Below are 56660 nucleotides of genomic sequence, written 5' to 3' on the forward strand. Positions count from 1 at the left end.
GCCCTCCCGTGGGGGGGTTTTCGACCAGTCCGGGCAGGAAGGGGGGGGGGGGGGAGGGGGGGGAGGGGGGGGGGGGGGTGGGGACCGCGACCCCCCCCCCCCCCCCCCCCCCTCCGAGCCCCCTGCCCGGGCCCGCGCGCTGTCGGTCCCCTGCCCTACGCTGCGGGCATGGTGACGTTCGAGGAGTTCCGCGCGATGGCGCTCGCCCTGCCGGAGGCCGCACAGGAGCCGACCTGGGACATCGAGACCCTGCGGATCCGCGGCCGGATCTTCGCGATGGGCGCGCCCGGGGGCCGGTCCGTCACCGTCAAGGCCTCCCCCGAGGACCAGTCCGAACTGCTCGCCGCCGAGCCCGAGGTGTTCTCCAGCGCGCCGTACGTCGGGCGGCACGGCTGGGTGAGCGTCCAGCTGGACCTGGTCGATCCGGAGGAGCTGCGCGACCTCGTCGTCGAGGCCTGGCGGCGCACGGCGCCCAAGCGGATGGTGCGCGAATTCGACGTGCGGGCCGCTCTGTGACGCTGAAACGACACCGCCGGTTCATGTGAGCCATCCCACAGTTTGGGCGGGCGCGTCGCCTCTCCGGGCGCCCTACGCTTGCGCAGGGAAGCAGGCAGTCTTGTCGCACCCTCCGGGCACCGCCCGAGAAACGGTGACGGGCCCTAAGGGAGTTGGTGCGGTGCGCAACCGTCGGCGCTGGAAGCGGGTACTGATCGGGGCGTTCGCGGGCTGTGCCGTGCTCGCCGACGCCGGCGCCGCGGCGGCCCAGGCGGCCGCCTCCACCGAGCAGCTGGCGATCTCCACACCCCCGGCCGGCAGCGCCGCCTGGGTCCAGGACCACAGCTTCGACCGCACCCTGCCCGACCCGGCCACCACCACCCCGGCCGCCGCCGCCGCGTTCTTCGCCTCGCTCGCCCCCACCGAGCTGGACCGGCTGATCCGGGACTACCCGCTGGTCGTCGGCAACTTCGACGGCGCCCCGCTGGACCTGCGCTACCGCGCCAACAAGATCGCGCTGGCCGCCGAACGCGACAGCGCCCGGGCCCGCGGCGCCGACCACAAGCTCGACGCCGACACCCGCGAGCTGGCCGTCTCCCGCGCCAACGACGTCGAGCACCTGCTCGGCCCCGACCGGCAGATCCTCGCCTTCGACCCGCGCGGCCGCGGCCTGATCACCGAGGTGTGGGGCGACCTCGCCGACGCCGAGCGGATCTCCGTCGTCGTCCCCGGCTCGGACGCCGACCTCGGCCACTTCGACCAGGCCGCCGAACCGCTGCGCTCCCCGGCCGGCATGGCCCGCGCCCTGTACACCGAGGAGCAGCGGCAGGCGCCGAACACCCGCACCGCGGTGATCGCCTGGACCGGCTACGTCACCCCGTCCGGCCTCGGCCCGGACGCCGTCACCTCCCGGCTCGCCGACGTCGGCGCGCCCCGGCTGCAGCGGCTGCTCGCCGGGCTCAAGGAGACCACCCGGCCGGACGCACCCCCGGCCCTGCTCTGCCACTCGTACGGCTCCGTGGTCTGCGGCAACGCCGCCCCCGAGATCCCGCGCGCGGCCGCCTCCCCCTCCGACACCTCCGGGATCACCGACCTGATGGTGTTCGGCAGCCCCGGCATGGGCGTGCAGAGCACCAGCGAGCTGGGCGCCGGCGTGCACGTCTGGGCCACCCGCAACCCCACCGACTGGATCGGCAACGTCCCGTACCTGGAGGTCGGCGGCCTCGGCCACGGCGCCGACCCGACCGCCGGCGGCTTCGGCGCCGAGCAGATCTCCTCGGCCCGCGCGGCCGGCCACAACGGCTACTTCACCGAGGGCACCGACAGCCTGCACAACTTCGCGGCGATCTCGCTCGGCCACTACCAGGACGTCGTCCGGCCCGCCCCGAACTCCTAGAGCCCGACCTACTCCTAGTCCTGGTAGAGGCGCAGCGCGTCCGCCGCCGCCCGGGCCAGCTCGCGGCGGGCGGCGGGCGGGGCCAGCACCTCGGCGTCCGCGCCGAAGGCGAGCAGCGCGCGGACGGCCGCCGGCGCCGGGAAGACCATCGCCACCTCGACCCACTCCTCGGCCGGCCCGGCGCCCGCCTCCGGCGGCGGCGCGGTGACCCGGCCGCCGTGGATGCGGACGAACATGTCCAGCCGCCCGCGCCGCACCCGCACCCGGACCGGCAGTTCCTTCGGCAGCCGCTCCACCTGCTCGCGCAGCACCGCCCAGGCATCCCCGAGCCCCACTCCGGGGCGGCGGCGCACCGCCTCCTCGGTGGTCTCGGCGGCCAGCACCCGGTCGGCCCGGAACAGCCGGGGCTCGCCGTGCAGATCGGCCACCAGGTACCAGACCGCGGCCTTGCTCACCAGCCCGTACGGGTCCACGGTGTACTCCACCGGCGCGGGCGTGCCGCTGTGCCGGTAGCGCAGCCGCAGCCGCCGGTCGGCGAACACCGCGTACTGCAGCTCGCCCAGTTCGGGGCCGGTCGCGGCGCCGGCCGCCGGGCCGCTCTGCAGCCAGCGGGCCGGGTCGACCAGGATCCGCTCGGTGATGCGCTCGGCGGCCGGGCGGTGCGGGGCCGGCAGCGCGGCCATCACCTTGCGCAGCGCCGAGCCGAGCGCGCCGTCCAGCCCGAGGTCACTGTGCGCGCCCTGGGCGGAGAGCACGAACAGCGCCCGGGCCTCGTCCGCGGTCAGTCCGGTGACGTCGGTGCGGTAGCCGGGCAGCAGGCTGATGCCCCCGTGCCGGCCGCGTTCGGTGAACACCGGCACGCCGGCGACGGAGAGCGACTCCACGTCGCGGTAGATGGTGCGGACGGACACCTCCAGGCGCCCGGCCAGTTCGGTGGCGGGCACCCTGCCGCGGGTCTGGAGCAGGAGCAGGATGGAGAGCAGGCGGTCGGCCTTCATGGCAGCAGAATCCCAGCAATCCTGACGGCGGTTGTCAGGTTTTACTGGGAGATTGCCGTTCGAGCCCGAAAGCCCGCACCACCCCAGGGAGCTGATTCCACGTGAACTCCGTCCAGGACGCCCGCCCGCAGTACCTGCTCGCCCTCGGCCAGTTGGAGAAGCTGTTCGCCGAGATCACCCCGGGCGCCCTCGACCGGCCCACCCCGTGCAGCGCGTTCACCCTGCGGGAGCTGCTGAGCCACGTGGTCGGCGGCATCCACCGGTTCGCCTACCTGGGCGAGGGCGGCCGGGCCGAGGACGTCGTCGCCGCCACCGGGGACCTGGCGGACGACGCCTGGCCGGGCGCGCTGGACCGGGCCCGCGCCCGGGCCGTCGCGGCCTGGTCGGACGACGCCGCGCTGGACCGCCCGACCCACGCACCCTGGGGCGTGGTGCCCGGCCGGGTCGCGGTCGGCGGCTACCTGATGGAGACGGTCGCGCACACCTGGGACATCGCCCGGGCGCTCGGCTCCCGGCAGCCGCTGGACGACGCCCTGGCGCACGCCGCGTTGGCCGTCGCCCAGGCCGTCCTGTCGGCCGAGCACCGCGGCGGACCGGTCCCGTTCGGCGAGGTGCGGCCGGTCGCCCCGGACGCCGACGTGCACACCCGGCTGGCCGCCTGGCTCGGCCGGGAGGTCTGAGAAGGCACCCGGGACGGGAGGGGGAGCGGCCCGGGCGGCCGCTCCCCGGCCGCCGCTACTCCCGGCCGACCTGGGTGAGGCGCATGTCCGGGTAGCGGTCCCCGGCGACCTCGCCCGCCACCGGCTCCAGCCGGGCCAGTTCCTCGGCGGTGAGCCGCAGCGTGGCGGCCGCGGTGTTCTCGGCGAGCCGGCTGCGCTTGCGGGTGCCGGGGATCGGCACGACCGTGAGCCCGTGCACCTCGGCCCGCTGGTGCACCCAGGCCAGCGCGACCTGCGCGAGGGTCACCCCGCGGGCCGTCGCGATCTCCCGCAGCGGCGCCAGGAGTTCGGCGTTGGCCGCCGCGTTGGCGCCGGTGAAGCGCGGCTGGGTGCGCCGGACGTCGTCCGCCGCGAGCTGCTCGGCGGCCTGGAACGCCCCGGTCAGGAAGCCCCGGCCGAGCGGCGAGTACGGCACGAAGGCGACGCCCAGTTCGGCCGCGGCCGGCACCGCCGTACGCTCGACGTCCCGGGCGAACACCGACCACTCGGACTGCAGTGCGGCGATCGGGTGGATCGCGTACGCCTCCCGCAGTTCGGCGCCCGTCACCTCGGACAGTCCCAGCCGGCGCACCTTGCCGGCCCGGACCAGCTCGGCCATGGTGCCGACCGAGTCGGCCAGCGGCACGGCCGGGTCGCGGCGGTGCATGTAGTAGAGGTCGATCTCGTCCACGCCGAGGCGGCGCAGCGAGGCGTCCACGGCGGCCCGGATGTACGCCGGGTCGTTGCGGATGCTGCGGCGGCCCGGGTCGTCCTCCGTGCGCTCGAGGGCGAACTTGGTGGCGAGCACCACCCGGTCGCGGTTGGCGCGGACGAAGGGGCCGATCAGCTCCTCGTTGCGGCCGAAGCCGTAGGCGTCGGCGGTGTCGAACAGGGTGACGCCGGCTTCCAGGGCGGCGTCCAGGGTGGCGAGCGCCTCGGGCCGGTCGGTCGGGCCGTAGAAGTCGCTCATGCCCATGCAGCCGAGGCCCTGGACGCCCACGAACGGGCCGTCGGTGCCGAGCTGGACGGTGGGGAGGACGGAGACGGTCATCGCTCTGCTTCTTCCTCTGCGTGCGGTGCACTCCGCTGCGGTGTACTCCGCGTGCGGCGTGCTGATGGTGGCTACTCGTGGCGGCAGACGGCCGGTTCGTCGGACGCGGCGATCCGGCCGGAGTACAGGTCGATCTTGTAGTCGAGGACGGCGAGGGTGGCCTGGAGGTCGGCGACCCGCTGGCGGACCTCCTCGCGCTGGTCGACCAGCAGTTGGCGCCGCGCCTCGTAGGTCCGCTCACCCTCGCGGGCCAGCTCCACGTAGCGGAGCATGTCGGCGATCGGCATGCCGGTCAGCCGCAGCCGGCCCAGGAAGGCCAGCCGGTGCAGGTCGGCGTCGCAGTAGCGGCGCTGGCCGCTGGTGGAGCGGTCGACCGGGTCGAGCAGGCCGATCCGCTCGTACCAGCGCAGGGTGTGGGCGGTGAGCCCGCTGGCCACGGCGACCTCGCTGATGGTGTGCCGCGGGGTCCGGTCCGGATCGCCGACCGGGCGCTGGTACACGTCGGCGCAGGTCCGCAGGTCGAGCTGGACGGGTGCGAGCGTGGCCATGAGCGGTTACCCCCTGTGGTGAGCGGTGACGACGACGCTATCGAGTTGGAGTGCACTCCAAGCAAGCCTCGCACCCGGGTGCTCCCGCCACCCGTTTTCGGGCCTTCGTTAGAGTCGGGCGCATGGAGAGCTTGCGGATGATCGAGAACTGGCCGGTGCCCCATGCCGCGGCGGCGGTGGTCCGGGGGGCGGACGGCGCGGTGCTGGGCACGTACGGGCCGCAGCAGCACCTGTTCCCGCTGGCGTCGGTGACCAAGCTGCTCACCTCGTACGCGGTGCTGGTCGCGGTCGAGGAGGGCGTCTTCGAGCTGGACGACCCGGCCGGGCCGGCCGGCTCGACCGTACGCCACCTGCTCGCGCACACCTCCGGCCTGGGCTTCGACGAGGACCGGGTGTTCGCCGAGCCCGGCAACCGCCGGCTGTACTCCAACGCGGGCTTCGACGCGCTGGCGCGGGCGCTGTCCGACGCCGCCGGGATCGAGTTCTCCCGGTACGCCGCCGAGGCGGTGTTCGAGCCGCTGGGCATGCACGACACCCTGCTGAACACCGCGCACAGGTCCCCGGCCGGCGCCGGCGGCCTGTCCACCGTCGCGGACCTGGTCCGGTTCGCCGCCGAGCTCCAGTCCCCGAAGCTGCTGGACCCGTCCACCGTCCGGCAGGCCACCCGCGAGGTCGCCTTCCCCGGCACCAGCGGCGTGCTGCCCGGCTACGGCCACCGCCGGCCGAACGACTGGGGTCTCGGCTTCGAGATCCGCGACGGCAAGGCCCCGCACTGGACGGGCACCGCCAACTCGCCCGCCACCTTCGGCCACTTCGGCCAGTCCGGCACCTTCCTGTGGGTCGACCCGGAGGCCGGCGTGGCCTGCGTCGCGCTCACCGACCGGGACTTCGGCCCGTGGGCCGCCGAGGCCTGGCCGGCCTGCTCGGACGCGGTCCTGGCCGAACTGAACAGCTGAACGACTCGAAGGCTGAAAGGACAGCCCCTAGCCGTACGAGACCGGCGAGTGCATCTCCCAGAGCAGGAGTTCGGCGCCGGTCTCGCCGGCCGTCGGGTCGGCGAAGGCGTCGCCGGTGATCCGCACGCTGTCGCCCGGGGCCATCGAGCGGCCGCCGCCCTTGGGCCCCGGGATCGTCCGGTAGCCCAGCGAGCCGGCGGTCAGGTGCGCGTACCGCCAGGCGGCCTCGGGCAGTGCGGGCAGCGGCTGCCACGGCCCCGCCGTCGCCAGCCAGAGCGCGGCGTCGCCGCGGCGCAGCCGCAGGGCGTCCGTCCCGGCGTCGCGCTCCAGCCCGGAGGCGAGCAGCGTCAACCCGCCGTCGACCGGTTCCACCTTGCGCAGCCCGTACGCCGGGGGCGCGTCGAACACGTCCGGCTGGAGCCACATCTGGACGAAGCGGACCGGGCCGGCGGCCCCGCCGACGTTGCGCTCGGTGTGGGTGACGCCGGAGCCCGCGCCGAGGTGCTGGACCATCCCCGGGCGGACCACCCCGCCGTGCCCCCGGGAGTCCCGGTGCGCCAGCGCGCCCTCCAGCACCCAGGTGACGATCTCGGTGTCCCGGTGCTTGTGCTCCTCGTACCCGGCGCCGGGGGCGAGGAGTTCCTCGTTGCACGCGAGCAGCGCGCCGAAGTGCGTGTTCTTCGGGTCGTAGTGGCCGGAGAAGGAGAACGCGTGTCGGGTCTCGACGCCCTCGGCCGGGGTGGAGAGGTAGCGCTCGGCGGTGCGGCGCAGGTCGGCGCGGGGGCGGGCGGCGTCGTCTGTCACGGGCCCCACGGTAGTGGGTGTGACCGGCACCACCGTGCCGCTGCACCGGGGGGTGTGCACGAGCAGTCACTCACGTGAGGCAGTCTTGTCCTTGTGCCAGCCGCTTCCGCGAACTCCAAGAGCGAACCCAGTCCCACGGCCGAGCCGACCGGGAAGAGCCCGGCCCCCAGGGCCGGCCGCGACCGCCCCGGCCGGGCGGCGCCCCGCCTCACCGCGCAGGAGCGCAGAATCGCCGCCGAGCGGGCCGAGCGCCGGGCCGCGACGCTCAAGCGGCTGGAGAAGTCCTCGGGCAAGCTGGCCACCGCCGCGATCTCCCGGATGGACGACCAGCTCGGCTGGTACCGGCGGATGCCGCCGGAGCACCGCTCCTGGATCGGCCTGGTCGCCCAGGCCGGCATCGCCGCCTTCACCGAGTGGTACCGCCACCCGGACGCCGCCCAGGCGATCTCCACGGACGTCTTCGGCACCGCCCCGCGCGAGCTGACCAGGGCGATCACCCTGCGCCAGACCGTCGAGCTGATCCGCACCACGATCGAGGTGATGGAGGAGGCCATCGAGGAGGTGGCCGCCCCCGGCGACGAGGCGGACATGCGCGAGTCGGTGCTGGTCTACGCCCGGGAGATCGCCTTCGCGACGGCCCAGGTGTACGCCCAGGCGGCCGAGGCGCGCGGCGCCTGGGACGCCCGGCTGGAGGCGCTGGTGGTCAACTCGCTGCTGTCCGGCGACGCGGACGAGGGCGTGCTGTCGCGGGCCGCGGCGCTCGGCTGGGGCCAGCCCAGCCAGGTCCGGGTGGTGATGGGCAGCGCGCCGGACGGCGACAGCGAGCTGGTGGTCGAGGCGATCCGCCGGGCCGCCCGGTACGCCAAGCTGCACGTGCTGACCGGGGTGCTGGGCAAGCGCCTGGTGGTCGTGGTCGGCGGCGACAAGGAGCCGGTGCACGCGGCCCGGGCGCTGATCGGCCAGTTCGCGCCGGGCCCGGTGGTGGTCGGCCCGACCGTGCCGGACCTGCTCTCGGCGACCCGCTCGGCGCACGCCGCCGCGGCCGGCCTGCGTGCCTGCGCCGCCTGGCCGGACGCGCCCCGCCCGGTGCTGGCCGACGACCTGCTGCCCGAGCGCGCGCTGGCCGGCGACCAGGCCGCCCGCCGCCAGCTGGTGGAGGAGATCTACACACCGCTGGACGAAGCCGGCTCGGCGCTGCTGGAGACGCTGAGCGTCTACCTGGAGCAGGCCTCCTCGCTGGAGGGCGCCGCCCGGATGCTCTTCGTCCACCCCAACACGGTGCGCTACCGGCTACGACGTGTGACCGACGTCACGGGGTACGCCCCGTCCGACGTGCGTTCGGCGTTCACGCTGCGGATCGCACTCGCCCTCGGCCGACTCACCGCGGCCGGGGAGCCGAGCTGAACCGCCTGTAGGGACCTTACAATCCCGGATGGTTTTCTTCGTTACCGTCGCCTACCCGCCCCTGGGCGCCTGGCGAGAGAGGGTTGAACCGTGCTCGTAATCGTCGCCCCTGGACAGGGTGCCCAGTCCCCCGGTTTCCTCAGCCCCTGGCTGGAGCTGGACGGTGTCGCCGACCGCCTCCGCGGCTGGTCGGAGGTCGCCGGGCTCGACCTGGTGCACGCCGGGACCGAGGCCTCCGCAGAGGAGATCAAGGACACCGCCGTCGCCCAGCCGCTGCTGGTCGCGGCCGGTCTGATGACCGCCCGTGAGCTGTTCCCGGACGAGGACGTCGCCCGCAAGCTGGTCGGCGCCGTGGCCGGCCACAGCGTCGGCGAGATCACCGCCGCCGCCGGCGCCGGAGTGCTGAGCGCGCACGACGCGCTGACCTTCGTCCGCGAGCGCGGCCGGGCGATGGCCGCGGCCGCCGCCGTCACCGAGACCGGCATGATCGCCGTGCTCGGCGGCGACCCGGAGGTCGTCGCGGCGAAGCTGGCCGAGCACGGCCTGACCGCGGCCAACAACAACGGCGGCGGCCAGATCGTCGCCGCCGGCACGCTGGCCCAGCTGGAGACGCTGAAGGCGGACCCGCCGGCCGGTGCCAAGCTGGTCGCCCTGAAGGTGGCCGGCGCCTTCCACACCGAGCACATGGCCCCGGGTGTCGAGCGGCTGGCCGCGCTGGCCCCGACGCTGACCGTGGCCGACCCGCAGGTCCGCTACGTCTCCAACAAGGACGGCGAGGTCGTGGCCTCCGGCGCCGAGGTGCTCACCCGCCTGGTGTCGCAGGTCTCCAACCCGGTCCGCTGGGACCTCTGCATGGAGACCCTCGGGCAGCTGGGCGCGACCGCCGTCATCGAGCTGTCCCCCGCGGGCACCCTCACCGGACTGGTCAAGCGCAACCTCAAGGGTGTGGCGACGCTTGCCCTCAAGACCCCCGCCGACCTGGACAAGGCCCGCGCGCTCGTCGCGGAGCACGGCGGTCAGGATCAGGAGACCCAGGCATGACGAACCCGCAGATCCGCCCGTCCGAGGGCGCGCAGTACGCGCGCATCCTCGGCGTGGGCGGCTACCGCCCGGTCCGGGTGATCCCCAACGCCGAGGTGCTGGAGTGGATCGACTCCTCGGACGAGTGGATCCGCACCCGCAGCGGGATCGCCGAGCGCCGCTGGGCCGGCCCGGAGGAGAGCGTCGCCGAGATGTCGGTGCAGGCCTCCGGCAAGGCCATCGCCCAGGCCGGGATCACCCCGGACCAGATCGGCGGCGTGATCGTCGCGACCGTCTCGCACCTCAAGCAGACCCCGGCGATCGCCACCGAGATCGCCGAGCGGCTCGGCTGCGGCACCGCCCCGGCCTTCGACATCTCGGCCGCCTGCGCGGGCTTCGGCTACGGCCTGGGCCTGGCCGACGGCATGATCCGCGGCGGCAACGCCGAGTACGTGCTGGTGATCGGCGTCGAGCGGCTGAGCGACCTGACCGACCAGTCGGACCGCTCGACCGCGTTCATCTTCGGCGACGGCGCCGGCGCCGCGGTCGTCGGCCCGTCCGACACGCCCGGTATCGGCAAGCTGATCTGGGGCTCGGACGGCTCGCAGTCCGACGTCATCTCGCAGACCCAGGCCTGGGACACCGCCTTCGCCAAGCCCGACGCCGTCAACGGCGTGGGCGAGGAGGCCAAGTGGCCGGCCCTGCGGATGGACGGCCAGCCGGTCTTCCGCTGGGCGGTGTGGGAGATGGCCAAGGTGGCCCAGCAGGCGCTGGACGCCGCCGGGGTCACCGCCGACCAGCTCGGCGCGTTCATCCCGCACCAGGCCAACATGCGCATCACCGACGCCATGATCAAGGCACTCAAGCTGCCCGACTCGGTGCCGGTCGCCCGCGACATCGCCGAGACCGGCAACACCTCCGCGGCCTCCATCCCGCTGGCGATGGAGCGCATGCTGGAGAGCGGCGAGGCCCGCAGCGGCGACCTCGCGCTGATCATCGGCTTCGGGGCGGGTCTCGTGTACGCCGCGGCAGTCGTTACGCTCCCCTAGGCGCGTTTCGCCCCACTCATTCCGCAAAGCCTGCGTCCGGCCGCCGGTCGGACGCGTTCAACACCGAAGAGGAGCAGCCAGTATGGCTAAGGACAAGGCCGAGGTCCTGGAAGGTCTCGCCGAGATCGTCAACGAGATCGCCGGTATCCCGACCGAGGACGTCCAGGAGGACAAGTCCTTCACGGACGACCTGGACGTCGACTCGCTGTCCATGGTCGAGGTCGTCGTGGCCGCCGAGGAGCGCTTCGACGTCAAGATCCCGGACGACGAGGTCAAGAACCTGAAGACCGTCGGCGACGCGGTGAACTACATCCTCACCAACGCCGCCGCCTGACCGATCGACCCGTTCGATCCGTCCAGCACGTCCGGCGTTCTCGACGCCTCGGACGGCTGACTCGTCGGCCCGGCTCCCCCGAGCCCGGCCGACCCGCCGGCCGGGACGCCCCACCGGGCGCCCGGCCGGGCCCTTCCTCGGCTCGCCGCCGACCCCACGATCGTGAGAGAAGAAGAACCAGTGACCGCTGAAAACCGTACCGTGGTCGTCACGGGTATCGGCGCCTTCACGCCGCTGGGCGGCGACGCCGCCACCACCTGGGAGAACCTGGTCGCAGGGCGCTCCGGAGTGGCGGCCCTGACCGAGGAGTGGGCCGCCGAGCTGCCCGTCAAGATCGCCGCCCGCACGGCCGTCGAGCCGGGCGAGATCCTCCCCCGGCCGCTGGCCCGCAAGCTGGACCGCTCGGCGCAGTTCGCGCTGATCGCCGCCCGTGAGGCCTGGGCCGACGCCGGCTACGAGACGCCGGCCACCGACGACTCCTCCAAGCTCGCCCCCGAGCGCCTCGGCACCGTCATCGCCTCCGGCATCGGCGGCGTGACCACCCTGCTCGACCAGTACGACGTGCTGAAGGAGAAGGGCGCCCGCAAGGTCTCCCCGCACACCGTCCCGATGCTGATGCCCAACTCCCCGGCGGCCAACGTCGGTCTGGAGGTCGGCGCCCGCGCGGGTGTGCACACCCCCGTCTCCGCCTGCGCCTCCGGCGCCGAGGCGATCGGCTACGCGATCGAGATGATCCGCACCGGCCGCGCCGACGTCGTGGTGGCCGGCGGCACCGAGGCGGCGATCCACCCGCTGCCGATCGCCGCGTTCGCCAACATGATGGCGATGTCCAAGAACAACGACGACCCCGAGCGCGCCTCCCGCCCGTACGACAAGGGCCGGGACGGCTTCGTGCTGGGCGAGGGCGCCGGCGTGGTCGTGCTGGAGTCGGTCGAGCACGCCGAGGCGCGCGGCGCCCGGATCTACTGCGAGGCCGTGGGCCAGGGCCTGTCCTCGGACGCCCACCACATCGCCCAGCCCGAGCCGACCGGCGCCGGCGTGGCCCGCGCACTGGCCGACCTGTTCGAGCGCAACACCCTGGACAAGGCCGAGATCGTGCACGTCAACGCGCACGCCACCTCGACCCCGCAGGGTGACACCGCCGAGCTGAAGGCGCTGCGCAAGGAGCTCGGCGACGACCTCGACCACATCGCCATCTCGGCCACCAAGTCGATGACCGGCCACCTGCTGGGCGGCGCCGGCGGCATCGAGACCGTCGCCACCGTGCTGGCCCTGTACCACCGGATCGCCCCGCCGACCATCAACGTCGACGAGCTGGACGACGACGTGGACGCGGACATCGTGCGCGGCGAGGCCCGCCCGCTGCCCGAGGGCCGGATCGCGGCGCTGAACAACTCGTTCGGCTTCGGCGGCCACAACGTGGTGCTGGCCTTCCGCTCCCGGTAGTCCGCACTCCCACCCGGTACGCACCGGGTCCGAACGCACCGAGAGGGGCCGGCGCTCGCCGGCCCCTCTTCATGCGCCGCGTCGTGGGCCCGCCGGCTCAGACCACCTGGTGCAGCCAGCGCACCGGTGCGCCCTCGCCCGCGTAGCGGAACGGCTCCAACTCGTCGTCCCAGGGCTTGCCCAGCAGCCGGGAGATCTCGGCCTCCAGGTCGGCCCCCTCGCTGCGGGCCCGCAGCAGGACGGCGCGCAGCCGGTCCTCGGGGATCAGGATGTCGCCGTGGATGCCCGTGACGGCGTGGAAGATGCCGAGCGAGGGCGTGCTGCTGTACCGCTCCCCCTCCGCCGTGGCGCAGGGCTCACTGGTGACCTCGTACCGCATCAGCTGCCAGCCGCGCAGCGCGGAGGCGACCTTCGAGGCCGTACCGGGCTCCCCTTGCCAGGAAAGCTCGGCACGCCAGTGTCCGGGCGAGGCCGGCTGGCGGATCCAGTCCAGGCTCACCCGCACACCCAGCACCCCCGCGACGGCCCACTCGACGTGCGGGCACAGCGCGCGGGGCGCGGAGTGGATGTAGAGAACTCCACGTGTCGTCACCGGGACCTCCAGGCTGTGGACGAGGGTCGCCTTCCCCAGCTGCCTCGTGCCTGCAGTTGATCCACAGTTACCCACGTTAGCCGACATTAAGCTACTAAATTGAGCAAAACGGACAGGCTTTCGCTCAATGCTAGTCGAATCCTCAACGAGGTCTACCCCTCGGCCGGATCTCTCCCCCGAACGGCCCCATCGCCAGGCGGGACCCACCGTACCGCGCCGCCCCGCACCGTGGATGACGCACTTTCGGATCCGGCCGGAATGCGGTAGTGCGACCGATTCCCCCGCGCCCGTACGCAAACCGCCCCGCACGCCCGATGGGGGGCGGCGGGGCGGTCGGCGAGCTGACGAAGGGTCAGCCGTCCAGGCGGACCACCATCTTGCCGGTGTTGACGCCGCGCAGCAGGTCGAGGAAGGCGTCCGCGGTGCGCTCGAAACCGTCCACCACGGTCTCCTCGTGGCGCAGTTCGCCGGACGTCAGCCAGCCGGCCACGTCGGCGACGAACTGCGACTGCAGCGCCGCGTGGTCGCTGACCAGCATGCCCTCCAGGCGCAGCCGCTTGCCGATCGCGAGCGCCAGGTTGCGCGGGGCGGCGGGGGCGGTGGTGTCGTTGTACTGGGCGATCGCGCCACAGAGCACGGCGCGGCCGTGCACGGTGAGCGCGCCGATCGCGGCCTCCAGGTGGTCCCCGCCGACGTTGTCGAAGTAGAGGTCGATGCCGTCGGGGGCAGCCTGCGCCAGCTGCTCGTGGACCGGGGCGTCCTTGTAGTTGAAGGCGGCGTCGTAGCCGTAGACGTCCACCAGCTTGGCGACCTTCTCCGCCGAGCCGGCCGAACCGACCACCAGCGAGGCGCCCTTGAGCTTGGCGATCTGGCCGACCATGCTGCCGACCGCGCCGGCCGCGCCGGAGACGAAGACCTTGTCGCCCTTCTTGAGGCCGCCGACGGCGAGCAGCCCGGCGTAGGCGGTCAGGCCGGGCATGCCGAGCACGCCGAGGTAGGCGGAGAGCGGGGCGGCGGCCGGGTCGACCTTGACCGCGTGGCGGGCGTCCAGGGTGGCGTACTCGCGCCAGCCGAGGCCGTGCAGGACGGCGTCGCCCGGGGCGAAGCCCTCGGCCCCGGAGGCGACCACGTGGCCGACCGCGCCGCCCTCCATGGCCTCGCCGAGCCGGAACGGCGGGGCGTAGGACTTCACGTCGTTCATCCGGCCCCGCATGTACGGGTCCACCGAGAGGAAGGCGTTGCGGACCAGGATCTCGCCCGGGCCCGGGGTCCGGACCGGGGCCTCGACCAGGGCGAAGTCGGTCGGCACCGGCCAGCCCTGGGGGCGGGCGGCGAGGTGCCATTCACGGGCGGTCGCGGGTGCGGCCTGCTCTGCCATGGGAGGAGCTCCTTAGGTGGTTCCGATGCATGAAAGGTTGAGCTACTGAAGTAACGATGGGCATGAAAGGTTCATGTTGTCAACTTTTCAGGTAGACTCTCGGACATGGACACCCAGTCGACCCAGGCCGCCACGCCGCAGTCCGACGAGATCACCCGCGAGGTCGTCGACCTGATGGCCAACCTGGTCGCGCTGTTCCATCGCGAGTACGAGGAGGCGGCCGCCGCCCGCTCGCTCACCGGCGCCCAGGCCAAGGTGCTCGCCCTGCTGCGCCGCGGCCCCATGCCGATGCGCCAGATCGCCCAGACGCTCAGCTGCGAGCCGTCCAACATCACCGGCATCGTCGACCGGCTCGAAGCCCGCGGCTTCGTCACCCGGGAGGCCGACCGGCAGGACCGCCGGGTCAAGCTGGTCGCCGCCACCGGCACCGGCGCCACCGCCTCCGAGGAACTGCGCGAATCGCTGAACTTCGCCCGCGAGCCGCTGGCCGCCCTCGGCCAGGACGAGCGGGCCGTCCTGCGCGACCTGCTCCGCCGGATGGTCACCGGCGCCGCCGGCCCCGGGGCGTGATCAGCATCACAGCCCCGGAGCCAAATCCGGGCCACCGCCGGAGGTAACCGAACCGCCCGTCGAAACGTCTAATGTTCGAACATCGAACACGAGAGACGGAAAGACGGGGGGACACGGAGGATGGGCAGCAGCACGCGCAGGCGCCGCTACCTGCGGACAGCCATCGGCCTGGCCGCCGTGCTGGTGCTGTCCGTCGTGGGCGCCGGGGCCTGGTTCTACCACCGGCTGGACAACAACATCACCACCTTCGACCCGGGCGGCGTCGCCACCGAGCGCCCGCCCGCGCCCGCCCCGGTCACCCCCGGCGCCCAACTGCCGGTGAACATCCTGGTGCTCGGCTCGGACACCCGCGACGACGGCAACAGCGCGATCGGCGGCGGCGACGAGGGCGTCGGCCACTCCGACACCGCGATGCTGGTGCACGTCTACGCCGACCACAAGCACGCCGTCGGCGTCTCCATACCCCGGGACACCCTGGTCACCATCCCGTCCTGCAAGCTGCCGAGCGGCACCTGGACCACGCCCCGGAACAACCAGATGTTCAACTCGGCCTTCACCATAGGCGAGTTCCCCAAGGGCAACCCCGCCTGCACGCAGAACACCGTCGAGACGCTCACCGGGCTGCGGATCGACCACACCATCGTGGTCGACTTCAAGGGCGCCGCCGCGATGGCCGACGCCATCAACGGCGTGGACGTCTGCGTCCCCAACAACGTCGACTCGCACGGCATACACCTCCGGAAGGGCATGCAGAAGCTCTCCGGCCAGCCCGCCGTGGACTACCTGCGGGCCCGCTACGGCTTCGGCGACAACTCCGACATCGGGCGGATGAAGCGTCAGCAGGCCTTCGTCTCCTCGATGATCAAGAAGGTGCAGGGCCAGGGCTTCTCCCTGCCCACGCTGCTCCCGCTCGCCGACGCGGCCACCCGCTCGCTCACCGTGGACGAGGGGCTGGGCACCGCGATGAAGCTGGTGGACTTCGCCCGCTCGCTCCAGGACATCAAGCTGTCCGACATCACCTTCGTGACCGCGCCCTGGCGCTTCGCCGGCGAGCGCGTCCAGCTCGTCCAGCCGGACGCCAACACGCTGTGGCGGCTGCTGCGCGAGGACCGCACCCTGGACGGCCAGAGCACCTCCGGCACCGACACCCCGGCGCCCTCCCCCACCGCCCCCGGCCCCGACGGCGCGACCCCGGGAGCCGCCCCCGGCCCGTCCGCGCCGCTCACGCCCGAGCAGGCCGCGGCTCCCGTGCTGGTGGTCAACGGCGTCGGCACCCCCGGCCTGTCCACCTCCGGCGGGGAGGCGCTGCGGGCCCGGGGCTTCCAGAACGTCACGCTCGGCAAGCCCGCCGGCGGACGGCTGCAGACCGAGATCAGCTACGACCCGGCCCTGAAGGCCGCCGCCGACCAGGTGTCCGCGCTCTTCCCGGGGTCGCGCGCGGTCGAGGAGCCGGGCTCCGAGGGCATCACCGTCACCCTGGGCCGCGACTACCGCCCAAGCCCCGCCACCAAGCTGGACGCGGTCGGCAGCGGCCCCGGCGCGAAGCCCTCCGCCCCCGCCACCACCGACCCGAGCGGCGTGCCCAGCGGGGTGCCCACCGGCATAGCGGAGAACACCCGCGGCGCCGACACCGACCCGTGCGCCGACCTGACCTTCGGATGAGCCCGTCCGGGGCCTGCCCGCTCCGGCTCCGGGCCCACTCGGGCGCCGGGTCTACTCCGGGTCGGGCAGGCCGGTGACGACGGCGGTGAGCCGGGTGCCGCGGGGGAAGGCTCCGGCGGCGGCCAGGCCGGTCAGCGCAGCCAGCAGTTTGGCCACGTAGCGGCGTTCCAGCGGGATGCCGTGGCGGGCTTCGAACCGCTCGGCGAAGGCGGCCAGTTCGGCCGGGACCTTGCCGTAGCCGCCGCCGTGGTGCGCGTGGTCGATCCGCCAGTTGTCGAACTCCCGGCCGAGGGCGGCCCGGTGGAGCCGGGTGACCTCGCCCTCCAGGTAGCCCTCGCCGCCGCGCAGCACGGCCACGCCGAGCGCCCGCGCGCCCGGCGGCAGGCCGGCCGCGATGCCCGCCAGGGTGCCGCCGGTGCCGACCGGGCAGCAGACCACGTCGTGCCCGCCCAGGTCGGGCAGTTCGGCCGGGATCGCCGCCGCGCCGGTCACCGCCAGCGCGTTGGAACCGCCCTCCGGGAGCACCAGGCAGGGGCCCCAGCGCCCCTGCGGACCGGCCGTGGGACCGGCGTCGGCGCGGCCGGTGGCCTCCCGGTACTCGGCGCGGGTCAGGAACTCCAGCCGCATCCCGGCCCGTTCGGCCGCCCGCAGCGACCAGTTGCGCGGCCGGTCGGCCAGTTCCTCGCCGCGGACCAGCCCGACGCTCTCCAGGCCGAGCGCCCCGGCGGCGGCCGCGACCGCCCGCAGGTGGGTGGAGTACGCCCCGCCGAAGGTCAGCAGCCGGGTGTGGCCCTGGGCGACGGCGGCCGCCAGGTTGGGCGCGAGCTTGCGCCACTTGTTGCCCGGGACGCTCGGGTGCAGCAGGTCGTCCCGTTTGAGCCTCAGCTCAACCCCGGCCCGCGCGAACACCTCGTCGGTGCAGTCCACCAGCGGGGTCGGCAACAGGGCGGGTTCGAGCATCCGGCCAGCTTACGACCGGCCGGTCGGGGTGAGCAGCCCCAGGTTGTAGGCGGCGGCGACGGCGGAGGCGCGGTCCTTGACGTCGAGCTTGGCGTAGACGTGGATCAGGTGGGTCTTCACGGTGGCCTCGCTGATGAACAGCCGGGCCGCGGCCTCCCGGTTGGTGGCCCCGGAGGCGACCAGTTCCAGCACCTCCAGCTCGCGCGGGCTGAGCGGCTCCCGCACGGGCGCGCGGACCTGGCCGAGCAGCTTGGCGGCGACGGTCGGCGCGATCACCGAGGCGCCGCGGGCGGCCTCCCGGACGGCGTGGAACAGTTCCTCCCGGGCCGCGTCCTTGAGCAGGTAGCCGGTGGCGCCGGCCCGGACGGCGGGCAGCACGTCGGCGTCGGTGTCGTAGGTGGTGAGCACCAGGACCCGCCCTGGCAGGCCGCGTTCGGCCATCTCGCGGATCGCGGTGACGCCGTCCATCCGCGGCATCCGCAGGTCCATCAGCACCACGTCCGGGCGCAGTGCGGCGACCAGGACCAGTGCCTCGGCGCCGTCCCCGGCCTCGCCGACCACCTCGAAGCCGGGGGCGGCGGTGAACATCCCGCGCAGCCCGTCCCGGACCACCGGGTGGTCGTCCACCAACAGCAGTCTGATCGTCGTCGCGTCGCTCACGGTTCTACTCCTCCATGCTGATCGCCGGCAGGGTCGCGGACACGGTCGTGCCGGCGCCCGGTTCGGTCTCCAGGTCGAGCCGCCCGGCCAGGCGCTGCACGCGGCGGCGCATCACGTCCAGGCCGTAGCCGCCGCCGGTGGCCCGGGAGGCGGGCTCGGCGGCCGGGTCGAAGCCGACGCCGTCGTCCCGGACGTCCAGGGTGACCAGGTCGGGCATGTACGAGAGGGTGACGCCGACCCGGGAGGCCCGCGCGTACTTGGCGGCGTTGGCCAGCGACTCCTGGGCGATCCGCAGCAGGGTCACCTCGACCTCGGGGTGCAGCGGGCGGGCCTCGCCGGTGACGGTCAGCCCGGCGGCGGCGCCGTTGCGCTCCCGCCACTGCTCGACCAGCTCCGCCAGCGCCTCCGGCAGCGCGGCCCGCTCCAGCTCGATCGGGCGCAGCGCGTGGACGGCCCGGCGGGCCTGGGTCAGGCTCTCCCGGGCGAGGGCCGCCGCGTTCGCCTGGTGCCGCTCGGCGGCCGCGGCGTCCTGGGCACGGGTCTGGTCGGCGGCCTGGAGCTGGGTGACGATCCCGGCCAGGCCCTGGGCGACGGTGTCGTGGATCTCCCGGGCGAGCCGGCGGCGCTCGTCCGCGGCCCCGGCCTCCCGGGCCTGGACGAGGAGTTGGGCATGCAGTCCGGCGTTCTCGGCGAGGGTCTCGGTGAGCAGCCGGTTGGCCTCGGCGAGTTCGGCGTTGGCGGCCTTGCGGCGGGCGCTCAGCCGGTCGGCGACCTCGCGGAGCGCGAACAGCAACCCGACCACCATCAGGTTGAAGGCGACGACGGTCAGCAGTCCGCCGAACTCCGCCGGGCTGTCGGGCAGGGCCCCGCCGACCTGGGAGAGCGAGGTGGGAACGGTGGCCGCGGCCGCGCCCGCCATCCGGACCCGGCCCCACAGGTACTGGGCGGCGTGCAGGTAGCCGGTGAAGGCGAAGAAGCCGAAGATCGGGTTGTCCAGCACCAGCACGGTGGTCAGCGCCAGCAGGACGGCGAAGTGGGCGCCGGCGTACCGGGCGCGGCCGTCCGGCCCCGGCATGCGGTCGAGCACCGAGCGCAGGACCAGCCACAGGAACGCGGCGGCCGCCACCGGGAGGGTGGCGGCCGCGGAGCGCGCGGTCGGGACGGGGACCAGCAGGGCCAGAGCGGTGGCGAGCAGCAGGGCGACGAAGCAGAACGGGCCGATCAGCCGGTCCAACCGGTCCAACCAGTCGCCGAGCGCGCTCTCGTCGGCCGGTGGCCGCATGATCATTCCCACCGGAACAGCCTGGCAGCCGCGGCCCCCGCGAGCACCGCGTACGCCGCGAGTGTGAGCAGGCCCACGGCGTGCGGGAAGCGCCCGGACCAGGCGTCCTGCAGGGTCTGGACGGCGGCGCCGCTGGGGGTGAAGTCGCCGATCCGGTTGAGCAGGGCCGGCGAGAACTCGCGCGGCAGCCAGATCCCGGAGAAGAACATCATCGGGAAGAAGGCCAGCGCGCCGACCGCGTTGCCGGCCTTGGCGGACGGGACGACCGCGGCGAGCAGCAGGCCGACCGACAGCAGCGCGGCGGCGGCCAGCAGGAAGGCCAGCAGGAACCCCAGCGGCCGGCGCGGCAGCGACACCCCGAGCAGCGGTCCGGCCGCCACCACCAGCAGCACCGAGACGACGGCGACGCCCAGGTACAGCGGCAGCAGCGCGCCGAACAGCAGCGACGGGCGGACGGGGCTGGCGGACATCCGGCGCAGCACGCCGCGTTCGCGGTAGGTGGCGAGCAGCGAGGGCAGGCCGTTGAGGCCGAGCAGCAGCAGGGTGAAGACGGCCAGGATCGGCGCGTACAGCTGGATGGTGCTCATGCCGTGCATGTCGGGCGAGGTCTTGCGCAGGGCCGGGACGGAGCCGAGGACGAGGAACAGCACGACGGGGAAGGCGAGGCTGAACAAGGCGGTCAGCGGGTCGCGGAGGAACAGGCGGGCCTCGGCGACGGCCAGGCGGCGGACGGCGTGGGCGGTGTGGTGGGCGGTGTGGTTCACGGTGGTGGTCCCCTCGGGCGTGGTGATGGCGGCTCAGGAGTCGTGGCGGGTCAGGGGGCGTGACGGCTCAGAGGGCGTGACGGCTCAGGTGTCGTGGCGGGTCAGGGCGAGGTAGGCGTCGTCCAGGCTGTGCTCGCGGATCCGCAGCCCGGTGACGACGATCCCCTCGCGGGCGAGCAGGCCGGTGACCTCGTCGGCGAAGTCCCCGACGCCGGAGACCTCGACCCGGCCGTCCCGCTCCTCGACCCCGGTGACCCCCGGCAGGGCCGCCAGCCGGGCGGTGTCCAGCGGCCCACTGGGGCGGAAGCCGAGCGTGCCGCCGGTGCCGGAGCGGGCGATCAGCTCCGCGGGGGTGCCGGTGGCGACGATCCGTCCGCCGTCGAGGACGGCGGCCCGGTCGCAGAGCGCCTCGACCTCGTCCATGAAGTGCGAGACCAGGACCACCGTCACGCCCTCGTCGCGGATCCGCCGGACCAGCTCCCAGGTGTCCCGGCGGCCCTGCGGGTCGAGCGCGGTGGTCAGCTCGTCCAGGAAGGCCACCTCGGGGTTGCCGATCAGCGCGAGGGCGATGAGCAGCCGCTGGCGCTGGCCGCCGGAGAGCTTGTCGAAGGGGGTCCGGCGCTGGTCGGCGAGCCCCCACTCGTCGAGCAGCTCGCGCCAGTCCCGGGGGTTCGGGTAGAGCGCGGCGTACAGTTCCAGCGCCTCGCCGACCCGCAGCGCGCCCTGCAGCTGGGCCTGCTGGAGCTGGATGCCGATCCTCGGCCGCAGCCGGTGGGCGTCCTTCACCGGGTCCAGGCCGAGGACGCGGACCGTCCCCGCGTCGGCCCGGCGCAGGCCCTCGCAGCACTCCACGGCGGTCGTCTTGCCCGCGCCGTTCGGCCCCAGCAGGCCGAACACCTCGCCGCGCTCCACGCCGAAGGAGACCCCCTCCAGCACCTGGCGCCGCCCGTAGGCCTTGCGCAGCCCCGCCACCTCGATCACGGCCATCGCGCCGCTCCCTCCCGCTCGTCCCCGCTGGTCCGGCCGGTTCTTCCGGCCTGCGACGAGCTTCCCGCGCGGGGCCCCGGCCGCGGATCGACCGGACGGTCAGAGCTGCGGGCGGGCGCGGTGGACGGCGGATCAACCGATCGGTGGATGGGGCACGGGCACGGGCGCGGGCGCGGGCCCGGAACGCGGGCGCGGGCCCGGAACGCGGGAAGCCCGGCCGCCGTGTCGGCGACCGGGCCTCTCGTTCGGATCACACCGGCTGGGTCAGACCACCGCGGCGTCGGCGTTGCGGGTGCTGATGGCCCGGCGCAGGGCGCGCGGGACGGGGCCCGCGGCGGGGGCCAGCTTGTCGATCCGGGTGCGGAACTCGCGGCTCTGGCGCCACGTCAGGACGGCTCCGAGCCGGGCGGCGTCGACCAGCGCAACCAGCGCGGCGTCCGCCGGGTCGACCCGGCTGAGCGGCGCCTTCAGCGCCGAACTCACCGACGCGACAAGGGACTTGCGCAGCCGCTGCTCCGGCAGGACGACCCGGGTGCACGGGAACAGTCCGAGCGCGCGGCGCTGTTCGAGCCGGATCCGCCCGGACGCCGCCAGCCCGTCCCGGACCACCCGCGCGGCGCGGGCCGCCGGGCCCTGGCGGCGGCCGACCCAGCTCTGCCAGGTGCGCCGCCGGCCCTGCCGGATCTGCTCCAGCATCGCGGCGGAGAGCGGGTCGAGGCCGTCGGCCGACGCTCCGTCGACGGCGGCCGGGTGCCGGCCGTCGTCGCGGATCAGCGCGCGCCGCAGGAGTTCGGCGAGCGCGGCGGCCCGCAGCACCAGGTCGAGCCTGGCGGTGGCGGTGAGCCGCTCGCGCTCGGGGTTGTAGGCGAGCAGGTAGAGCTTCTCCGGCAGGGTGATGGGCAGGTCCACGATGGACTCCAAGCAGATGGACGGTGGATGGGCCCGTTCATCCGGCGTCGGAACCGCCGGCCTCCGGGTTCTCCTTGGGCGGTCGGCCGCGCCGGGGAAGACGGGCCGCGTCGCCGGGCATCCGGCCCGCGTCGCTGAGGGCACGGCGAAGGAGGAACTCGATCTGCGCGTTGGCACTGCGCAGCTCGTCCGCGGCCCACCGGGCCAGTGCGTCGTGGACCGCCGGGTCCAGTCGCAGCAGGATCTTCTTCCGCTCCGTCGCCAACGCCGCGCCTTACTGGTAGAGGGAGCCCGTGTTCACGACGGGCTGGGTGCCCCGGTCGCCGCAGAGCACCACCAGGAGGTTGCTCACCATGGCGGCCTTGCGCTCCTCGTCCAGTTCGACGACGTCGCGCTCGGCGAGCCGGTCCAGCGCCTCCTCGACCATACCGACGGCGCCCTCGACGATCAGCCGCCGTGCCGCGACCACGGCCCCGGCCTGCTGGCGCTGGAGCATCACCTGGGCGACCTCGGGCGCGTAGGCGAGCCGGGTGATCCGGGACTCGACGACCCGCACCCCGGCCGAGACGACCCGGGCCGCGATCTCGGCGGAGAGCATCCGGCTGATCTCCTCCGCGCCGTCGCGCAGCGACAACTGGCCCTCGCGGTGGGCGTCGTACGGGTAGCTGCTGGCGATGTGCCGGACGGCGGTCTCGGTCTGGATGGCGACGAAGTCGCTGTAGTCGTCCACCTCGAACACGGCCTTGGCGGTGTCCTCGACCTGCCAGACCACCACGGCGGCCATCTCGATCGGGTTGCCGTCCGCGTCGTTGACCTTGTTGGTCTCGGTCTCGTGGTTGCGGATCCGGGTGGAGATCCGGCGGCGGCTGGTGAACGGGTTCAGCCAGGTCAGGCCCTCGGCGCGGATGGTGCCGCGGTAGCGGCCGAGCAGCTGGACCACCCGCGCCTGGCCGGGCGAGACCACGGTCAGCCCGCACAGCAGCAGCAGCGCGCCCAGGACGGCCAGCGGCCCGACGGTCAGCAGGGTGATCCCCAGCGCCTTGGACCCGCCGGCCACTTGGAGACCGCCGGCGATGGTCGCCCCGACCCCCGCGAGCAGACCGAGCAGCGTCCCTCCGAGCACCGGCAGCCCCGCGGCACCGGTGATGACCCGCTCGGTGATCTTGGGGGCCGGAAGGTCGAGGACGGGGCCGCCTTCGACGTCGACGGCAGAACGCGGTGTGGCCATGAGACCAGCTCCTCCAGCGAGTGTTTCCGATCCAGCTGTCAAAGTGATATCACTTTTTCTGCGCACCGCGCCAGGGGTTTGGCCGCATCCGCCGGGGTGGCGACCCCGCCGCCAACTCCGGTCGGCGATACGGCAGTTTGATACGCAGCGTATTAAATACATGATGTATCGTTCCCGCGTGGCTCCATCGAAGACTGCTTCCACCGATTCCGGCCGGCCGCCCCGCCGGCGTGCTCACACCCGCGCCCGGCTGCTCGACGCCGCCGGGCAGGTGCTGGTCGCGCGGGGGTACGCGAAGACCACCATCGAGGACGTGTGCGCGGCGGCCGGGTACACCCGGGGGGCCTTCTACTCCAGTTTCGAGAGCAAGCAGGACCTCGTCCTCGCACTGTTCGACCACCACTCCGCGCACCGGCTCGACCAGTTGGAGGGCCTGCTGCACCATCCGGCTCCGGGGGCGGCCCGACGGATCGGGGAACTGCTCCTGGCGGTCGACCCCGACGAACGGGGATGGATCCTGCTCTTCCTGGAGTTCCGGCTCGATGCGGCCCGCAGCCCGGAGCTCAGCGCACGACTCCACGAACACGACAAGGCCGTCACCGGGGCCCTCGCCCGCCTGCTGGAGCGCAACGGCACGAGCGTCGACGCGCAGAGCCTCGCCATGTTCCTGCTCGCCTCCCGCGAGGGCATCCTCGCCCGGACCGCCACGGGCGGACCCGGCAGCGATGAAGCGTGGCGCGCTGCAGTCGACGTAGTCGCCGAACTGCTGCCCACCCTGCTGCCCTCGCTGGAACAGGCACCCTGAGCAGCTCCGCCCACCCCTGCCGCCCGGTCAACTGAGAGGCGTCATGCCCGCAACCGCCCCGTCGGACCCACAGCGCTGGAAAGCGCTGTTATTCATCGGCATCGCCCAGTTGATGGTCGTGCTCGACACGACCATCGTGAACATCGCCCTGCCCTCGGCCCAGCACGACCTCGGCATCTCCGACAGCAACCGGCAATGGGTGATCACCGCCTACTCGCTGGCGTTCGGCAGCCTACTGCTCTTCGGTGGCCGCATCGCCGACCTCACCGGCCGCAGACGCGCGTTCATCGTCGGCCTGCTCGGCTTCGCGGGCGCATCCGCGCTGGGCGGCCTCGCGGTCAGCCCCGGGATGCTGCTCGCCGCCCGCGCCCTGCAGGGCGTGTTCGGCGCACTGCTCGCCCCGGCCGCGCTCTCGCTGCTCGCGGTCACCTTCACCGAACCCAAGGAGCGGGCAAAGGCATTCGGGATCTACGGCGCGATCTCCGGTGCCGGCGGGGCCGTCGGCCTGATCATGGGCGGTGCGCTGACCGAGTACCTGAACTGGCGCTGGGCGCTGTTCGTCAACATCCCGTTCGCCATCGCGGCCGTGTTCGGCGCCGTCACCGTCGTGCGCGAGCCGGCGGGCGCCCGCAACAGCGCCCGGCTGGACCTCCCCGGTGTCATTCTCGCCACCACCGGCCTGCTGTCGCTGGTGTACGGGTTCACCCGTGCCGAGTCCGACGGCTGGACCGCCCCCGTCACCGTCGCGCTCTTCATCACCTCGGTGGTCCTGCTCGGCGTGTTCGTCCTGGTCGAGAGCAAGGCCCCGGCCCCCCTGCTGCCGCTGCGGGTGGTGACCGAACGCAACCGGGGCGGCATCTACCTCTCCCTGGGGCTGGCCGTCATCGGCATGTTCGGGCTCTTCCTGTTCCTGACCTACTACCTGCAGGTCGTGAAGGGCTACACGCCGGTCCGCACCGGATTCGCCTTCCTGCCCATGATCGTCGGCATGGTGACCGGGTCGACGCAGATCGGCACCCGGCTGATGACCCGCCTGCCGCCCCGGCTCCTGATGGGTCCGGGCTTCCTGACCTCGGCCCTCGGCATCGCGCTGCTCACCCAGATCAAGGTCGACAGTTCGTACGTCGGCCTGATTCTGCCCGCACAGGTGCTCCTCGGCCTCGGCATGGGCACGGCGTTCATGCCCGCCATGAGCCTGGCCACCCGCAGCGTGCAGCCGCAGGACGCCGGCGTGGCCTCCGCCATGGTCAGCACCTCCCAGCAGGTCGGCGGCTCCATCGGCACCGCTCTGCTGAACACCATCGCGGCCGGTGCCACCACCAACTGGCTCGCCGAGAAGGCCCGTTCAGGCGCCGACCCGGCCAAGCTGGCCAACGCGGCGGCCGTACACGGCTACGCCACCGCGATCTGGTGGGCTGTCGGCATCCTCGCCGCGGCCGCGGCCGTCGCCTTCCTCCTCATCAACGCCAGGCAGCAGAACGGCGGTACGGGGTCCGACGGCACCGAGGCCGAGAAGGCCGACGCCGTCCCGACGGCGACCCCCCACTAGGGCGTGCCCGGCCGCCGACATGCGTGCGGAGCCGCCGGACGGGGTCCGGCGGCTCCGCACGCTTACCACCTCGCACACACCTACGGGTTCGTGAGGACCGCCTTCATCACCGAACCGTCCGCCACGGCCGCGAGCGCGGTCCCGTGGTCGTGCAGCGGGTAGGACGACACCAGGCTGCCCAGGTCGAAGCGGGCCGTGAGGGCGGGCAGCAGGCGTACGTACTCGACGAGGTGCGCGCCGGTGAACGCCCAGGATCCGACGACATCGAGCTGCCGGTACACGATCTGGTGCGGGTTGAACAGGGTGTCGCCTGCGTCCGTGTACTGGCCGATGACCAGGTAGGAGCCGCCCCGGCGGGCGAGGGTGAGGCCCTGCGCGACCGCCCCGGGCACGCCCGCACACTCGATCACGAGGTCGGCCCCGGTTCCTCCGGTTTCCGCGCGGACCCGGTCCAGGACGGCCTCGGCGTCGCCGGGCGCGGTGATGTCGAGGTGCACGTCGCCGATGCCGGCGGCGGCAGCGAGGGCCAGTCGGCTGTCGGGACCGCCCACCAGAATGACCTTGGCAGCCCCGGCAAGCCGGGCGAACGCGGCGGCCGCGAGGCCCACCGGACCACTGCCCTGGACCACGACCGTCTCGCCGAGGCGCACCGGCCTGCGCTCGAGGAGGGCGTGCACCACGGTCGGCCCCGCGCAGGCCAGGGACATGGCGGCGAGCGGGTCGATGCCGTCGTCCAGCTTCACGACGGTGGTGCCGGCCTGCAGCACGATGAACTCGGCCCAGGCGCCCGAGAGCTCGGGACCGTCGGTGGTGGAGCGGTTGACCCCGTAGGTGCGGCGGTTCTCGCACAGGGTCGGCTCACGGTGCAGCCGGCACGGGACGCAGGAGCCGCAGGCGATCGAGGACGCCCACATCACGGTGTCGCCGGTTTGCAGTGCGGTTCCCGTGGCATCGTGTCCGGGGGCGCCCGGACCGAGCTCGTGGACGGTGCCGAGGCCTTCGTGGCCGAGGACCAGCGGGGTGGGGATCGGCAGATGGCCCTGCTGGAGATGGAGGTCGGTGCCGCAGATACCGCCGTGGCGGCAGGCGACGAGCATCCCCCCGACCGGGGCGGGCGGGACCTCGTACTCCCGCAGCGCGAGCGGCCGGCCGAGCTCCTCCAGGACGACGGCCTTCCCGCGCATCACGCCGACACCCCTTCGAGGGCGTCGAGGAAGGGGGCGTCGAGGATGCGCAGGGGCCCGGTGTCCCGGCACACGACGTAGTCGGGGCGCGGCTCACCGGTCCAGCTCGGCAGGTTGGCGGTGTCGTTGTAGGTGGCGATGAGCAGTCGGCGTGGGAAGGGCGACATGTTGGGTGCGGAGCCGTGCACGATCTCGGGCGAGAAGAAGACGAGGGAGCCGGCCGGGCCCTTGGGGCTGACCATGCCGCGCTCGGCGACCAGGGTGGAGAGCTGGTCGGGAGTCAGCGCGATGTCCTCCGGGTCCAGGTGCTGGGCGGACTTGGCCTCGGCCGTGCGGCTGCCGCGCACCGGGCCGTAGCGGTGCGATCCGGACACGAAGATCACGGGGCCGTTGAACTCGTCGACGGCGTCGAGGAAGACACCGACGTTGACCTGGAGCGGGGCGGGCAGCCGGTCGGCGAGGCGCCAGGCGACGTAGTCCTGGTGCCAGGACCACTTCTCGCCGCCGAACGCCGGCTTGGCGTTGATCTTGAGCTGGTACACGTACACGTCGTCCGTGAGCAGCTGCCGCACCGGCACGAGCATCCGGGGGTCCCGGATCAGCCCGGCGTACTCGGGCTGCCGGTGGTGCGAGGCGTACACCGCGCGCACCTCGTCCCGGGACTCCTCCCTGATCACCTGCGGACCGTGAACGCGGCAGTCGCGCTGGAACGCGGCTCGAAGCCGTTCCACCTCCCGGTCGTCCAGCACGGACTCCACGAGGAGGAATCCGTCCTCGTGGTATCGGGCGATCTGTTCTTCGCTGAGACGCATGGGTGTTCCTCCGTATGACGTGAGTGGCGGGTGCGGGGCGTGCCAGACCGAGTGCTCAGGTCAGAACGGCCGGTCGCCGGCGATCGCGGTCCGGTCCACGACCCGGCGGTTCGGGTGGTAGTCCGAGGTGGCGTAGTGCTGCACGGCCCGGTTGTCCCAGAAGGCGATGGACTTCGCCTCCCAGCGGAAGCGCACCTGGTATTCGGGGTACTCCAGCTGGCGGAAGAGGTGGGCCAGCAGCTCCTCGCTCTCGTCCGCCGGCAGGCCCGCGATGTGGGTGGTGAAGATCGACGTCAGGAACAGTGTCTTGCGCCCGGTCTTCGGGTGGGTGCGCACCAGCGGGTGTTCCACCGGCGGGTAGACCCCCTGGAAGTGCGCCCGCTGCTCGTCGGTCATCAGCTCACGGTAGTTGGCCGACGGGGTGAAGTCGTTGACCGTCTTCAGCCCGTCGATGCGCGCCTTCACCTCGTCCGGGAGGTTGTCGTACGCGGCGGCCGCATCCGTGAACAGGGTGTCTCCGCCGCCCCCTTCGGGCAGTTCCACCATGCGCAGGACGGCGCCGAGCGGGGGGCGCTCGATCCACGGGAAGTCGTAGTGCCAGACGTTCTCGAAGCCGGGGTTCTGCTTGCCCTTCTCCAGTCGCACGACGTCCTCTCCGGTACCCGCCGGCAGGAACGGGTGCCCCTCGATCGCGCCCCATCGGCACGCGAAGGCCCGCTGCTGCTCGGCGGTGAGGTCCTGATCGCGGAAGAACAGCACCTTCCATTCGAGCAGGGCCCGGTCCAGCTCGCCGAACGCCTCGTCGCTCAGCGGGGTGCGCAGGTCGATGCCGTGGATCTCGGCGCCGATCAGCGGTCCCGACGGACGTACCTCGAAGTGCTCGTACGGGCCGCCCTGCCGGCCCTCCAACAGCCTGCGCAGGAGCCGGGGACCGTGATGGTCCGTCCGGCCCTCGATGCCACGGCGGGCCAGTGACCGTACCTCCGCCAGCGCGGCGTCGACGCCCGTGTGCTCGGGGTGGGTCGGAGTGGTTGTCATGCGGTGGACCTCCTGGTCCTCGGGGCGCGGGTGCGCCGGGGTTGGTGGGGCCGTCGCCTCGGGGCGGGGCCGTTACGCGTCCGCGGACCGCAGCCGCGCGGCGAGGACCGGCCCGATCTCCGCCAGGGCCGACGGCCGCATCATGCGGTGGTGGGTGGCCGGCACGTCGTGGGATTCGACCGCGCCGCCGATGTGGCCCGCCCAGACCGCCGCGGTGCTGCGGCCCGGTTCGTACGGGTCGCCGGGGTCGGACTCCGCGGCCCGGAAGAACAGCAATCCGCCGTGGAACCTGCCGGGCCTGAACCCGGCCATCAGGTCGAGGTCGTTGCGGTAGACGTCGCGGAGCGCGGCCCGGGCCCGGTCGTCCCCGAGGAGGAAATCGTCGTCACCGACCGACTGGAGCAGGGAGCGGCCGAACTCGTCCTCGCTGAACCTGGGCATGTCGGCCCGGAGCCGGTCGTCCACGGGATAGGAGTCCACCATCACGAGCAGGTCGACCACCTTGCCCTCGCGCTCCAGGAGGGTGGCCATGGCGTGGGCCACCAGACCGCCGAAGGACCAGCCGAGTATCCGGTAGGGGCCCTCGGGGCGCACCGCACGGATCTGTGCCACGTAGTCGGCGGCCATGTCCTCGACGGTGGCCGGGAAGCCCGGCGTTTCCCCGGGCCCGCGCCGCGCCTGGAGCGCGTACACGGGCTGGTCGGAGCCGAGGTGCGGCAGGAGTCCCGCGTACGGCCAGCCCATTCCGGCAGCCGGGTGGACGCAGAACAGCGGAGGCCGGGAGCCCTCCGCGCGCAACGGCAACAGGGACTGCGGCGCAGCGCCGGACGAAGGGTCTGCGATCCGCCGGGCGAGCCCGGCCGGGCTCGGGGACTCGAACAGCGCGTGCACTTCCAGCGGCGTGCCGAGCGCGGCCCTGATCCGCGCGACGAGGCGGGCGGCAAGGAGGGAGTGCCCGCCGAGGTCGAAGAAGTTCTCGTCGACACCGACCGCGGGCAACTCCAGTACCTGGGCGAAGAGGCCACACAGGACCCGCTCCTGCTCGGTGGCCGGTTCGCGGGCCGGGGCGCCGCCGGTGAGCCGGGGCTCGGGCAGCGCCCGGCGGTCCAGCTTTCCGTTCGGCGTGAGCGGAAGCTCCGCCAGCTCGACGACGGCCGAGGGCACCAGGTGGGCCGGCAACCTCGCCCGGACGAACTCGCGTACCGCGGCCGTGTCGCACCCCCGCGTCTGCGGTACGACGTATCCGACGAGCCGCCGGTCCCCGGGCCTGACCTCGCGGGCCACCACCTCGGCGTGGACGATACCGGGGCAGGCGGCGAGGGCCGACCTGATCTCGCCGGGCTCGATCCGGAATCCACGGATCTTGATCTGGTCGTCGGACCGGCCGTGGTACTCCAGCTGCCCGTCGGGCAGCCAGCGGACCACGTCCCCGGTCCGGTACATCCGGCTTCCCGGCGGCCCGTACGGGTCGGCGACGAACCGTACGGCGGTGAGTCCGGGACGGTTCAGGTAGCCCCGGGCCACCCCGGCCCCGGCGAGGTACAGCTCTCCGCGCACCCCCTCCGGGGCCAGGCGCAGACCGGCGTCCAGGACGTACGCCCTGATGTTGGGGATCGGCCGGCCGATCGGGGCGGCGGGCGGCCACGCGTCGACGTCCGCCGCCAGGGTGTGGGCCGTCACCAGGTGGGTCTCGCTCGGGCCGTAGTGATTGTGCAGCCGACGCCCGGCGCGGCCCCGCACGAATTCGCGTACCTGGCGGCTCGGGGTGAGCGCCTCACCGCCCTGCGCCAGGACCCGCAGCGACGGGATGGTCCACCCCTGGTCGAGGGCCGCCTCGCACAGGGCCTCCAGGACGAGGTTGGGGGCGAAGAGCTCGTTCACGCACTCCGCGTCAAGCCAGGCGGCGAGCAGCTTGGGATCGCACCGGACCTCGTCGGTCGGCACTACCAGGGTCTTGCCGAACAGCACCGCGGACAGGATCTCCTGCACGGACACGTCGAAACTGAGCGCGGTGAACTGGGCGACCCTGGCCCCGGCGGCCGAGGGGAAGGCCTCGTCGTGCCACGACAGGAGGTTGACCATCGCCCGCCCGGACATCACCACGCCCTTGGGCCGGCCGGTGGTGCCCGAGGTGTAGATGACGTACACGGGATGTGCCGGGTCGAGCCGGCCCAGCCGCTGCTCGTCGTCGATCTCCGTGCCGGCCAACTGATCCAGCTCGCCCAGGGTGCCGGACTCGTCGAGGATCAACCGGGGGGCGTCCGTGTGCGGCAGCCGCCGGGCCGTGTCCACAGTCGTCAGCACGACGGCGGGCACGGTGTCGCTCAGCATGAACGACAGCCTCTCGGCGGGATATTCGGGATCAACGGGGAGATAGCAGCCGCCCGCTTTGAGGACGGCGAGGACGGCAACGGCGAGAAGGGCCGAGCGGGGCAACGCGATGGCGACGATCCGCTCGGGCCCGACACCCCGCGAGATGAGGAGCCGGGCGAGCCGGTTCGAGGCGGTATCCAGCTCCCGGTAGGTCAGCGTGGTCTCCGCCGAGACCACGGCCGGCAGGTGCGGGGTGTCCTCGGCCTGCCGGGCGAACAGCTCCGGGAGGCCGGCTTCCGGGTACTTGCGCTCGGGGCCGCCGAGCTCGGTGAGCAACCGGATCCGCTCGCCCTCGGTGAGCAGATCGACGGAGCCGACCCGCGTGTCCCGGTCCGTGCTGAAGGCGCGCAGGAAGCGCAGGAAGCGCGCGTGGTGCGCGGCCAGCTCGTCGGCTTCGTAGCGGGCCGAGTTGGCGACCAGGTCGATGCGCAGCCCCAGGCCGTCCGCGCGGTCGAAGGCCGTGAACGACAGGTCCTCGACGATCCCCTGGGTCAGGTGGTGGGCGGTGGCGGGCCGACCGGCGAAGTGCAGGTCGTAGTCGAAGGCCATGATGTTGACCATGGGACCGGTCCGGTAGCGCCCCGTGTCCGGCAGGCCGAGGTCACGCCCCAGGCGCTCACCCCGGTGACGCTGATGCCGGATCATCTCCCGGAATCCACCGGCGACTTCACGGACGAGCTCGTGCAACGTGAGATCCGGGCGGACCGTGACGCGCAGGGGCAGGACGTTGGAGTACATCCCCGGCGTGGTGCGCGCCGCGGCGTCGGTGCGGGCGGCCATCGGCAGACTCAGGATGACGTCCTGTGCGCCGGAGAGCCGGTGGACCTGGGCGGCCGCGGCCGCGATCACCAGCACGGACCAGTGGGTGCGGGCCGAGCGGGCGGCGGCCTTGAGCTGCTCGGTCTCGGCTACGGAGAGGCTGCCGGTGTGACTGGCCTGTCCCTGCGCGGCGGGCCCGCCCGGCGGTTGGGAGGCGAGGGTGGCGACTTCCGGTCCGTCCGCGAACCGGGCCGTCCAGTACGCCCGGTCCGCCGCACCCCGGCCGGAGGCCTGGTAGTCCGCGTCGTCCGCCAGCATCTCCCGGATGGCCCCGTACCGGCTGGCCGGCAGGGGGAGTCCCGCGATCATGGCGGCGTAGAGCTCGGACACCCGTTGGGCGATCAGCGCGCCCGTGTGCCCGTCCGCGACCGCGTGGTGGGCGCTGAGGTACCAGAAGCTGCGATCCGGCCCCAGGCTGAACAGCGCGTAGGAGAAGAGCGGCCCTCGGGAAAGGTCCATCCGGCGGGACAGGTCGGCCCGCATCCAGGCCCGCGCGGCGGCCGCGGGGTCCGGTTCGCCACAGACGTCGAGGACCGGGAACTCCCAGTCGGAGAAGGGGGTCACGCACTGCCGGGGCTCACCGTCCTCCTCGACGAACAGGGCGTGCATCGGGACGGCCTCCGCGACGGCCTGCCGCACCGCCTTTTCGAAGACTCGCCGGTCGATGGCGCCCTGGAGTTCCAGGTATTCACCGATGCGCTGCTGTGGAGCGGTCGGATCGACCTGTTCGGCCAGCCACATCTCACGCTGGGCCGTTGACACGGGAAGGCGCATGTCGCCGGATCCTGACCCTGACACTTCTCTCACACTCCTCATGGTGCGCACCGGCCGGCGGATTCCCGCCGAATACAAGGACGGAATGTGGAGGACGCGCGGAAAATTCGGGAAGCAACGGGAAGAAAAGCGCATCGTCGCGATCCCGACCGGACAACCCGGCTCCGCCTGACTCCACTGCGAGAAGAATGCTAGACGCGGGCGCTAAACCTCCACATGCACACCACTTGCATTTCACTCCGCTAAAGCGCCCCTTAATCCCGCCGAATCTCATTCTTCAGGATGACTGAAATCCTCTGATCCGGCTTTAGATTCGCGCTCTATGAACAATCCAGCGCCTCCCCGCCCGGGTCCGGCTACGAGTCGTCGCCCGGCAGCGCACACCCTTCGCGACCTGGCCACCCCGGCGCCCCGGCCGCGTGTCCCCACCCTCGCCGCGTACGCCTGCCTGCTGATCGGGCTGATCGACCTCGCGTCCGCCGTCTTCCCCGGCTTCCGCCACAGTCGGGTGCGCCTGCTGGCCGGTCAACTGCCCGGTGGCACCACCACGGTGACCGCGGTCGGCTCGCTGATGGTCGGCGTACTGCTCGTGCTGCTGGCGCACGCGCTGCGCCGCCGCAAGCGGCGGGCCTGGCGGGCGGTGGTCGTGCTGCTCCCGGTGGGCGGGCTGCTGCACCTCCTGCGGTGGCACACCACCGCCACCGGTGCGGTGTCGTTCGCGCTGCTCCTGGTGATGCTGCTGTACCGGCGGGAGTTCTACGCGCTGTCCGACCCGCGTACCCGTTGGCGAACGCTGCTGAGCTTCATCGCGGTGGGCGGCGTCTCCCTCGTGCTGGGGCTGCTGATCACCAATGTGCACCCGGACTACGAGGCCGGCTCGCCCTCACTGGAGGAGCGGCTGCGGCACACCGCGTACGGACTCGTCGGAGTCGAGGGGCCGGTGCGCTACACCTCGGATCGGGTCGCGGACCTGGTCGGCTACTCACTCGGCGCGCTCGGTCTGATCACCCTGCTGACCACCTCCTACCTGTTCCTGCGGCCCGAGAAACCGCTGGCGGAGCTCTCCGCGGACGACGAGGCCCGGGTACGTGAGCTGCTCGAACGGCACGGGGCGCGCGACTCGCTGGGGTACTTCGCGCTGCGGCGTGACAAGAGCGTGCTGTTCTCGCCGACCGGCAAGGCCGCCATCGCCTACCGCGTCGAGTCCGGTGTGATGCTCGCCTCCGGCGACCCCATCGGCGACGTCGAGGCCTGGCCCGGAGCGATCAAAGCGTTCATGGACGAGGCCAGGCGGCACGCCTGGGTGCCCGCCGTGATCGGGTGCGGCGAGACCGGCGGCGAGGTGTGGACGCGCGAAGCGGGACTGGACGCCCTGGAGTTGGGTGATGAAGCGGTCGTGCACACGGCCGACTTCTCACTGAGCGGGCGGGTCATGCGCAATGTGCGCCAGATGGTCAAACGCGTCGAGCGCAACGGCTACTCCTGCAAGGTCCGCCGGGTCCGCGATCTCGACGACGCGGAGCGGGCGCGGATCGCGGCCGCAGCGGCCCGCTGGCGCGGCACCGACATCGAGCGAGGTTTCTCCACCGCCCTCGGCCGCTTCGGCGACGTGGAGGACACCGGCTGCGTGGTGGTCACCGCACACCACTCCCCGGACGTCGGATCGGGCGAGGCGGGCGGGAAGCCGGAGGCCGACGACCTCGCCGCCGTGCTGCACTTCGTACCCTGGGGCCCCGAGGGAATCTCGCTGGAACTGATGCGCCGGGACCGCGCCGCCGACCCCGGCCTCAACGAGCTGCTGATCGTCGCCGTTCTCCAGGCGGCGCCCGCACTCGGGATACGCCGGGTCTCGCTCAACTTCGCGATGTTCCGCTCAGCCCTGGCCCGGGGAGAACGGCTCGGCGCGGGACCGGTGTTGCGGGCCTGGCGGGGGCTGCTCGTACTGCTCTCGCGCTGGTTCCAGATCGAGTCGCTGTACAAGTTCAACGCGAAGTTCCAGCCGGAGTGGGTGCCGCGCTTCCTGGTCTTCCCGCACACCCGCGATCTGCCGCGGATCGGGCTCGCGGCGATGCGGGCGGAGGCCTTCATCACCCTCGGCCGGCCCCAGTGGGGCCGCAAGCCGCTGCGGCAGGGGCTCGCCGGGGCGGGAGCCGGTACGGCTCGTCCGGCCCCGCGAGCGGAGCGCGTCGCGGGGCCGGACGAGCCGTAGGGATGCGGTCAGCCCGTTCAGCAGGCGAGATGGGCGAGTGTGTGCTCTTCGAGGCCGGCGTCCCGTGCCAGGACCGACTGCTGCAACTGCCTCAGCCTGGGCCCCGGTTCGATGCCGATCTCGTCGATGAGGACGCGCCGGATGCGGTTGTAGATCATGAGGGCTTCGGCCGGTCGGCCGCTGCGGTACAGCGCGAGCATGAGAAGACCGTGGAAGGTCTCCCGCATCGGCTGTTCGTCGATCAACCCGTAGAGCTCGCCGACCAGCGGCTTGTGCCGTCCCAGGAGCAGTTCCGTCTCGGCCCGCTCCTCCAGCGCGGCCGACCGCTTCTCGTCCAGCTGGTGGCCCAGGCTCTGCAATGCCGGAACCGTGGACAGGTCCGCCAGCGCCGGGCCGGTCCACAACCCGAGTGCCTGGGAGAGCAGCAGCGAGGCCTCCTCCAGCCGGCCCACCGCCCGCAGCTCCCCGGCACGCAGGCACAGCGATTCGAAGCTGTGCAGGTCCAGGGTGAGCGGGGCGAGTTCCATCATGTAGCCGGGCGGCCTGGTCAGCAGCCCGGACACGTCGAAGCCCGCACCCGCCAGATGCTTGCGGAGCCGGGAGACGTACACCTGCAGGGCGGTGGACGCGGTGCGCGGCGGCGTCCCCGACCAGAGGGCGTCGATGAGCTGCGGCGCGGACAGTGGGCGGCCGTCGTTCAGGCACAACAGCGCCAGCAGGGCCCGGAGCTTCAACGCCTGCGGAGTGCGCGGCGTCCCGCCGTCCGTCTCCACTGCAAGTGCTCCGAGAACGCGAAAGTACACGATTCTTCTCATCCCCCCGGTCAGAAGACCCGGAATCCTCAGAACCGATGGTCCGGTGAGTCCGGGCATGGTGTGTGAAGAAAGCAGAAGTCGCGCCGACAGCCCCTGGCACAGGTTGGCGACTGCACACCTTCACGCATGCGTCCCTCGCCGGCGCGCCCGAATTGCCGATGGCGACCCGACGAAACCGGGCCACCTGGATTCCCCCCAAGCCGACCCGGCCTGGTATGCGCCGGGTCATGAATTCAGGACCCTATCACGCGCCGGATGGGCAACCCCCGCCCCTGCGGGAGGAACTCCGGACTGCCGGTTCGGACGTAAAGATTCCGCTTGAATCTATGACCGACGGGCGACTTTCGGGCAATAGCCGAACCACCCTCGCCCGACTGAGATCCGCTGGTCGGAAGCTCTCTCGGATCGAAGAACCAGACATACTGCCAGATTTCAGGATGGCGCTCATTGATAAAGGAATTCCACGGATTCGAGGTTCACTTGAGAGTCCACACCCGGGCCTGGAGCCAGTCGACTTCCCTGACGGAAACTCAAGACGGTCCTGATCGCGCCCACCCATCACGACCCCTCCGCAGGCGGGCAACGACGCGGCCTGGCCGCGCTCGGTGGACGGACGGCACCACTCGGTCGGGACGCTGCCGACAGCCCGGGGGCGAACCCCTCGTCATGTCCACTGGCGGGTGAATCTCGGCGCGGCGCCAGACCGGCGGGGCGCCTCATGCTCTACAGTTCCGATCGAAGTCCTGCACGTTTCGCCAGGTCAGGGCGTCATTTTTACTCATGCCCTGACGGCTGTTCGAGGTGGGGCGGGTGGGACTCGAACCCACGACCAAGGGATTATGAGTCCCCTGCTCTAACCGGCTGAGCTACCGCCCCGGTTCGCCGCGTGCGCCGGTCGTCGACCACGGCAGCAGCAGACGGCCCCGAAAGGACGTCCCGCGCAGCATAGCCGGTCGATCACCCGTGGTGCGCGCCGGGGGCGCGCACGGGTGCGCACAGGCGTGCGCCTGTCCTGATTGCGCAGTTCGGGTGGCGCCCGGACGGCCGCACGGGCAGCCTGGACGGATGACGACACGTGGGACGGGAGCCGCGGCCGGGGCGCTCGCGGTGCTGCTGGCCGCGGCGGGCTGCACCACCTCCGCCGGGCCCGGCGGGGGCGCGCCGACGGTCAGCTCGGCTCCGGCCACCCGCTCCGCCCGTCCCTCCGGATCCGCCTCGGCCTCCGGCGGCGGCCACGGCTGGAACCGACAACGGCTCAGGGGCGCCGTCTCCAGGCACACCGGAGTCACCCGCACCGCCAGGCCCACCGTGCTCAACGGCCTGGTCGGCGCCGTCTTCACCCGCAACGCGGACGGCGACCACTTCTGCACCGCCAGCGTCGTCGACAGCGCCGGGCTCAACCTCATCGTCACCGCCGCGCACTGCGTCTGGGACCCCCAACTCGGCCAGCGCAGCGACCTCGTCTTCGTCCCCGGCTACCGTAACGGCGACACCCCCAGCGGCGTCTGGCCGCTGATCGCCGTCACCGTCGACGACGACTGGAAGGACCACGCCGACCCGGACGTGGACGTCGCCTTCGCCGTCGTCCAGGCCCAGAACGGGCAGCAGGTGCAGCAGGTGCTCGGCGCCAACAAGCTGGGCGTCGGCCTCGGCTACCAGCTGCCCGTGCGGATCACCGGCTACCCCGGCACCAGCGACGTCCCGATCACCTGCGCCAACAACACCACCGAGCAGAGCTCCACCCAGCTGCGGATCGACTGCCCCGACTACACCGGCGGCACCAGCGGCAGCCCCTGGGTGACCGACTTCGACCCGAGCACCAGGACCGGCACCGTGGTCGGCGTGATCGGCGGCTACCAGCAGGGCGGCGACAGCCCGGACACCTCGTACAGCAGCTACTTCGGCGACCGCGTCCAGGCGCTCTACGACCGGGCCACCGGCTGACCGGAGGGGCGGCGGTGGCGCCGCCGGGCACGGCCTGATAGATCTTCCTCTCGAACGGCGGAACGCACGGACCCGGTGCCCGCCCCGAGGAACGAGACGGAGCCCCGATGGCCCCCCGCCCGGCACGGCCCCCGCGCGCCGCACGGACGGTCGCGCTGGCGGCCCTGCTGCTCGCCGCCGGAACCGCGTGCGACGGGGGCGAGCAGGACCAGGCGCCCGCCGCCGAGGTCGCGCAGCAGAGCAGCACCCGCGACCGGATCGGCACCCTCTCGGTCCGCACCGCGCAGGGCCCCCGGGCCTGCACGGCGAGCGTCGTCCGCAGCCCCAGGCACAACCTGCTGGTCACCGCCGCGCACTGCGTGCAGAACCGCCGGATCGGCCTGCTGGACGGCCTGGTGTTCACCCCCGGCTACCGCAACGGCTTCATCCCGTACGGCAGTTGGCCGGTGAAGTCGATCACCGTCGACCCGCGCTGGGCGGACGACGACGACCCCGAGTACGACGTGGCCTTCGTCACCGTGGGCACGGTCGGCGGCAAGCAGGTCGAGGACGCCGTCGGCGGCAACCCGATCGCCACCGGCCAGGGCTTCGGGCTCGCCGTCTCGGTGACCGGCTACCCGAACGAGCGCGACGAGCCGATCACCTGCGCGGCCAGGACCCGCTCGCAGAGCCCGACCCAGGAGCGCTTCGACTGCGACGGCTACACCGACGGCACCAGCGGCAGCCCGTGGGTGACGGACAGCGGCGCGGTCGTGGGCGTGATCGGTGGCTACCAGGAGGGCGGCGAGACGGCCGGCACCTCCTACAGCGTCACCTTCGACCGGCGGGTCTCCGCGCTCTACCGGGAGGCGACCGCCTGAACCCGGGCGGCGGCCACCCGGACCCGGGAGGCGGCCGTCCGGGCTCCGGAGGCGGCCGCCCGAGCCGCCCGGCCGTCGCGAGGTGACGAAGGCAACACGAAGGCCCCCCGGTCATCCGAGGGGCCTTCGCTCTGAGCAGTCACCGGGCGGACCCGATGAAGCTCCCGCATTTGGACTCGAACCAAAAACCTGCCGGTTAACAGCCGGCTGCTCTGCCAATTGAGCTATGCGGGATCGCGGTACCGAACTGCCGTACCACGGACGGGAGGAGGGCTCTTGCAAGACCTCTCCCGAGCTCCCCCAATTGGACTCGAACCAATAACCTGCCGATTAACAGTCGGCTGCTCTGCCAATTGAGCTATGGGGGATCGGCTTCCGCCTCGGCCCCCGGTTCCCCGGGCTCCTCGGCGCTCGCTGCGGGACATACATTAGCGCACTCGGGGGGGTGGTCCGCCAATCGCTTTCGCCGGACCGCTCCCGGGGCTCCCGCGCGGCCTCCCACCCGGCGTGCCCGGCGCGCGCCCGGCACGGCCCCCGGGGATGCTGGGGGGCACGGACGGTTCGCCGTCCCGACGGACGGGTAGGGCAATGCGGCAGAAGGCCGCCAGGAGAGGGTGGATCCGATCATGTGGAAGCTGTCGTTGGCCGCGGGGTTCGCGGCCGGCTACGTCCTGGGCTCCCGGGCCGGGCGCCGGCGCTACGACCAGATCACGAAGGTCACCCGGCAGATCGCCCAGAACCCCACGGTGCAGGGCGCCGCCGACCGAGCCAGGCAGCAGGCCGGCGCGGTCGCCGGGAAGGCCGCCGGCGCCGTCGCGGACAAGGTCGGCGACCGGCTGCCGAACGCCGTCACCGACCGGGTGCCGTACTTCAACCGCTCCCGGGCCGAGGACGACGGCTGGGGTACCTTCCGCCCGTGACGGGACGGTGACGCCAGGGTGTACCAGGGCCCTGCGTCGAGTCCCGAACGGGCAACACCTCGCCCGGCCCGGACGCGTCCAGGGCCGGGCTGAGGCATGATCTCGGCATGGCCATCGTCGCGGGGATAGACAGCTCGACCAACCGCACCCGGATCGTCGCGTGCGACGCCGACACCGGCGCCGTCCTGCGCTCCGGCAAGGCGCCACACCCCGTCCCCGAGGACCCGGACACCCGCCCCGGCGAGGCCGACCCACAGCTGTGGCTGCACTCGCTCGGCGACGCCGCCGCCGGCGGCCTGCTGGAGGGCGTCCGGGCCATCGGCGTCAGCGCGCAGCAGCACGGCATGATCGGCCTGGACGCGGGCGGCGTGCTGGTCCGGCCGGCGATCCTCTGGAACGACCCGCGCTCCGGCGGCGCCGCCGCCAAGCTGCTGGACGCGCTCGGCGGCCCGGCCGCCTGGACCGCCGCGATCGGCGCCGTCCCCAGCCCGACCTACACCATCGCCAAGCTGCGCTGGCTGGCCGAGTTCGAGCCGGCCAACGCCCGCCGGGTGGCCGAGGTGCTGCTCCCGCACGACTGGCTGGTCTGGCAGCTCCTCGGCCACCCCAGGCGCCGCACCACCGACCGGGGCGACGCCTCCGGCACCGGCTACTGGTCCCCGATCACCGGCGAGTACCGGCAGGACCTGGTCGAGCTGGCGCTCGGCCACGAGCTGCGGCTGCCCGAGGTGCTCGACCCCGCCGAACCCGCCGGGCACACCCCCGAGGGCCTGCTGATCTCGGCCGGCACCGGCGACAACATGGCCGCCGCGCTCGGCCTCGGGCTGCGCCCCGGCGACGCGGTGGTCTCGCTCGGCAGCGCCGGAACGATCTTCGCCGTGCACGACCAGGCCGTGGTGGACGCCACCGGGCTGATCTCCTCCTTCGCCGACGCCGCCGGCCGCCACCTCCCGATGGTCGCCACCCTCAACGCCGCCCAGGTGCTCCGCGCCACCGCCGCCATGCTCGGCCGGGACCTGGACGGCCTGAGCGACCTCGCCCTGCACTCCTCCCCCGGCGCGTACGGGCTGGTGCTCCTCCCCTACCTGGACGGCGAGCGGACGCCTGCCCTCCCGCACGCGGCCGGCACCCTGACCGGCCTGCGGGCCGAGTCGATGACACCGCAGCACCTGGCCCGGGCCGCCGTCGAGGGCATGCTGTGCAACATCGCGGACGCCCTCGACGTGCTGCGCGCCCAGGGTGTCGCGGTGCGGCGGGTGTTTCTGCTCGGCGCGGCCGGGCGGCTGCCCGCCGTCCGGCACATCGCCCCGCCGCTGTTCGGCGTCCCGGTCGTGGTGCCGCCGCCGGGCGCCCACGCCGCCCGCGGGGCCGCCCGGCAGGCCGCCTGGGCACTGGCCGGCACCCCGGAGCCGCCGGAGTGGGAGCTGCCGGACGCCGAGACCGTCGAGCCGGACGGGGAGCAGGACCTGGCGATCGGGTCGGCGGTGCGCCAGCAGTACCGCGCCGCCCGCGAACAGATCCACCCGGAGACGGCGGCCTGACCCCGGCTGCGGCGGCCTCGCCGGCCGGGGACGGCGGCGCCCCCCCCCCCGGCCCCGGCCGGTGAAGATGCGTCACCCGGCGGCCGGTGGCAGCGTGGGACGGGACACGGCCACCGGCTTGAAGGGCGGCAGGACTCCATGGCGCTGCACAAGGGGGCCGGCAACGACCGCCGGCTGAGCATCGGTCCGCTCGTGGGCGCCGCCGACCCGCTGGGCTCGATGAAGCTGGCACCGCCGCTGCACCGGCTCGGCGAGGGGCCCGTCGCAGCCGACACCGCGTACCAGCTGATCCACGACGAGCTGATGCTGGACGGCAACGCCCGGCTCAACCTGGCGACCTTCGTCACCACCTCGATGGAGACGCAGGCCACCCGGCTGATGACCGAGTGCCTGGACAAAAACATGATCGACAAGGACGAGTACCCGCAGACCGCCGAACTGGAGCGGCGCTGCGTGGCGATCCTCGCCGACCTCTGGCACGCCCCCGACCCGGACGCCGCGGTCGGCTGCTCCACCACCGGCTCCAGCGAGGCCTGCATGCTGGCCGGCATGGCGCTCAAGCGCCGCTGGATGCGCCGCAACGCCGAGCGCTACGCGGCCGGGGCCCGACCCAACCTGGTGATGGGCGTCAACGTGCAGGTGTGCTGGGAGAAGTTCTGCACCTTCTGGGAGGTCGAGGCCCGCACCGCGCCCATGGAGGGCGAGCGCTTCCACCTCGACGCCGAGCACGCGGTCGCGCTGTGCGACGAGAACACCATCGGCGTGGTCGGCATCCTCGGTTCCACCTTCGACGGCTCCTACGAGCCGATCGCGGAGATCTGCGCGGCCCTGGACGACCTCCAGCAACGCACCGGCCTCGACGTCCCGGTGCACGTGGACGGCGCCTCCGGCGGCATGGTGGCGCCCTTCCTCGACCCCCAGGTGGTCTGGGACTTCCGGCTCCCCCGGGTCGCCTCGATCAACAGCTCCGGGCACAAGTACGGCCTGGTCTACCCCGGCGTCGGCTGGGCCCTGTGGCGCGACCAGGAGGCGCTGCCGGAGGAACTGGTCTTCCGGGTCAACTACCTCGGCGGCGAGATGCCGACCTTCGCGCTCAACTTCTCCCGCCCCGGCGCCGAGGTCGTCGCGCAGTACTACGTCTTCCTGCGGCTCGGCCGGGACGGCTTCCGGGCCGTCCAGGGCGCCTGCCGCGAGGTCGCCATCCACCTGTCCGAAGCGATCGGGCAGTTGGGCGGCTTCCGGCTGCTGACCCGCGGCGACCAGTTGCCGGTCTTCGCCCTCACCACCGCCGACGACGAGCCGTTCGACGTGTTCGACGTCTCGCGGCGGCTGCGCGAGCGCGGCTGGCAGGTGCCCGCGTACACCTTTCCCGCGAACCGGACGGACCTGTCGGTGCTCCGGGTGGTCTGCCGCAACGGCTTCTCGCTGGACCTCGCCGACCTGCTGCTGGCCGACCTCTCCCGGCTGCTGCCGGAGCTGCGGCGCCAGCCCGGCCCGCTCAAGGAGCTCGGGGTGCCGGCCCGGTCGGGCTTCCACCACTAGGCGTGTGGTCCACCGGGGCGTGAACGCGGTGGGACGTGAACGCAGTGGGCGTGATCACGGTGGGGCGTGATCACGGTGGGGAGGGCGCGGCGAAGCGCCCTCCCCACCGTGCGTCCCGGACGAACCGGGGCAGCCTCCCCCCGCGAGGCTGCCCCGGCCGGTGGGGGAATCGGGACGTGCTGCCGGAGCGGGGACCGGTGACCGGTCCGCGTCCGAACGACGCCGTCGGGCGGCGAACCGCGCCGACCAGAGAACTGTGCACGACGGACACGTGCACATGCGAGCGTTCCCGGGGGTTGTGAGACACTTCCGTCCGTCTCAGCGCCATGACCTGGGGTTTGGGACGCCGGACCGATGGGTTTGGAGAAGCGGAGACACCCGGACGGCCCCGGCCGGAGCCCGTTCCGCTCTCCCCGTCCCCCGTTCCCGTCTCGCACCGTTGGAAGGCCCCATGGGTTCCGCCTGGAAGAACCTGCCCGAAGAGCTGTCCGGACCCGCCCGGCTCCTGGCCGAGGAGCTCCGGGCCATCAAGGACGCCGCCGGACTCTCGCTGTCCGAGCTGGCCGCCCGGACGCACTACAGCCGGGCCTCCTGGGAGCGCTGGCTGAACGGCAAGCGGGTCATCACCGGGCAGGCGCTGGAGGCGCTGACCGGGGCGGTGGACTGCGACGGGCCGGCCCTGCGGGCGCTGTGGGAGCGGGCCGTGGCGGGGCCCGAGGAGGACGGCGAGCCCGCCGCCCCGGAGGAACCCGCCGCGCAGGCGGCCCCCGAGCAGGCCCCGGCGGCACAGCCCCCGACGGACCGGACCGGCGTGCCCGCCACCTCCGACGCACTTGCCGCCTCCGACGTGACCGACGTGACCGACGTGCTCGACCTGACCGCCGCACCCGGCGAACCCGGCGGCACCGTGCCGGCACCCGTGGCGTGGTGGCGGCGCCCGGCGACGCTGCTGACCGGCGCCGCCCTGCTGGTGGCCCTGCTGGTGCTGGTCGGCCTGCGGGCCACCCGGCACCAGGAGCAGCCGCAGACCGTCGCTGAGCCCGTCCCGACCGCCACCGCGGCCAAGCCCGTCCCGGGCGCTCCCGTCTGCCAGGCCGTCGGCTGCGCGCACAAGGACCCCAAGGCCACCGGCTGCGGCAAGGACGCCCGGACCCTGCAGACCGACGTCATCGGCAAGGTCGTCGTCTACCTCCGGTACAGCCAGACCTGCCAGGCGGCCTGGGCGGCGATCACCGAGGGTGAGCCGAACGACTACGCGACCATCACCGACGGCTCCGGCCAGAGCGAGACGGCACTCATCCACTGGGGCTACGACAACTACTCGTCGATGCTGGACGCGGCCGACCCGGCCGTCACCTTCCAGGTCTGCGGGTACCAGCCGGCCGGGCACGTCTGCACCTCGCCCGTCTCCGGCCTGGCCGCCGTGGTGGCCTCCACCCCGATCCCGATCGGCCCCGCCTCGCCGCCCCCGGGCACCGGCCCGGACGCGGCGGCCACCGACCCGCCGTCCCCGGCACAGCCGACCGCCGCAGAGCCGACCGCCGCGCAGCCCGCCGGCGCACAGCCCCCTCCCCGGGCCGGTCCTAGCCGATCCCGGTGGGCCGCTCAGTCGAGATACCCGCGCAGCTGCGCCGCGAAGGCGTGGTCGCGGAGCTTGATCAGCGTCTTCGACTCGATCTGGCGGATCCGCTCCCGGGTCACGCCGAACACCGCGCCGATCTCCTCCAGCGTGCGCGGGCGGCCGTCGTCCAGCCCGTAGCGGAGCTGGACGACCTGGCGCTCCCGCTCGCCCAGGGTGGCCAGGACCGCGTCCAGGTGCTGGCGCAGCAGCAGGAAGGTGGCGGACTCCGCGGGTGAGGCGGCGTCGGCGTCCTCGATCAGGTCGCCGAGCGCGACGTCGTCCTCCTCGCCGACCGGGGTGTGCAGCGAGATCGGCTCCTGGGCCAGCCGGAGCAGTTCGCGCACCCGTTCCTCGGTCAGCTCCAGGGTGGCGGCGATCCCGGCCGGAGTCGGTTCCAGCCCGCGCTCCTGCAGCAGGGCGCGCTGCACCCGGATCACCCGGTTGATCAGCTCGACCACGTGCACCGGCACCCGGATCGTCCGGGCCTGGTCGGCCAGCGCCCGGCTCATCGCCTGCCGGATCCACCAGGTCGCGTACGTGGAGAACTTGTAGCCGCGGGCGTAGTCGAACTTCTCCACCGCCCGGATCAGGCCCAGGTTGCCCTCCTGGATCAGGTCCAGCAGGGTCAGTCCGCGGCCGACGTAGCGTTTGGCGACGGACACCACCAGCCGCAGGTTCGCCTCGATCAGCCGGCGTTTGGCGATCCGGCCGCGCACCACCAGGGTGTCCAGTTCGCGGGCCAGCGGGTCGGGCGGCGGGGGGTCACCGTTCAGCCGCTCCTCGGCGAACAGGCCGACCTCGACCCGGCGGGCCAGCTCCACCTCCTCGGCGGCGGTGAGCAGGCGGACCCGGCCGATCTCGCGCAGGTACTGGCGGAGCAGGTCCGGCGCCGGGCCGGCGTCGCCCTCGGCCGGCGGGCGGGGCTCCTCCTCGTCCCCGTCGTCGGGCTCCGGACCCTCTGCGTCGGGGTCCGTCTCCGGGGCCTCGGGGTGGCCCTCCGGCACGCCTCGGGCGCCGTCCGGGGGCGCGGCCCCGGCCCGGCCGTGGTCCGTCTCCCGTTCCCCGGGCGGTGCGGCACTCAGCGCGCCGGGCGGTGCGGCGGTCGGGCTGGCGGTCGGACTGGCGGTCGGTGCGGCGGTCGGGCTGGAGGTCGCGGCGAAGCCTCGGTCCACGGGCATCCCTCGGGGCGGGCGCGACTCTGGCGGACCCGCGCTGAACGGAGGTGGGACGCCCTCCAGTGTGCGGTACGCCACACTCCGTGGCCGAGACTCGTGCGCCGACTTTCTGGGCCGCTCCCACGGCCCCGCCGCACTCCTACAGCCCCGCCGCGCCCTGGCTGCGGAGCTGCTGACCGTACTGCTGGAGCTGCCACAGCTCGGTCTGCACCGCGTGCTGCTGCTCGGCGTCGGCCCGGTGGCCGAGCCGCTGGAGGTAGCCGCGGACCTCGGCGATCCGCCGGTCCACCGCCAGCAGGCGCAGCTTGACCAGGAACTCCCCGGCGTAGACCGCGTCCACCTTCCGGCGGGAGCGCACCGGCTCGACGGTCAGCTCGGTGACCAGCGAGCGCACCTGGTCGTCCGGGGCCGCCTCGCGCACCGCGCTGGTGAAGTCGGGCAGCGTCGCCCCGTACGCGGCGCCGCCGGCCTTGGCGATGGCCTGCCGGACGGCGGTGTACGGCAGGGTGGGGAACTCGTCCTCGCCGTAGTGGTCGAAGGCCGGGCTGACCAGGTCCGGGTGCTGGAGCGCCAGCTTGAGCAGCTCCCGCTCGACGAACTGGGCCGGGTCGCGCGGGTTGAGCCGGAAGGCGGGCTGCGCCGGGCGCACCGGCACGGGCTCGACGCGGCGGCCGCGGTCGGCGCCCCGGGGGTTCTGCTGGCGCTCGCGGTCCCAGCGGGCCAGCTGGGAGACCCGGCGGACGACGAAGGGCTCGTCCAGGATGCCGAGCATGCCGGCCAGGCGGACGGCGTACTCGTGCTGGATCGAGCGGTCCTTGATCTTGGCGACGATCGGGGCCGCCTCCTCCAGGGCCGCCGACCGCCCCTCCGGCGTCTCCACCCGGTGCTTGGACACCGCCGAGACCAGCGCGAACTCGAACAGCGGGACGGGGTTGTCGATCAGCTGCTTGACCGCCTCGTCGCCCTGGGCCAGACGCAGCTCGCACGGGTCCATGCCGCCCGGGCTGACCGCGATGGAGGTCTTGGCGGCGAACTTCTGGTCGTCCTCGAAGGCCCGCAGGGCGGCCTTCTGACCGGCCGCGTCGCCGTCGAAGGTGAAGACCGTCTCGCCGCGGTACTGCGAGGTGTCCATCAGCAGCCGACGGATGATCTTGATGTGGTCCTCGGCGAAGGCCGTACCGCAGGTGGCCACCGCCGAGGTGACCCCCGCCAGGTGGCAGGCCATCACGTCGGTGTAGCCCTCGACCACGACCGCGCGGCCCGACTTGGCGATCTCCTTCTTCGCCAGGTCGATGCCGTACAGCACGTGCGACTTCTTGTAGATCGGCGTCTCGGGGGTGTTCAGGTACTTCGGGCCGTTGTCGTCCTCGCGCAGGCGGCGGGCGCCGAAGCCGACCACCTCGCCCGCGATGTCCCGGATCGGCCAGACCAGCCGGCCCCGGAAGCGGTCGATCAGGCCGCCGCGCTGGCCCTGCGAGGCCAGGCCGCCGAGCAGGATCTCCTTGTCGGTGAAGCCCTTGCCGCGCAGGTAGCGGACCAGGTGCTCCCAGCCCACCGGGGCGTAGCCGACGCCGAAGGTCTTCGCGGCCTCCTCGTCGAAGCCGCGCTCGGCCAGGAAGCGGCGGCCGATCTCCGCCTCCGCCGAGGCCAGCTGCTCCCGGTAGTAGGCGGCGGCCACCTTGTGCGCCTCGACCAGGCGGGTCCGCTCGCCCTGCTGGTGGCGGGGGCTGTAGCCGCCCTCCTCGTAGCGCAGGGTGATGCCGGCCTGGGCGGCCATCCGCTCGACGGCCTCGGCGAAGGTGAAGTGCTCGATCTTCATCAGGAAGGCGATGGTGTCGCCGTTCTCCTGGCAGCCGAAGCAGTGGAAGACGCCCTTGGCGGGGTTCACGTAGAACGAGGCGGACTTCTCGTCGTGGAAGGGGCAGACGCCCTTGTACTCGCCGCCGCCACCGTTGGTGAGCTGAACGTAGTCGCCGACCACGGCGTCGATCGGCAGTGCGCTGCGCACCGCTTGTACGTCTTCGTCCCTGATCCGCCCGGCCACCCCGGAAGTCTACTGGGGTGGCCGGGGTTTCCCGGCGGTCCGGTCGCGCCGGGACCGGCCCGCCGCGCGCGGTCGGGCGCCGGGCGGTTGCGCCTGAGCGGTCGGGCGCCGGGCGCCGGGGCCGCGGGCGGTCAGGCCCAGGCGGCGCCGACGAGCCTGGCGTGCAGGGCGAGGGCGGAGGCGTCGGTGAGGGTGGCGATCTGGTCGATGACCGCGCGCAGGGCGGCCCGGTCGTCCTCGGCCTCGCGGTAGAGCGCGCCGAACACCGGGTCCAGGCCCTCGGGGGCGCGCTGGGTGAGCACGTACGCCAGCTCGGCGATCACGATCCGCTGGCGGGCCCGCAGCTGGGCCTGCTCGTCGCGCTGCATCACGAAGCGGACGGCGACCGCCTTGAGCACCGCGACCTCCAGCCGGACGCCCCGCGGCACCACCAGCTCGGCCGTGTACCGGGTGAGCCGGCCGGGGCCGTAGCGGGCCCGGGTGGCCTGCTCGGCGGCCAGGCAGAAGCGGCCGATCAGCTGGCTGGTGAGGTCCTTCAGCCCGGCCCGGGCGCGGGCCGTGCCGTCGTACTCCTGGGGCCACCGGTCCTGGGCGAGCAGCCGGTCTAGGGCGGCGGCCAGCTCCTCCGGCTCGGCGTCCGGGGCGTAGCGCTCGGCGACCTTGAAGAGTTCGGCCCGCTCGCTCGGCGCCCGCAGCACGGCCGGGTCGATGTGGCCGGCCTGGAGGCCGTCCTCGACGTCGTGGGTCGAGTACGCGACGTCGTCGGACCAGTCCATGACGGTGGCCTCGAAGCACTTGCGCCCGGCCGGGGAGCCGGCCCGCAGCCAGCGGAACACCGGCAGGTCGTCGGCGTAGACGCCGTACTTGGGCGAGGCCGGGTCGGTGGGGTGGGCGCCGCGCGTCCACGGGTACTTGGTGGCGGCGTCGAGGGCGGCGCGGGTCAGGTTGAGGCCGACGCTGCGGCCGGGCCAGGGGGCGAGCCGAGCGGCGGGGTGCTCACCCTCCGGGGCGAAGCGCTTGGGTTCGAGCCGGGTGAGGATGCGCAGCGACTGCGCGTTGCCCTCGAAGCCGCCGCAGGCCTCGGCGGCCTGGTCGAGCGCCTCCTCGCCGGTGTGGCCGAACGGCGGGTGGCCGATGTCGTGGGCCAGGCAGCCGGCCTCCACGAGGTCCGGGTCGCAGCCCAGGGCGGCGCCCAACTCCCGCCCCACCTGGGCGCATTCGAGGGAGTGGGTGAGCCGGGTGCGGGGGAAGTCGCTGCGCATCGGGGCGACCACCTGGGTGGTGCCGGCCAGCCGCCGCAGCGCCGCCGAGTGCAGCACCCGGGCGCGGTCGCGCTGGAACGCCGTGCGGCCGGGGCGCTTGTCCGGTTCGGGGACCCAGCGGGCCTCGGCGGCGTGGTCGTACGGGAGCGGGGCGGCGGCGAGGCGGTGCGCGGTGTCATCCATATGCCCCTCACGGTACGCCGCGCCCCCGACAGCCGGGGTGTGCCGCGCACGAAGGGGCGTGGGCCGGAGCGTGAATCCTGCGGTACGCGCTGATGTCCGCCCCGGCCCCGGTGACGCGCTGATGGCCGCCCCGGCCCGCCGGGCGCCGCCTGCGGTCCGGCCCCGGCCTCCGGCCTCAGCCGCGGACGGCCTTGAGGACGACGGCGGCCACCGCCTCCTGCCCCTTGGCGTTGGGGTGGATCGCCGCCAGGCCCGGGGCCGGGAAGGGCGGTTCGACCCAGCGGGTGGCCTCGCCCGCGCACATGTCGTGCCCGGCCGAGGGGGCGGCCGCGTCCACGAACACCGCGCCCGCGCCCGCCGCCCGCCGCTTGAGCATGCTGTTGAGCTGCTGCTCCTTCTCCGAGAGGAAGCCCAGGTCCCCGGCCGCGACCGCCTTGCCCAGCACCGGCCGGCAGCTCGCCGGGTCGGCCGGGAGCAGCGTCGGGTACCCGATCACGTAGACCCGGGCCTGCGGGGAGCGGTGCTTGATGTCCTGCAGGATCCTGCCGAGTTGCTCACCGGCCGCGTCGACCTTGCGCTGCACCTCGTCCGTCCCGCCGGAGGCGTAGTGCTCGCGGCAGGGCGAGGAGGCGCGGGTGGCGCCGACGATGCCCTTCACCGCGTCCACCAGGTTCTCCTTGGCGCACTCCTTGACGACCTCCATGAAGCCCGCGTCGTTGCCGCCGATGCCGACCGTCACCAGGCGGGTGGCCGAGGTCAGCGCGTCCAGCTGGGGCGGGTTGGTGCCGTGGTCGGTCTCCTGGGCGCCGGTCAGATCCCCGGTGCGGGCGCCGCTGCAACTGACGTCCTGGAACTGGCCGGCCGGCAGCCCGAGCCCCTTCGCCACCAGGGACGGGTAGTTGACCCCCGAGCGGGAGCAGCCCTTCGGCTCGCCCACCTGCGGGGCGATCTTCAGGCCGGCGGTGTACGAGTCGCCGAGGGCCACGTACGGGCCGTTCGGCGGCGGCGTGGACTTGGCGTTCTTGGCGGGCAGCGCGCCCGCGAAGCCCTCCGTCCCGCCGTCCGGGGCGGTGCACCCGGCGAGCAGCAGCGCGGCGAGCCCGGCCGTCAGGGCGACGGCCGGGCGGATGGTCCTGGACATGGTCGTGGGCATGGCATCCCCCCGGGGGATAGGCGTCACGGGCAGCTCCGTACGGCGGCGCGTCCCCCGACGCCGCCACCACCAACGAACGGGGCCCGCGAATGACTCCCGTGGCTCCCGGCCACCGCCGACCCGGCCGGTTCCCGCCGCTACGGGGCCGATTCCGCGCCGGACCCGCTCCCCGCCCGGACCTGTTCCGCGCCGGGCCTACTCCGCGCCGCGCTCGTGCTCGGCCAGGAACTGCTCGAAGCGCCGCCCCAGCTCGTCCGCCGACGGCAGGTCCACCGGCTCGGCCAGCAGGCTCTCCCGACCCTCCGCCCCCGCCACCGCGTCGTACTGGCCCTCCATGCCGCGGATCGCCGAGCGCAACTCGCCGTCCCCGTGCGCCAGCTGCTCCTCGATGTCGGCGTACACCTCGCCGACCCGCTCGCGCAGCCGGGTGCCCGGCAACACCAGGCCGGTGGCGGACTGCACCGCCTCCAGGATCAGCACGGCGGCCGCCGGGTACTCCGAGCGTGCCACGTAGTGCGGGACGTGCACGGCGAAGCCCAGCACGTCGTGCCCGGCCTCGGCCAGGCGGTACTCCAGCAGCGCCTGGGCGCTGCCCGGGACCTGCGCCTGCTCGAACCACTGCGGGTAGCCGGCCGCCAGGTCGAGCCGGTTGCCGTGCGGGGTCAGGCCGACCGGGCGGGTGTGCGGCACGCCCATCGGGATGCCGTGGAAGTCCACCGCCAGCCGGACCTCGAAGCGCTCCACCAGCTCGCGGACGGCGCCGGCGAAGCGCTCCCACTCGACGTCCGGCTCGGGGCCGGTGAGCAGCAGGAACGGCGCGCCGGCGCCGTCGCGGACGAGCTGGAGCAGGATCTCCGGCGGCTCGTAGGACGCCCACTGGTCCCGGTCGAAGACCATCGCGGGGCGGCGCGCCCGGTAGTCGACCAGGCGGTCGTGGTCGAAACGGGCCACCACCTGCGGCGAGCCCGTCTCCAGCAGGTGGGCCACCACCTGGCCGCCGGCCTCGCCGGCGTCCATGAAGCCCTCGAAGTGCTGGAGCAGCACGAGGCCCGCACCGGTGTCGCGCAGCTCCGCGGTGGCCACGGCCACCGCGGCCACGCCCTGCTGATCCAGCTCGTACAGCGCCTGGAAGTCACGCACCGCGCACCCAACCCCGTTCTCTACTCGTCACGACGTACCGGCTTCTCGTCCTCTCCAGCGTGCCGGGCGCCGCCGGAATTCCCGACCCGCCCGGCGGCGGGTCCGGCGGCCTCTCCGGACCGCTCCGGACCATGATCGCACCCGGGTGGAAAGCCCCTGGTCACGGGTGTTCAACGGCCCGTCCGGGGGCGGGTCGCAGCGGCCCGCACCGCCATTCGCGTGCCGGGAAGTGACGCACCGCCTTCTGACGGGTATCGTCCTCTCGCTGCCTCGCATCGTCGCGTCGTCGTCACGTCGTCCCGTAACGCCGTCGGCCACGTCCCGGACCGGTGCTCGGCCAGCCCACACGACGCATCTTGCCTTCATCTGGCCGCCTGTTTCCTTCGCGCTCCCGTTTCCTCATCGGCCATCTCGCGGACGCACGCTGTCCCCTCGCTCATCCCCGCCGGACCGGTCCGTGGACCCGAGTCCGTTCCGGCACCGCGCTGCCCGCCTCCGGGCCGCCGCCCCCGCCCCGCCCGACCGGCTCTCCGGCGTGCGCGGGTACCGGCGGGCGTTCTCCGGGGCCGGGGCGACTGTCCCTGCCTCCCGAGCCGTACCCCGGCACGGTAGGCACCCTCCGACCGATGAAGGACCGAAGGTTCCGTGCCCGTACCTGTCATCCTCACCGGCCGCACCGTGCGGCTGGAGCCCCTCGCCGCGCACCATGCCTCGGCCATCGCCGAGGCCGGCGCCGAGGACCGTACGACCTACGCCTTCACGCCCGTCCCGCACGGCCTCGAAGCGGCCCGCGACTACATCGCGCGCGCCCTCGCCGACCAGGCCGCGGGCCGGTCGCTGCCGTTCGCGACGGTGAACGTGGCGGACGGCCGGGTCGTCGGCTCCACCCGATTCCTGGAACTCGACTACTGGCGGGGGCCGATGGTCTGGCCACCGGTGCCCGGGGTGCCGTTCGGCGACCCGGCCACGGCCGTCCCGGACGCCGCCGAGATCGGCAACACCTGGCTCTCGCCGCGCGCCCAGGGCACCGGCATCAACACCGAGGCCAAGCTGCTGATGCTGCGCCACGCCTTCGAGACCTGGGGGGTGCAGCGGATCTCGCTGCGCGCCGACGCCCGCAACCAGCGCTCGCGCACCGCCATCGAGCGGCTCGGCGCCACCTCCGAAGGCGTCCGCCGGGCCCACTCGCGCGGGCTCGACGGGGTGGTGCGCTCGACCGCGTTCTACTCGATCCTCGACGACGAGTGGCCCGCGGTGCGGGACATCATCGAGCTGCGGATCGCCGCCGCCACCTCGCCCAGCGCCCCGGATCCGGCGATCAACCAGGAGTGCCTTAGACACGGCGGCGGTCCCGGGCACCTGATCACGGCCTGAAACGGTCCGAAGGGGGCTACGGCCGCCACCCGTAGCCCCTGGCGGCCAGGCCGAGGACCCGTGCGAGGAGCTCCGGATCGGCAGCTCCCCGGAAGCGGTCGGGGTGCGCCTCGGCCAGCGCCGACCCGGGCCGCCAGCCGCCGCGCACCGGGGTGACCCGGACGCTCCAGATCTCGAAGCCGGTCCAGCTGCGGTGCAGGCGCAGCACGCCCTCGGCGGTGTGGGACACCCACTTGTCCTCCATCTCCCGGGGGCGCAGCCCGGCCCGGATCCGCTGCCACTCCTCGTCCGTCCAGACCACGTCCGGCACCGGGCAGGCGCGGGGCAGCAGCATGGGCTTCAGGCGGCCCTCCCTCTCCGGGGCGGGCCGGACGCCGCCCGGCTCGGGGAACGCCCAGCCGGGCAGCGGTTCGCGGGCGGCCAGCCAGGCGGCCGGGTCCTCGGCGTACGCCGCCCCCAGCGGGGCGACCCGCATCGCGGCGCCGTTGCCGTACGAGCCCTGGCCGTCGAAGAGTTCGGCCGCCAGGGCCTTCGCGTCACCGCCCTCCCGGACCAGCCGCAGCATCCGGTTGGCGGCCGGACCGTACCCGCGGTCGAAGTCGTGGCGCCGGGCGAAGGCGTGGGTGAGGTCGAAGGTGTCGATCGTGCCGCGTTCGGTGTGCGCGGCGTACACCGAGCACGCCATCTCGGTGTCGTCGGTCCACGGCCAGGGGCCGGGCGGGTCGGTGCGGGCGGCGAAATGGGCGGCGGCGGTGGCCGGGACGAAGAGCTGTGCACCGTAGGCATCGCCTACCGAAAGGCCGTTGAGCGCGTCGAGCGCGGGGCCGGTGGGTGGAGTCGTCATATGGCCCTCAGCTCAGTGGTTCGACCGGCGCTCCGTCAACCTCATTCTCGTAGGCTCCCCCGACGAGCGATGTTTCGCATACATCCGATCATGGTGGGCAGCACCCGGGGCATGACCCGCGTGAACCCGCTCGACCCCGTCGTGCTGCTCGGCGCCGACCAGCAGCACATCGTCACCCGGGCGCAACTGCGCCGGCTCGGCGTGCCGTCCGGCACCATCGCCCACCGGCTGCGCCCCGACGGGCCCTGGCAACAGGTGCTGCCCCGGGTGATCTGCCTGCAGTCCGGCCGATTGACGGCGCATCAACGGCTGCGCGCCGCGCTGGCGTACGCGAGCCCCAAGGGGCGGGCGCCGCAGGCCGGGGAGGTGCTGCTGACCGGGGACGCGGTGCTGGCCGACGCGGGGCTGCCGAGCGCCGGACACCCGGCCGACCTGGCCCGGATCGACGTCCTGATTCCCGCCCAACGCCGTGTCCGTGACCGCGAGTTCGTCCGGATCCACCGGTCGGCCGGGCCGCTGCCGGGCGGCTTCGAGCGGGACGACGGGCTGTGGAGCGCCACCGTCGCCCGGGCGCTGGCCGACCTCGCGCCGGGCGAGACCGGGCAGCGCCGGTTCCGGGCGCTGTGCGCGGAGGCCGTCCAGCGGCGGCACTGCGAACTCGGCGAGCTGCTGGACCACTTGCTGGCCCGGCCGGGCGCGCTCGGACTGCCGCAGGTGGCCCGGGTGGTGGAGGACCTCACCGCCGGAGTGCGATCGGTGGTGGAGGGCGAGGCCCGCGAACTCCTCGCGCACGCGGGCCTGCCCGAGCCGCTGTGGAACCCGGTGCTCTTCCTGGACGGCCGCTTCCTCGCCGTCCCGGACGCCTACTGGCCGCACGCCTGCGTGGCGTTGGAGATCGACTCCCGCGCCTGGCACCTGCGCCCCGCCGACCACGAACGCGGCCTGGACCGCGCCAACCGCCTGACCGCCGTCGGGCTCCCCGTGGTCCGCACCACCCCGGTCCAGCTCCGGCGCGACCCCGTCCCGGTGTTCCACGAGCTGACCGCCCTCCTCACCACCGGCCCGCACGGCCCCCACCGCCGGATCAGCTGGCGCCGGGCCCGGTGAGGGGTGCGGGGTTTCACGCGGCTCGGGGTGTCAGCAGCGCGGATCGATCTCCTGGAAGGTCCCGTAGTGGTCCGGCGACCAGTACTGCTCGCCGGAGCCGCCGGTGACCACGCGGCGGGTGCCGCGGTCGTTGGAGCCCGGGGTGACCACGGTGAACTCGTGGTAGTAGCCGCCGGACTTCTTCGGCAGACGGCTCTCGCGGTTCTCGAAGACGATGCCGTCGCGGTTGTACGGGTACGGGCCGTTCTTGGCGATCAGGCCGAGGGTGTCCTGGGCCTGGCTGGGGAGCTTGCTGCGGCAGACGTCGGCGAGCGCCGGGTCGGCGGGCACCCAGGTGCCGCTCGGGGCAGGGGTGCCGCCGGCGGGCGGGGACGGCTTGGGGGCCGAGGACTTGGGGGCCGAGGCGCCCGCCGAGGTGGCGGTGGAGCTCGCGGCGGCCTTGGGGTGGCTGCTGCCGCCCTTGCCGGCGAGCAGGTACCCGATGCCGGCGACGAGGGCCAGGATCAGGACGGCCACGACGACGAGCGGGCTTTTACGTCTGGTCATGCGCCCCAGCTTGGCAGGCCCGCGGGCACCGCCCGGCCAGCTACACACGTGGCCGCCGCCACATCCGGCCGGCCGGGGACGGGCGGCCGGGCACAGACGGACGGCCGGGCGGGGACGGACGCCATTGTCCGTTCCCGCCCGGCCGTTGTTACGTACGCCGGTTCTCCTGCGCCGAGCTCCGGTGTACGCCCTCCCGACGGGGAGGGAAGCGGTCAGTCCGGCCCGCAGCCGAGGAGGGGATGCCTACCCTCTCTCAGCGCGGGTCGCTGCCCGCCGTCTCGATGGCGGCGCGGCCTGCCTCCAGGCGCGCCACCGGGATCCGGAAGGGGGAGCAGGAGACGTAGTCCAGCCCCACCTCGTGGAAGAAGTGGACCGAGTCCGGGTCGCCGCCGTGCTCGCCGCAGACGCCGAGCTTGAGGTCGGGGCGGGTGGCCCGGCCGGCCTCGACGGCGTGCTTGACGAGCGCGCCGACGCCGTCGCGGTCGATGGTCTCGAACGGGGAGACCCCGAAGATGCCCTTCTCCAGGTACGCGGTGAAGAACGAGGCCTCCACGTCGTCCCGGGAGAAGCCCCACACGGTCTGGGTGAGGTCGTTGGTGCCGAAGGAGAAGAACTCGGCGGCCTCGGCGATCTGACCGGCGGTGACCGCGGCGCGCGGCAGCTCGATCATGGTGCCGAGCTTGATGTCCAGCTGCACGCCGGTGGACTGGGCGACCTCGGCGAGCACGCGCTCGCACTCGTCGCGGACCAGCTCCAGCTCCTGGACGGTGCCGACCAGCGGGATCATCACCTCGGGGCGCGGGTCCCCGCCGGCCAGCCGGCGCTCGGCGGCGGCCTCGGCGATGGCGCGGACCTGCATGCCGAACAGGCCGGGGATGACCAGGCCGAGGCGGACGCCGCGCAGGCCCAGCATCGGGTTCTGCTCGTGCAGCTTGTGCACCGCCTGGAGCAGGCGCAGATCGTTCTCGTTCGGGTCCTTGCGGGCCTCGGCGAGGGCGACGCGCACCGACAGTTCGGTGATGTCCGGCAGGAACTCGTGCAGCGGCGGGTCGAGCAGCCGGACGGTGACGGGCAGGCCGTCCATGGCCTGGAAGAGCTCCAGGAAGTCGCCCTTCTGCAGCGGCAGCAGGGTGGAGAGGGCGAGCTCGCGGTCCTTGTCGTTGTCCGCCAGGATCAGGTGCTCGACCTCCTTGCGGCGCTCCTCGCCGAGGAACATGTGCTCGGTGCGGCACAGGCCGATGCCCTGGGCGCCGTAGCGGCGGGCGCGCCCGCCGTCCTCGGCGTTGTCGGCGTTGGCGCGCACGGCGAGCCGGCGGCGGACGTCGGCGTGCGCCATCAGCCGGTGGACGGCCTGGACGAGGCCGCCCTGGACGTCGGCGCCGGCGTGCAGGGTGCCCTCGAAGTACTCGACGACGGGGGACGGCAGGACGGGGACCTCGCCGAGGTAGACCTTGCCGGTGGCGCCGTCGATGGAGACGACGTCGCCCTCCTCCAGCACCAGGCCGCCGGCGGTGGTCATCCGGCGGCGCTTGGTGTCGACCTCCAGCTCCTCGGCGCCGCAGACGCAGGTCTTGCCCATGCCGCGGGCGACGACGGCGGCGTGCGAGGTCTTGCCGCCGCGCGAGGTGAGGATGCCCTCGGCGGCGATCATGCCGTCCAGGTCGTCCGGGTTGGTCTCGCGGCGGACCAGGATGACCTTCTCGCCGGAACGGGACCACTTGACGGCGGTGTAGGAGTCGAACACGATCTTGCCGATGGCGGCGCCGGGCGAGGCGGCGAGGCCCCAGGCGATCTGCTGGGACTCGGCGTTCGGGGCGAAGCGCGGGAACATCAGC

The 56660-nt window shown here is 73.4% G+C and carries 48 protein-coding genes, 3 tRNA genes and 1 pseudogene (1 of these 52 running past the window's edge); 22 read left to right on the plus strand and 30 right to left on the minus strand.

What is annotated here, in order from left to right; translation table 11 throughout:
* Positions 1–168: 168 nt before the first annotated feature.
* Positions 169–516, plus strand: coding sequence for an MmcQ/YjbR family DNA-binding protein (locus AC07BF_RS05730; RefSeq protein ID WP_363586290.1), 348 nt, complete (start codon positions 169–171; stop codon positions 514–516).
* 160 nt (positions 517–676) lie between these two features.
* Entirely contained in the window at positions 677–1891 is a 1215-nt protein-coding gene (locus AC07BF_RS05735; protein WP_363586291.1) for an alpha/beta hydrolase, read from the plus strand.
* Between the two features lie 14 nt (positions 1892–1905).
* Here the strand turns inward: AC07BF_RS05735 and AC07BF_RS05740 are convergent, their stop codons facing one another.
* The gene (locus AC07BF_RS05740; protein WP_363586292.1) at positions 1906–2889 is read right to left on the minus strand and encodes a helix-turn-helix transcriptional regulator; all 984 of its coding nucleotides are present in this window, start codon (positions 2887–2889) and stop codon (positions 1906–1908) included.
* A gap of 101 nt (positions 2890–2990) precedes the next feature.
* On the opposite strand from AC07BF_RS05740, the gene AC07BF_RS05745 reads away from it, so the two are divergent.
* A complete protein-coding gene (locus tag AC07BF_RS05745; protein ID WP_363629273.1) occupies positions 2991–3569 on the plus strand; it encodes a TIGR03086 family metal-binding protein in 579 nt (192 codons plus the stop codon).
* 55 nt (positions 3570–3624) lie between these two features.
* Here the strand turns inward: AC07BF_RS05745 and AC07BF_RS05750 are convergent, their stop codons facing one another.
* Positions 3625–4638, minus strand: coding sequence for an aldo/keto reductase (locus AC07BF_RS05750; protein WP_363586294.1), 1014 nt, complete (start codon positions 4636–4638; stop codon positions 3625–3627).
* Between the two features lie 71 nt (positions 4639–4709).
* Positions 4710–5186, minus strand: a complete 477-nt coding sequence (locus AC07BF_RS05755; RefSeq protein WP_363586295.1) for a MerR family transcriptional regulator — start codon at positions 5184–5186, stop codon at positions 4710–4712.
* 122 nt (positions 5187–5308) lie between these two features.
* Here AC07BF_RS05755 and AC07BF_RS05760 point away from each other — a divergent pair, with 122 nt between their 5' ends.
* Positions 5309–6142: a serine hydrolase domain-containing protein gene (locus AC07BF_RS05760; protein WP_400985190.1), complete on the plus strand. Its 834-nt coding sequence runs from the start codon at positions 5309–5311 to the stop codon at positions 6140–6142.
* Positions 6143–6169: 27 nt separating this feature from the next.
* Here AC07BF_RS05760 and AC07BF_RS05765 read toward each other — a convergent pair whose 3' ends face one another.
* Positions 6170–6946: a pirin family protein gene (locus AC07BF_RS05765; RefSeq protein WP_363586297.1), complete on the minus strand. Its 777-nt coding sequence runs from the start codon at positions 6944–6946 to the stop codon at positions 6170–6172.
* Positions 6947–7174: 228 nt separating this feature from the next.
* Here AC07BF_RS05765 and AC07BF_RS05770 point away from each other — a divergent pair, with 228 nt between their 5' ends.
* The 5 genes from AC07BF_RS05770 to fabF all read left to right on the plus strand — a co-directional run bounded on the left by AC07BF_RS05770 (position 7175) and on the right by fabF (position 12199).
* Positions 7175–8350, plus strand: coding sequence for a PucR family transcriptional regulator (locus AC07BF_RS05770; RefSeq protein WP_063347457.1), 1176 nt, complete (start codon positions 7175–7177; stop codon positions 8348–8350).
* Positions 8351–8440: 90 nt separating this feature from the next.
* Positions 8441–9391, plus strand: coding sequence for an ACP S-malonyltransferase (locus tag AC07BF_RS05775; protein ID WP_063347458.1), 951 nt, complete (start codon positions 8441–8443; stop codon positions 9389–9391).
* Positions 9388–10419 carry a beta-ketoacyl-ACP synthase III gene (locus AC07BF_RS05780; RefSeq protein ID WP_363586298.1) on the plus strand — a complete coding sequence of 344 codons (1032 nt, stop codon included), beginning with the start codon at positions 9388–9390 and terminating at the stop codon, positions 10417–10419. Before AC07BF_RS05775 ends, AC07BF_RS05780 begins: the two co-directional genes overlap by 4 nt.
* 82 nt (positions 10420–10501) lie before the next feature.
* Entirely contained in the window at positions 10502–10753 is a 252-nt protein-coding gene (locus AC07BF_RS05785) for an acyl carrier protein (protein WP_363586299.1), read from the plus strand.
* A gap of 180 nt (positions 10754–10933) precedes the next feature.
* Positions 10934–12199, plus strand: a complete 1266-nt coding sequence (fabF, locus tag AC07BF_RS05790) for a beta-ketoacyl-ACP synthase II (protein ID WP_363586300.1) — start codon at positions 10934–10936, stop codon at positions 12197–12199.
* A gap of 97 nt (positions 12200–12296) precedes the next feature.
* Here the strand turns inward: fabF and AC07BF_RS05795 are convergent, their stop codons facing one another.
* Together AC07BF_RS05795 and AC07BF_RS05800 are read right to left on the minus strand one after the other, a co-directional pair.
* Entirely contained in the window at positions 12297–12791 is a 495-nt protein-coding gene (locus tag AC07BF_RS05795) for a DUF3145 domain-containing protein (protein ID WP_063347462.1), read from the minus strand.
* Positions 12792–13143: 352 nt separating this feature from the next.
* Positions 13144–14169: an NADP-dependent oxidoreductase gene (locus AC07BF_RS05800; RefSeq protein WP_363586301.1), complete on the minus strand. Its 1026-nt coding sequence runs from the start codon at positions 14167–14169 to the stop codon at positions 13144–13146.
* Between the two features lie 105 nt (positions 14170–14274).
* On the opposite strand from AC07BF_RS05800, the gene AC07BF_RS05805 reads away from it, so the two are divergent.
* The gene (locus AC07BF_RS05805) at positions 14275–14739 is read left to right on the plus strand and encodes a MarR family winged helix-turn-helix transcriptional regulator (protein WP_363586302.1); all 465 of its coding nucleotides are present in this window, start codon (positions 14275–14277) and stop codon (positions 14737–14739) included.
* 120 nt (positions 14740–14859) lie between these two features.
* A complete protein-coding gene (locus tag AC07BF_RS05810; RefSeq protein WP_478333018.1) occupies positions 14860–16401 on the plus strand; it encodes an LCP family protein in 1542 nt (513 codons plus the stop codon).
* A gap of 51 nt (positions 16402–16452) precedes the next feature.
* On the opposite strand, the gene AC07BF_RS05815 is transcribed toward AC07BF_RS05810, so the two are convergent.
* The 8 genes from AC07BF_RS05815 to AC07BF_RS05850 all read right to left on the minus strand — a co-directional run bounded on the left by AC07BF_RS05815 (position 16453) and on the right by AC07BF_RS05850 (position 23191).
* Positions 16453–17361 carry a 1-aminocyclopropane-1-carboxylate deaminase/D-cysteine desulfhydrase gene (locus AC07BF_RS05815; protein ID WP_363586304.1) on the minus strand — a complete coding sequence of 303 codons (909 nt, stop codon included), beginning with the start codon at positions 17359–17361 and terminating at the stop codon, positions 16453–16455.
* A gap of 9 nt (positions 17362–17370) precedes the next feature.
* Positions 17371–18021: a response regulator transcription factor gene (locus AC07BF_RS05820; protein ID WP_363586305.1), complete on the minus strand. Its 651-nt coding sequence runs from the start codon at positions 18019–18021 to the stop codon at positions 17371–17373.
* 4 nt (positions 18022–18025) lie between these two features.
* Positions 18026–19309: a sensor histidine kinase gene (locus AC07BF_RS05825; RefSeq protein ID WP_400805691.1), complete on the minus strand. Its 1284-nt coding sequence runs from the start codon at positions 19307–19309 to the stop codon at positions 18026–18028.
* Entirely contained in the window at positions 19306–20067 is a 762-nt protein-coding gene (locus AC07BF_RS05830) for an ABC transporter permease (RefSeq protein WP_363629267.1), read from the minus strand. The genes AC07BF_RS05825 and AC07BF_RS05830 overlap by 4 nt, the downstream gene beginning before the upstream one ends.
* A gap of 84 nt (positions 20068–20151) precedes the next feature.
* Positions 20152–21054 (minus strand): ABC transporter ATP-binding protein, encoded by a 903-nt coding sequence (locus AC07BF_RS05835; RefSeq protein ID WP_363586307.1) that lies wholly within the window; start codon positions 21052–21054, stop codon positions 20152–20154.
* Between the two features lie 264 nt (positions 21055–21318).
* Positions 21319–21963 (minus strand): GPP34 family phosphoprotein, encoded by a 645-nt coding sequence (locus tag AC07BF_RS05840; RefSeq protein ID WP_478316216.1) that lies wholly within the window; start codon positions 21961–21963, stop codon positions 21319–21321.
* A gap of 37 nt (positions 21964–22000) precedes the next feature.
* A complete protein-coding gene (locus AC07BF_RS05845; RefSeq protein WP_363586309.1) occupies positions 22001–22228 on the minus strand; it encodes a type II toxin-antitoxin system antitoxin in 228 nt (75 codons plus the stop codon).
* 9 nt (positions 22229–22237) lie between these two features.
* Complete coding sequence (locus AC07BF_RS05850; RefSeq protein ID WP_363586310.1) at positions 22238–23191, minus strand: SPFH domain-containing protein; 954 nt, start codon at positions 23189–23191, stop codon at positions 22238–22240.
* A gap of 178 nt (positions 23192–23369) precedes the next feature.
* Here AC07BF_RS05850 and AC07BF_RS05855 point away from each other — a divergent pair, with 178 nt between their 5' ends.
* Both AC07BF_RS05855 and AC07BF_RS05860 read left to right on the plus strand, forming a co-directional pair.
* Positions 23370–23996, plus strand: a complete 627-nt coding sequence (locus AC07BF_RS05855) for a TetR/AcrR family transcriptional regulator (protein WP_363586311.1) — start codon at positions 23370–23372, stop codon at positions 23994–23996.
* A 43-nt stretch (positions 23997–24039) separates the two neighbouring features.
* On the plus strand, positions 24040–25545 hold the full coding sequence (locus AC07BF_RS05860) for an MFS transporter (protein WP_478333019.1): 1506 nt from the start codon (positions 24040–24042) through the stop codon (positions 25543–25545).
* Between the two features lie 80 nt (positions 25546–25625).
* Here AC07BF_RS05860 and AC07BF_RS05865 read toward each other — a convergent pair whose 3' ends face one another.
* The 4 genes from AC07BF_RS05865 to AC07BF_RS05880 form a co-directional block, all read right to left on the minus strand.
* On the minus strand, positions 25626–26729 hold the full coding sequence (locus AC07BF_RS05865) for a zinc-binding dehydrogenase (RefSeq protein ID WP_363586313.1): 1104 nt from the start codon (positions 26727–26729) through the stop codon (positions 25626–25628).
* Positions 26729–27541 carry a phytanoyl-CoA dioxygenase family protein gene (locus AC07BF_RS05870; RefSeq protein WP_363586314.1) on the minus strand — a complete coding sequence of 271 codons (813 nt, stop codon included), beginning with the start codon at positions 27539–27541 and terminating at the stop codon, positions 26729–26731. Before AC07BF_RS05870 ends, AC07BF_RS05865 begins: the two co-directional genes overlap by 1 nt.
* Positions 27542–27601: 60 nt before the next feature.
* Positions 27602–28579 (minus strand): TauD/TfdA dioxygenase family protein, encoded by a 978-nt coding sequence (locus AC07BF_RS05875; RefSeq protein ID WP_363586315.1) that lies wholly within the window; start codon positions 28577–28579, stop codon positions 27602–27604.
* A gap of 72 nt (positions 28580–28651) precedes the next feature.
* Positions 28652–32545, minus strand: coding sequence for an amino acid adenylation domain-containing protein (locus AC07BF_RS05880; RefSeq protein ID WP_478333020.1), 3894 nt, complete (start codon positions 32543–32545; stop codon positions 28652–28654).
* A 322-nt stretch (positions 32546–32867) separates the two neighbouring features.
* On the opposite strand from AC07BF_RS05880, the gene AC07BF_RS05885 reads away from it, so the two are divergent.
* Positions 32868–34754 (plus strand): phosphatidylglycerol lysyltransferase domain-containing protein, encoded by a 1887-nt coding sequence (locus tag AC07BF_RS05885; RefSeq protein ID WP_400985173.1) that lies wholly within the window; start codon positions 32868–32870, stop codon positions 34752–34754.
* A 17-nt stretch (positions 34755–34771) separates the two neighbouring features.
* On the opposite strand, the gene AC07BF_RS05890 is transcribed toward AC07BF_RS05885, so the two are convergent.
* Together AC07BF_RS05890 and AC07BF_RS05895 are read right to left on the minus strand one after the other, a co-directional pair.
* Positions 34772–35557 carry an AfsR/SARP family transcriptional regulator gene (locus AC07BF_RS05890; protein WP_400985171.1) on the minus strand — a complete coding sequence of 262 codons (786 nt, stop codon included), beginning with the start codon at positions 35555–35557 and terminating at the stop codon, positions 34772–34774.
* Positions 35558–36371: 814 nt separating this feature from the next.
* A tRNA-Ile gene (locus AC07BF_RS05895) sits at positions 36372–36445 on the minus strand.
* A 189-nt stretch (positions 36446–36634) separates the two neighbouring features.
* Here AC07BF_RS05895 and AC07BF_RS05900 point away from each other — a divergent pair.
* Positions 36635–37513 carry a trypsin-like serine peptidase gene (locus tag AC07BF_RS05900; protein WP_400805421.1) on the plus strand — a complete coding sequence of 293 codons (879 nt, stop codon included), beginning with the start codon at positions 36635–36637 and terminating at the stop codon, positions 37511–37513.
* 107 nt (positions 37514–37620) lie between these two features.
* Positions 37621–38373 carry a trypsin-like serine peptidase gene (locus AC07BF_RS05905; RefSeq protein ID WP_363586321.1) on the plus strand — a complete coding sequence of 251 codons (753 nt, stop codon included), beginning with the start codon at positions 37621–37623 and terminating at the stop codon, positions 38371–38373.
* 161 nt (positions 38374–38534) lie between these two features.
* Here the strand turns inward: AC07BF_RS05905 and AC07BF_RS05910 are convergent.
* Both AC07BF_RS05910 and AC07BF_RS05915 read right to left on the minus strand, forming a co-directional pair.
* Positions 38535–38607: transfer RNA gene (locus tag AC07BF_RS05910), tRNA-Asn, on the minus strand.
* A gap of 61 nt (positions 38608–38668) precedes the next feature.
* Positions 38669–38741, minus strand: a tRNA-Asn gene (locus AC07BF_RS05915).
* A gap of 246 nt (positions 38742–38987) precedes the next feature.
* Between AC07BF_RS05915 and AC07BF_RS05920 the strand changes: the two genes are divergently transcribed.
* From AC07BF_RS05920 to AC07BF_RS05935, 4 genes and pseudogenes are all read left to right on the plus strand, one after another.
* On the plus strand, positions 38988–39293 hold the full coding sequence (locus tag AC07BF_RS05920; RefSeq protein WP_350878155.1) for a hypothetical protein: 306 nt from the start codon (positions 38988–38990) through the stop codon (positions 39291–39293).
* A gap of 107 nt (positions 39294–39400) precedes the next feature.
* Positions 39401–40834 carry an FGGY family carbohydrate kinase gene (locus tag AC07BF_RS05925; RefSeq protein WP_363586322.1) on the plus strand — a complete coding sequence of 478 codons (1434 nt, stop codon included), beginning with the start codon at positions 39401–39403 and terminating at the stop codon, positions 40832–40834.
* 138 nt (positions 40835–40972) lie between these two features.
* Entirely contained in the window at positions 40973–42376 is a 1404-nt protein-coding gene (gad, locus tag AC07BF_RS05930) for a glutamate decarboxylase (RefSeq protein ID WP_478333021.1), read from the plus strand.
* A 451-nt stretch (positions 42377–42827) separates the two neighbouring features.
* Positions 42828–43712, plus strand: a pseudogene (locus AC07BF_RS05935) (helix-turn-helix domain-containing protein); the annotation flags it as partial.
* A 269-nt stretch (positions 43713–43981) separates the two neighbouring features.
* On the opposite strand, the gene AC07BF_RS05940 reads toward AC07BF_RS05935, so the two are convergent.
* The 5 genes from AC07BF_RS05940 to AC07BF_RS05960 all read right to left on the minus strand — a co-directional run bounded on the left by AC07BF_RS05940 (position 43982) and on the right by AC07BF_RS05960 (position 50954).
* Positions 43982–45175, minus strand: a complete 1194-nt coding sequence (locus AC07BF_RS05940; RefSeq protein ID WP_478333022.1) for an RNA polymerase sigma factor — start codon at positions 45173–45175, stop codon at positions 43982–43984.
* A gap of 136 nt (positions 45176–45311) precedes the next feature.
* A complete protein-coding gene (gene dnaG, locus AC07BF_RS05945; protein WP_363629250.1) occupies positions 45312–47216 on the minus strand; it encodes a DNA primase in 1905 nt (634 codons plus the stop codon).
* 131 nt (positions 47217–47347) lie between these two features.
* Positions 47348–48661 (minus strand): deoxyguanosinetriphosphate triphosphohydrolase, encoded by a 1314-nt coding sequence (locus tag AC07BF_RS05950; RefSeq protein WP_363586325.1) that lies wholly within the window; start codon positions 48659–48661, stop codon positions 47348–47350.
* Positions 48662–48836: 175 nt separating this feature from the next.
* Positions 48837–49802: an SGNH/GDSL hydrolase family protein gene (locus AC07BF_RS05955; RefSeq protein ID WP_363586326.1), complete on the minus strand. Its 966-nt coding sequence runs from the start codon at positions 49800–49802 to the stop codon at positions 48837–48839.
* Positions 49803–50009: 207 nt separating this feature from the next.
* A complete protein-coding gene (locus AC07BF_RS05960; RefSeq protein WP_478333023.1) occupies positions 50010–50954 on the minus strand; it encodes a PAC2 family protein in 945 nt (314 codons plus the stop codon).
* Positions 50955–51599: 645 nt separating this feature from the next.
* Between AC07BF_RS05960 and AC07BF_RS05965 the strand changes: the two genes are divergently transcribed.
* Positions 51600–52328 carry a GNAT family N-acetyltransferase gene (locus AC07BF_RS05965; RefSeq protein ID WP_363586328.1) on the plus strand — a complete coding sequence of 243 codons (729 nt, stop codon included), beginning with the start codon at positions 51600–51602 and terminating at the stop codon, positions 52326–52328.
* A 16-nt stretch (positions 52329–52344) separates the two neighbouring features.
* On the opposite strand, the gene AC07BF_RS05970 is transcribed toward AC07BF_RS05965, so the two are convergent.
* Positions 52345–53172, minus strand: a complete 828-nt coding sequence (locus AC07BF_RS05970) for an ADP-ribosylglycohydrolase family protein (RefSeq protein ID WP_363586329.1) — start codon at positions 53170–53172, stop codon at positions 52345–52347.
* A 111-nt stretch (positions 53173–53283) separates the two neighbouring features.
* On the opposite strand from AC07BF_RS05970, the gene AC07BF_RS05975 reads away from it, so the two are divergent.
* The gene (locus AC07BF_RS05975; RefSeq protein WP_478333024.1) at positions 53284–54279 is read left to right on the plus strand and encodes a hypothetical protein; all 996 of its coding nucleotides are present in this window, start codon (positions 53284–53286) and stop codon (positions 54277–54279) included.
* Between the two features lie 30 nt (positions 54280–54309).
* Here AC07BF_RS05975 and AC07BF_RS05980 read toward each other — a convergent pair whose 3' ends face one another.
* Both AC07BF_RS05980 and ppdK read right to left on the minus strand, forming a co-directional pair.
* Positions 54310–54825, minus strand: a complete 516-nt coding sequence (locus AC07BF_RS05980) for a ribonuclease (RefSeq protein WP_363586331.1) — start codon at positions 54823–54825, stop codon at positions 54310–54312.
* A 253-nt stretch (positions 54826–55078) separates the two neighbouring features.
* A protein-coding gene (gene ppdK, locus AC07BF_RS05985; protein ID WP_363586332.1) for a pyruvate, phosphate dikinase crosses the window boundary here: on the minus strand, positions 55079–56660 show its 3' portion. Its footprint extends 1127 nt past the window's final position; the window shows 1582 of its 2709 coding nt (coding positions 1128–2709); its start codon lies beyond the right edge, outside the window; the stop codon is at positions 55079–55081.

It is taken from the genome of Kitasatospora sp. NPDC043950 (assembly GCF_056435345.1).

Excerpts from the sequence above, each read along its gene's own strand:
- AC07BF_RS05730 (WP_363586290.1), top strand. The coding sequence starts at position 169 with ATGGTGACGTTCGAGGAGTTCCGCGCGATGGCGCTCGCCCTGCCGGAG.
- AC07BF_RS05740 (WP_363586292.1), bottom strand. The coding sequence starts at position 2,889 with ATGAAGGCCGACCGCCTGCTCTCCATCCTGCTCCTGCTCCAGACCCGC.
- AC07BF_RS05750 (WP_363586294.1), bottom strand. The coding sequence starts at position 4,638 with ATGACCGTCTCCGTCCTCCCCACCGTCCAGCTCGGCACCGACGGCCCG.
- AC07BF_RS05755 (WP_363586295.1), bottom strand. The coding sequence starts at position 5,186 with ATGGCCACGCTCGCACCCGTCCAGCTCGACCTGCGGACCTGCGCCGAC.
- AC07BF_RS05760 (WP_400985190.1), top strand. The coding sequence starts at position 5,309 with ATGGAGAGCTTGCGGATGATCGAGAACTGGCCGGTGCCCCATGCCGCG.
- AC07BF_RS05780 (WP_363586298.1), top strand. The coding sequence starts at position 9,388 with ATGACGAACCCGCAGATCCGCCCGTCCGAGGGCGCGCAGTACGCGCGC.
- AC07BF_RS05785 (WP_363586299.1), top strand. The coding sequence starts at position 10,502 with ATGGCTAAGGACAAGGCCGAGGTCCTGGAAGGTCTCGCCGAGATCGTC.
- AC07BF_RS05800 (WP_363586301.1), bottom strand. The coding sequence starts at position 14,169 with ATGGCAGAGCAGGCCGCACCCGCGACCGCCCGTGAATGGCACCTCGCC.
- AC07BF_RS05805 (WP_363586302.1), top strand. The coding sequence starts at position 14,275 with ATGGACACCCAGTCGACCCAGGCCGCCACGCCGCAGTCCGACGAGATC.
- AC07BF_RS05810 (WP_478333018.1), top strand. The coding sequence starts at position 14,860 with ATGGGCAGCAGCACGCGCAGGCGCCGCTACCTGCGGACAGCCATCGGC.
- AC07BF_RS05815 (WP_363586304.1), bottom strand. The coding sequence starts at position 17,361 with ATGCTCGAACCCGCCCTGTTGCCGACCCCGCTGGTGGACTGCACCGAC.
- AC07BF_RS05825 (WP_400805691.1), bottom strand. The coding sequence starts at position 19,309 with ATGATCATGCGGCCACCGGCCGACGAGAGCGCGCTCGGCGACTGGTTG.
- AC07BF_RS05835 (WP_363586307.1), bottom strand. The coding sequence starts at position 21,054 with ATGGCCGTGATCGAGGTGGCGGGGCTGCGCAAGGCCTACGGGCGGCGC.
- AC07BF_RS05850 (WP_363586310.1), bottom strand. The coding sequence starts at position 23,191 with ATGGCCACACCGCGTTCTGCCGTCGACGTCGAAGGCGGCCCCGTCCTC.
- AC07BF_RS05860 (WP_478333019.1), top strand. The coding sequence starts at position 24,040 with ATGCCCGCAACCGCCCCGTCGGACCCACAGCGCTGGAAAGCGCTGTTA.
- AC07BF_RS05865 (WP_363586313.1), bottom strand. The coding sequence starts at position 26,729 with ATGCGCGGGAAGGCCGTCGTCCTGGAGGAGCTCGGCCGGCCGCTCGCG.
- AC07BF_RS05870 (WP_363586314.1), bottom strand. The coding sequence starts at position 27,541 with ATGCGTCTCAGCGAAGAACAGATCGCCCGATACCACGAGGACGGATTC.
- AC07BF_RS05875 (WP_363586315.1), bottom strand. The coding sequence starts at position 28,579 with ATGACAACCACTCCGACCCACCCCGAGCACACGGGCGTCGACGCCGCG.
- AC07BF_RS05880 (WP_478333020.1), bottom strand. The coding sequence starts at position 32,545 with ATGCGCCTTCCCGTGTCAACGGCCCAGCGTGAGATGTGGCTGGCCGAA.
- AC07BF_RS05885 (WP_400985173.1), top strand. The coding sequence starts at position 32,868 with ATGAACAATCCAGCGCCTCCCCGCCCGGGTCCGGCTACGAGTCGTCGC.
- AC07BF_RS05900 (WP_400805421.1), top strand. The coding sequence starts at position 36,635 with ATGACGACACGTGGGACGGGAGCCGCGGCCGGGGCGCTCGCGGTGCTG.
- AC07BF_RS05905 (WP_363586321.1), top strand. The coding sequence starts at position 37,621 with ATGGCCCCCCGCCCGGCACGGCCCCCGCGCGCCGCACGGACGGTCGCG.
- AC07BF_RS05925 (WP_363586322.1), top strand. The coding sequence starts at position 39,401 with ATGGCCATCGTCGCGGGGATAGACAGCTCGACCAACCGCACCCGGATC.
- gad (WP_478333021.1), top strand. The coding sequence starts at position 40,973 with ATGGCGCTGCACAAGGGGGCCGGCAACGACCGCCGGCTGAGCATCGGT.
- AC07BF_RS05940 (WP_478333022.1), bottom strand. The coding sequence starts at position 45,175 with ATGCCCGTGGACCGAGGCTTCGCCGCGACCTCCAGCCCGACCGCCGCA.
- AC07BF_RS05950 (WP_363586325.1), bottom strand. The coding sequence starts at position 48,661 with ATGGATGACACCGCGCACCGCCTCGCCGCCGCCCCGCTCCCGTACGAC.
- AC07BF_RS05955 (WP_363586326.1), bottom strand. The coding sequence starts at position 49,802 with ATGTCCAGGACCATCCGCCCGGCCGTCGCCCTGACGGCCGGGCTCGCC.
- AC07BF_RS05970 (WP_363586329.1), bottom strand. The coding sequence starts at position 53,172 with ATGACGACTCCACCCACCGGCCCCGCGCTCGACGCGCTCAACGGCCTT.
- AC07BF_RS05975 (WP_478333024.1), top strand. The coding sequence starts at position 53,284 with ATGACCCGCGTGAACCCGCTCGACCCCGTCGTGCTGCTCGGCGCCGAC.
- AC07BF_RS05980 (WP_363586331.1), bottom strand. The coding sequence starts at position 54,825 with ATGACCAGACGTAAAAGCCCGCTCGTCGTCGTGGCCGTCCTGATCCTG.